This is a genomic window from Haloarcula sp. Atlit-120R (assembly GCF_003665885.1).
GTDB lineage: Archaea > Halobacteriota > Halobacteria > Halobacteriales > Haloarculaceae > Haloarcula > Haloarcula taiwanensis.
The window spans coordinates 337,724-391,998 of sequence record NZ_QPLN01000004.1 but is presented as its reverse complement, the minus strand read 5'-3'; the positions used below and the strand labels follow the sequence as shown (position 1 = coordinate 391,998).

58 protein-coding genes and 1 tRNA gene (2 of these 59 running past the window's edge) are annotated in these 54,275 nt (G+C 64.1%); 24 read left to right on the top strand and 35 right to left on the bottom strand.

Going from position 1 to position 54,275, the window contains the following annotated elements:
• A protein-coding gene (locus DVK01_RS16435) for a universal stress protein (protein ID WP_101349993.1) crosses the window boundary here: on the bottom strand, positions 1–360 show its 5' portion. The gene continues 57 nt to the left of window position 1, outside the view; only the first 360 of its 417 coding nucleotides appear in the window; the start codon lies at positions 358–360; its stop codon lies beyond the left edge, outside the window.
• A gap of 55 nt (positions 361–415) precedes the next feature.
• Complete coding sequence (locus DVK01_RS16430) at positions 416–1,879, bottom strand: RtcB family protein (RefSeq protein WP_121537582.1); 1,464 nt, start codon at positions 1,877–1,879, stop codon at positions 416–418.
• A 221-nt stretch (positions 1,880–2,100) separates the two neighbouring features.
• On the opposite strand from DVK01_RS16430, the gene DVK01_RS16425 reads away from it, so the two are divergent.
• The 4 genes from DVK01_RS16425 to DVK01_RS16410 all read left to right on the top strand — a co-directional run bounded on the left by DVK01_RS16425 (position 2,101) and on the right by DVK01_RS16410 (position 4,579).
• Positions 2,101–2,625: a DoxX family membrane protein gene (locus DVK01_RS16425; protein ID WP_101351431.1), complete on the top strand. Its 525-nt coding sequence runs from the start codon at positions 2,101–2,103 to the stop codon at positions 2,623–2,625.
• 14 nt (positions 2,626–2,639) lie between these two features.
• A complete protein-coding gene (locus DVK01_RS16420) occupies positions 2,640–2,936 on the top strand; it encodes a hypothetical protein (RefSeq protein ID WP_101349995.1) in 297 nt (98 codons plus the stop codon).
• A 191-nt stretch (positions 2,937–3,127) separates the two neighbouring features.
• Positions 3,128–3,820, top strand: coding sequence for a metal-dependent hydrolase (locus tag DVK01_RS16415; protein ID WP_101351432.1), 693 nt, complete (start codon positions 3,128–3,130; stop codon positions 3,818–3,820).
• A 72-nt stretch (positions 3,821–3,892) separates the two neighbouring features.
• Positions 3,893–4,579: a protein sorting system archaetidylserine synthase gene (locus tag DVK01_RS16410; protein WP_121537580.1), complete on the top strand. Its 687-nt coding sequence runs from the start codon at positions 3,893–3,895 to the stop codon at positions 4,577–4,579.
• 21 nt (positions 4,580–4,600) lie between these two features.
• Here the strand turns inward: DVK01_RS16410 and DVK01_RS16405 are convergent, their stop codons facing one another.
• Entirely contained in the window at positions 4,601–5,377 is a 777-nt protein-coding gene (locus DVK01_RS16405; protein WP_101349997.1) for an alpha/beta fold hydrolase, read from the bottom strand.
• Positions 5,378–5,524: 147 nt separating this feature from the next.
• Here DVK01_RS16405 and DVK01_RS16400 point away from each other — a divergent pair, with 147 nt between their 5' ends.
• Positions 5,525–5,770: a hypothetical protein gene (locus DVK01_RS16400; protein WP_101349998.1), complete on the top strand. Its 246-nt coding sequence runs from the start codon at positions 5,525–5,527 to the stop codon at positions 5,768–5,770.
• Positions 5,770–8,043, top strand: coding sequence for a CDC48 family AAA ATPase (locus DVK01_RS16395; protein WP_121537578.1), 2,274 nt, complete (start codon positions 5,770–5,772; stop codon positions 8,041–8,043). Before DVK01_RS16400 ends, DVK01_RS16395 begins: the two co-directional genes overlap by 1 nt.
• A gap of 56 nt (positions 8,044–8,099) precedes the next feature.
• On the opposite strand, the gene DVK01_RS16390 is transcribed toward DVK01_RS16395, so the two are convergent.
• On the bottom strand, positions 8,100–8,852 hold the full coding sequence (locus DVK01_RS16390) for a TrmB family transcriptional regulator sugar-binding domain-containing protein (RefSeq protein ID WP_121537646.1): 753 nt from the start codon (positions 8,850–8,852) through the stop codon (positions 8,100–8,102).
• Positions 8,853–8,981: 129 nt separating this feature from the next.
• Here DVK01_RS16390 and DVK01_RS16385 point away from each other — a divergent pair, with 129 nt between their 5' ends.
• Positions 8,982–10,517, top strand: a complete 1,536-nt coding sequence (locus tag DVK01_RS16385) for a histidine kinase dimerization/phospho-acceptor domain-containing protein (RefSeq protein ID WP_121537576.1) — start codon at positions 8,982–8,984, stop codon at positions 10,515–10,517.
• A gap of 61 nt (positions 10,518–10,578) precedes the next feature.
• The gene (locus DVK01_RS16380; protein WP_121512345.1) at positions 10,579–11,139 is read left to right on the top strand and encodes a DUF420 domain-containing protein; all 561 of its coding nucleotides are present in this window, start codon (positions 10,579–10,581) and stop codon (positions 11,137–11,139) included.
• A gap of 3 nt (positions 11,140–11,142) precedes the next feature.
• Here the strand turns inward: DVK01_RS16380 and DVK01_RS16375 are convergent, their stop codons facing one another.
• The 5 genes from DVK01_RS16375 to DVK01_RS16355 all read right to left on the bottom strand — a co-directional run bounded on the left by DVK01_RS16375 (position 11,143) and on the right by DVK01_RS16355 (position 14,698).
• Positions 11,143–11,700 (bottom strand): GNAT family N-acetyltransferase, encoded by a 558-nt coding sequence (locus DVK01_RS16375; RefSeq protein WP_101350002.1) that lies wholly within the window; start codon positions 11,698–11,700, stop codon positions 11,143–11,145.
• Between the two features lie 56 nt (positions 11,701–11,756).
• On the bottom strand, positions 11,757–13,199 hold the full coding sequence (purF, locus tag DVK01_RS16370; protein ID WP_121537574.1) for an amidophosphoribosyltransferase: 1,443 nt from the start codon (positions 13,197–13,199) through the stop codon (positions 11,757–11,759).
• Positions 13,200–13,213: 14 nt separating this feature from the next.
• On the bottom strand, positions 13,214–13,387 hold the full coding sequence (locus tag DVK01_RS16365) for a 50S ribosomal protein L37e (RefSeq protein WP_004517916.1): 174 nt from the start codon (positions 13,385–13,387) through the stop codon (positions 13,214–13,216).
• Positions 13,384–13,566: an LSM domain-containing protein gene (locus DVK01_RS16360; protein WP_004517917.1), complete on the bottom strand. Its 183-nt coding sequence runs from the start codon at positions 13,564–13,566 to the stop codon at positions 13,384–13,386. The genes DVK01_RS16365 and DVK01_RS16360 overlap by 4 nt, the downstream gene beginning before the upstream one ends.
• A gap of 73 nt (positions 13,567–13,639) precedes the next feature.
• The gene (locus tag DVK01_RS16355) at positions 13,640–14,698 is read right to left on the bottom strand and encodes a M20/M25/M40 family metallo-hydrolase (protein WP_101350004.1); all 1,059 of its coding nucleotides are present in this window, start codon (positions 14,696–14,698) and stop codon (positions 13,640–13,642) included.
• Between the two features lie 111 nt (positions 14,699–14,809).
• Here DVK01_RS16355 and DVK01_RS16350 point away from each other — a divergent pair, with 111 nt between their 5' ends.
• Positions 14,810–15,088 carry a hypothetical protein gene (locus DVK01_RS16350; protein ID WP_101350005.1) on the top strand — a complete coding sequence of 93 codons (279 nt, stop codon included), beginning with the start codon at positions 14,810–14,812 and terminating at the stop codon, positions 15,086–15,088.
• A gap of 84 nt (positions 15,089–15,172) precedes the next feature.
• A complete protein-coding gene (locus DVK01_RS16345; protein ID WP_121537572.1) occupies positions 15,173–16,123 on the top strand; it encodes a zinc-dependent metalloprotease in 951 nt (316 codons plus the stop codon).
• Positions 16,124–16,160: 37 nt separating this feature from the next.
• Here DVK01_RS16345 and DVK01_RS16340 read toward each other — a convergent pair whose 3' ends face one another.
• Complete coding sequence (locus DVK01_RS16340) at positions 16,161–16,691, bottom strand: Rrf2 family transcriptional regulator (RefSeq protein WP_023843253.1); 531 nt, start codon at positions 16,689–16,691, stop codon at positions 16,161–16,163.
• Between the two features lie 75 nt (positions 16,692–16,766).
• Positions 16,767–18,311 carry an alkaline phosphatase family protein gene (locus DVK01_RS16335; protein WP_121537570.1) on the bottom strand — a complete coding sequence of 515 codons (1,545 nt, stop codon included), beginning with the start codon at positions 18,309–18,311 and terminating at the stop codon, positions 16,767–16,769.
• 123 nt (positions 18,312–18,434) lie between these two features.
• On the opposite strand from DVK01_RS16335, the gene DVK01_RS16330 reads away from it, so the two are divergent.
• Positions 18,435–18,860, top strand: coding sequence for a DUF5796 family protein (locus tag DVK01_RS16330; protein ID WP_101350008.1), 426 nt, complete (start codon positions 18,435–18,437; stop codon positions 18,858–18,860).
• Positions 18,861–18,900: 40 nt separating this feature from the next.
• Here DVK01_RS16330 and DVK01_RS22865 read toward each other — a convergent pair whose 3' ends face one another.
• A complete protein-coding gene (locus DVK01_RS22865; RefSeq protein ID WP_004517924.1) occupies positions 18,901–19,035 on the bottom strand; it encodes a hypothetical protein in 135 nt (44 codons plus the stop codon).
• A gap of 85 nt (positions 19,036–19,120) precedes the next feature.
• Between DVK01_RS22865 and DVK01_RS16325 the strand changes: the two genes are divergently transcribed.
• Positions 19,121–21,238 carry a CDC48 family AAA ATPase gene (locus tag DVK01_RS16325; protein WP_101350009.1) on the top strand — a complete coding sequence of 706 codons (2,118 nt, stop codon included), beginning with the start codon at positions 19,121–19,123 and terminating at the stop codon, positions 21,236–21,238.
• A gap of 271 nt (positions 21,239–21,509) precedes the next feature.
• Here DVK01_RS16325 and DVK01_RS16320 read toward each other — a convergent pair whose 3' ends face one another.
• From DVK01_RS16320 to DVK01_RS16300, 5 genes are all read right to left on the bottom strand, one after another.
• On the bottom strand, positions 21,510–22,529 hold the full coding sequence (locus DVK01_RS16320) for a DUF4349 domain-containing protein (protein ID WP_101350010.1): 1,020 nt from the start codon (positions 22,527–22,529) through the stop codon (positions 21,510–21,512).
• A 78-nt stretch (positions 22,530–22,607) separates the two neighbouring features.
• Positions 22,608–23,426, bottom strand: coding sequence for a carbon-nitrogen family hydrolase (locus DVK01_RS16315; protein WP_121537568.1), 819 nt, complete (start codon positions 23,424–23,426; stop codon positions 22,608–22,610).
• On the bottom strand, positions 23,423–23,854 hold the full coding sequence (locus DVK01_RS16310) for an SRPBCC family protein (protein ID WP_101350012.1): 432 nt from the start codon (positions 23,852–23,854) through the stop codon (positions 23,423–23,425). The genes DVK01_RS16315 and DVK01_RS16310 overlap by 4 nt, the downstream gene beginning before the upstream one ends.
• A gap of 67 nt (positions 23,855–23,921) precedes the next feature.
• Positions 23,922–24,149: a hypothetical protein gene (locus DVK01_RS16305; RefSeq protein WP_004592831.1), complete on the bottom strand. Its 228-nt coding sequence runs from the start codon at positions 24,147–24,149 to the stop codon at positions 23,922–23,924.
• A gap of 63 nt (positions 24,150–24,212) precedes the next feature.
• Positions 24,213–24,410, bottom strand: coding sequence for a hypothetical protein (locus DVK01_RS16300; protein ID WP_101351434.1), 198 nt, complete (start codon positions 24,408–24,410; stop codon positions 24,213–24,215).
• A gap of 132 nt (positions 24,411–24,542) precedes the next feature.
• On the opposite strand from DVK01_RS16300, the gene DVK01_RS22595 reads away from it, so the two are divergent.
• Entirely contained in the window at positions 24,543–24,812 is a 270-nt protein-coding gene (locus tag DVK01_RS22595) for a hypothetical protein (protein ID WP_233562796.1), read from the top strand.
• Here the strand turns inward: DVK01_RS22595 and DVK01_RS16290 are convergent.
• The 5 genes from DVK01_RS16290 to DVK01_RS16270 form a co-directional block, all read right to left on the bottom strand.
• Positions 24,778–25,812: a phosphate uptake regulator PhoU gene (locus DVK01_RS16290; protein ID WP_004961528.1), complete on the bottom strand. Its 1,035-nt coding sequence runs from the start codon at positions 25,810–25,812 to the stop codon at positions 24,778–24,780. The genes DVK01_RS22595 and DVK01_RS16290 overlap by 35 nt on opposite strands.
• Positions 25,813–25,910: 98 nt before the next feature.
• The gene (locus tag DVK01_RS16285; RefSeq protein WP_121512336.1) at positions 25,911–26,981 is read right to left on the bottom strand and encodes an ATP-NAD kinase family protein; all 1,071 of its coding nucleotides are present in this window, start codon (positions 26,979–26,981) and stop codon (positions 25,911–25,913) included.
• Between the two features lie 196 nt (positions 26,982–27,177).
• Positions 27,178–27,873 (bottom strand): molybdopterin-binding protein, encoded by a 696-nt coding sequence (locus DVK01_RS16280; protein ID WP_101350014.1) that lies wholly within the window; start codon positions 27,871–27,873, stop codon positions 27,178–27,180.
• Positions 27,874–27,947: 74 nt separating this feature from the next.
• Positions 27,948–28,022: transfer RNA gene (locus tag DVK01_RS16275), tRNA-Glu, on the bottom strand.
• 140 nt (positions 28,023–28,162) lie between these two features.
• Entirely contained in the window at positions 28,163–29,377 is a 1,215-nt protein-coding gene (locus tag DVK01_RS16270) for a hypothetical protein (protein WP_101350015.1), read from the bottom strand.
• A 318-nt stretch (positions 29,378–29,695) separates the two neighbouring features.
• Here DVK01_RS16270 and DVK01_RS16265 point away from each other — a divergent pair, with 318 nt between their 5' ends.
• From DVK01_RS16265 to DVK01_RS16250, 4 genes are read left to right on the top strand one after another with little or no spacing between them, the layout of a single operon-like run.
• On the top strand, positions 29,696–30,811 hold the full coding sequence (locus DVK01_RS16265; RefSeq protein WP_121537566.1) for a branched-chain amino acid ABC transporter permease: 1,116 nt from the start codon (positions 29,696–29,698) through the stop codon (positions 30,809–30,811).
• Positions 30,808–32,091 carry a branched-chain amino acid ABC transporter permease gene (locus DVK01_RS16260; RefSeq protein WP_101350017.1) on the top strand — a complete coding sequence of 428 codons (1,284 nt, stop codon included), beginning with the start codon at positions 30,808–30,810 and terminating at the stop codon, positions 32,089–32,091. Before DVK01_RS16265 ends, DVK01_RS16260 begins: the two co-directional genes overlap by 4 nt.
• Positions 32,084–32,914 (top strand): ABC transporter ATP-binding protein, encoded by an 831-nt coding sequence (locus tag DVK01_RS16255; protein ID WP_101350018.1) that lies wholly within the window; start codon positions 32,084–32,086, stop codon positions 32,912–32,914. Before DVK01_RS16260 ends, DVK01_RS16255 begins: the two co-directional genes overlap by 8 nt.
• A complete protein-coding gene (locus DVK01_RS16250) occupies positions 32,911–33,666 on the top strand; it encodes an ABC transporter ATP-binding protein (protein WP_121512332.1) in 756 nt (251 codons plus the stop codon). The genes DVK01_RS16255 and DVK01_RS16250 overlap by 4 nt, the downstream gene beginning before the upstream one ends.
• Before the next feature lie 30 nt (positions 33,667–33,696).
• On the opposite strand, the gene DVK01_RS16245 is transcribed toward DVK01_RS16250, so the two are convergent.
• The 3 genes from DVK01_RS16245 to DVK01_RS16235 all read right to left on the bottom strand — a co-directional run bounded on the left by DVK01_RS16245 (position 33,697) and on the right by DVK01_RS16235 (position 37,452).
• Entirely contained in the window at positions 33,697–35,073 is a 1,377-nt protein-coding gene (locus DVK01_RS16245; protein ID WP_101350020.1) for an ABC transporter substrate-binding protein, read from the bottom strand.
• A 187-nt stretch (positions 35,074–35,260) separates the two neighbouring features.
• The gene (gene sod, locus DVK01_RS16240) at positions 35,261–35,872 is read right to left on the bottom strand and encodes a superoxide dismutase (RefSeq protein WP_053968142.1); all 612 of its coding nucleotides are present in this window, start codon (positions 35,870–35,872) and stop codon (positions 35,261–35,263) included.
• Positions 35,873–36,054: 182 nt separating this feature from the next.
• Positions 36,055–37,452: a deoxyribodipyrimidine photo-lyase gene (locus DVK01_RS16235; RefSeq protein WP_101350021.1), complete on the bottom strand. Its 1,398-nt coding sequence runs from the start codon at positions 37,450–37,452 to the stop codon at positions 36,055–36,057.
• A 43-nt stretch (positions 37,453–37,495) separates the two neighbouring features.
• Between DVK01_RS16235 and DVK01_RS16230 the strand changes: the two genes are divergently transcribed.
• Positions 37,496–38,353, top strand: coding sequence for an enoyl-CoA hydratase/isomerase family protein (locus DVK01_RS16230; RefSeq protein WP_101350022.1), 858 nt, complete (start codon positions 37,496–37,498; stop codon positions 38,351–38,353).
• A 148-nt stretch (positions 38,354–38,501) separates the two neighbouring features.
• Positions 38,502–39,020 (top strand): Lrp/AsnC family transcriptional regulator, encoded by a 519-nt coding sequence (locus tag DVK01_RS16225; protein WP_101350023.1) that lies wholly within the window; start codon positions 38,502–38,504, stop codon positions 39,018–39,020.
• Between the two features lie 58 nt (positions 39,021–39,078).
• Here the strand turns inward: DVK01_RS16225 and DVK01_RS16220 are convergent, their stop codons facing one another.
• Together DVK01_RS16220 and DVK01_RS16215 are read right to left on the bottom strand one after the other, a co-directional pair.
• On the bottom strand, positions 39,079–39,360 hold the full coding sequence (locus DVK01_RS16220) for a UPF0058 family protein (RefSeq protein WP_004517945.1): 282 nt from the start codon (positions 39,358–39,360) through the stop codon (positions 39,079–39,081).
• A 71-nt stretch (positions 39,361–39,431) separates the two neighbouring features.
• Positions 39,432–39,647: a ribbon-helix-helix domain-containing protein gene (locus tag DVK01_RS16215; RefSeq protein ID WP_004517946.1), complete on the bottom strand. Its 216-nt coding sequence runs from the start codon at positions 39,645–39,647 to the stop codon at positions 39,432–39,434.
• A gap of 259 nt (positions 39,648–39,906) precedes the next feature.
• On the opposite strand from DVK01_RS16215, the gene DVK01_RS16210 reads away from it, so the two are divergent.
• Together DVK01_RS16210 and menD are read left to right on the top strand one after the other, a co-directional pair.
• On the top strand, positions 39,907–41,244 hold the full coding sequence (locus DVK01_RS16210) for an isochorismate synthase MenF (RefSeq protein ID WP_101350024.1): 1,338 nt from the start codon (positions 39,907–39,909) through the stop codon (positions 41,242–41,244).
• Positions 41,241–43,019, top strand: coding sequence for a 2-succinyl-5-enolpyruvyl-6-hydroxy-3-cyclohexene-1-carboxylic-acid synthase (gene menD, locus DVK01_RS16205; protein WP_121537564.1), 1,779 nt, complete (start codon positions 41,241–41,243; stop codon positions 43,017–43,019). The genes DVK01_RS16210 and menD overlap by 4 nt, the downstream gene beginning before the upstream one ends.
• 4 nt (positions 43,020–43,023) lie before the next feature.
• Here menD and DVK01_RS16200 read toward each other — a convergent pair whose 3' ends face one another.
• Together DVK01_RS16200 and DVK01_RS16195 are read right to left on the bottom strand one after the other, a co-directional pair.
• Positions 43,024–43,977 (bottom strand): J domain-containing protein, encoded by a 954-nt coding sequence (locus DVK01_RS16200; protein ID WP_101350026.1) that lies wholly within the window; start codon positions 43,975–43,977, stop codon positions 43,024–43,026.
• 34 nt (positions 43,978–44,011) lie between these two features.
• Entirely contained in the window at positions 44,012–44,269 is a 258-nt protein-coding gene (locus tag DVK01_RS16195) for a hypothetical protein (protein ID WP_101350027.1), read from the bottom strand.
• 89 nt (positions 44,270–44,358) lie between these two features.
• On the opposite strand from DVK01_RS16195, the gene DVK01_RS16190 reads away from it, so the two are divergent.
• Positions 44,359–45,318 carry a 1,4-dihydroxy-2-naphthoyl-CoA synthase gene (locus DVK01_RS16190; protein ID WP_101350028.1) on the top strand — a complete coding sequence of 320 codons (960 nt, stop codon included), beginning with the start codon at positions 44,359–44,361 and terminating at the stop codon, positions 45,316–45,318.
• 27 nt (positions 45,319–45,345) lie between these two features.
• Here the strand turns inward: DVK01_RS16190 and DVK01_RS16185 are convergent, their stop codons facing one another.
• Genes DVK01_RS16185 through DVK01_RS16165 form a run of 5 tightly spaced genes read right to left on the bottom strand, consistent with a single transcriptional unit; the run spans position 45,346 to position 50,007 of the window.
• Complete coding sequence (locus DVK01_RS16185; protein WP_101350029.1) at positions 45,346–45,696, bottom strand: MarR family winged helix-turn-helix transcriptional regulator; 351 nt, start codon at positions 45,694–45,696, stop codon at positions 45,346–45,348.
• Positions 45,697–45,723: 27 nt separating this feature from the next.
• Entirely contained in the window at positions 45,724–46,461 is a 738-nt protein-coding gene (locus DVK01_RS16180) for an NRDE family protein (protein WP_121537562.1), read from the bottom strand.
• A gap of 54 nt (positions 46,462–46,515) precedes the next feature.
• Positions 46,516–48,012, bottom strand: a complete 1,497-nt coding sequence (locus DVK01_RS16175) for a class I adenylate-forming enzyme family protein (RefSeq protein WP_121537560.1) — start codon at positions 48,010–48,012, stop codon at positions 46,516–46,518.
• Positions 48,005–49,051, bottom strand: a complete 1,047-nt coding sequence (locus DVK01_RS16170; protein ID WP_121537558.1) for a mandelate racemase/muconate lactonizing enzyme family protein — start codon at positions 49,049–49,051, stop codon at positions 48,005–48,007. Before DVK01_RS16170 ends, DVK01_RS16175 begins: the two co-directional genes overlap by 8 nt.
• A complete protein-coding gene (locus tag DVK01_RS16165) occupies positions 49,048–50,007 on the bottom strand; it encodes a 1,4-dihydroxy-2-naphthoate polyprenyltransferase (RefSeq protein WP_101350033.1) in 960 nt (319 codons plus the stop codon). The genes DVK01_RS16170 and DVK01_RS16165 overlap by 4 nt, the downstream gene beginning before the upstream one ends.
• Positions 50,008–50,141: 134 nt before the next feature.
• Between DVK01_RS16165 and DVK01_RS16160 the strand changes: the two genes are divergently transcribed.
• Both DVK01_RS16160 and DVK01_RS16155 read left to right on the top strand, forming a co-directional pair.
• Positions 50,142–51,761 carry a long-chain-fatty-acid--CoA ligase gene (locus DVK01_RS16160; protein WP_121537556.1) on the top strand — a complete coding sequence of 540 codons (1,620 nt, stop codon included), beginning with the start codon at positions 50,142–50,144 and terminating at the stop codon, positions 51,759–51,761.
• Positions 51,762–51,918: 157 nt separating this feature from the next.
• The gene (locus DVK01_RS16155; protein WP_121537554.1) at positions 51,919–54,165 is read left to right on the top strand and encodes a PAS domain S-box protein; all 2,247 of its coding nucleotides are present in this window, start codon (positions 51,919–51,921) and stop codon (positions 54,163–54,165) included.
• A gap of 107 nt (positions 54,166–54,272) precedes the next feature.
• On the opposite strand, the gene DVK01_RS16150 is transcribed toward DVK01_RS16155, so the two are convergent.
• Positions 54,273–54,275, bottom strand: partial view of a hypothetical protein gene (locus DVK01_RS16150; RefSeq protein ID WP_101350036.1) — the 3' portion only. Its footprint extends 432 nt past the window's final position; the window shows 3 of its 435 coding nt (coding positions 433–435); its start codon lies beyond the right edge, outside the window — the gene reads right to left on this strand; its stop codon occupies positions 54,273–54,275.

The following is a 54,275-nucleotide window of genomic DNA, read 5'->3' as shown; positions in this document are numbered from 1 at the left end:
GACCGAAACCGCCGCGTCGCCGTCGCGGATTTTACCGGCTAGACCTTTCGGCTCGTGGCCCATGACGATATGTTGCACATCCACGTCAGCCGCGAGTTCGAGTAGTTCGTTGCCGACCCGCGTGCCCGAACGCATTGCAGACCGACCGACGTGTTCGATAGCGACCGTTGCCACGACATTGGTGTCGCGGAATCGGTCCCGCATCTCGTCCCGGAGTTGCATGGCCGTGCCGTCGGCGGTGTCTTCGTCGACGAGGTGGACGACGTACAGTTCCTCACCAAGTCCGTCTGCGAGTCGAACCGCCGTATCGATGACTGCCGGGGAGACTGAATCGTTGGCGATTGCAACGAGAATGGTCATACAGGACCCACGGCCTTCGCGTCCAAATCACTTTCTGCCAACCTAACAGGTTGGCTTACTCTGTCGCCTTCAGGTTGTGGACAGCGTCAACGTACTCGACCACCTCGGCAGTCGGTTGGATGGCCGAGAGAATCGCGTCGGCGTCCTTGTACGCCATCGGCGCTTCGTCCCGGACGCCTTCGATGACGGACTCCGAGTAGATGCCGTCCATCGCCGCGGCGAACTCGTCCATGTCGACCTCGCTGTGGGCCTGCCGACGGCTCATCACGCGACCCGCGCCGTGTGGTGCTGTCTGGTGGTACTCGTCGTTACCCTTCCCTCGTGCGATAATCGACCCGTCGGCCATGTTGAACGGGACCAGCAGCCGCTGGCCGTCGCGGGCCGGGGTCGCCCCCTTGCGGATGGTGAGGTCGCGGAAGTCGATGTAGTTGTGAATCGACTGAAAGCGGTCGACGGGGTCGATACCCAGCGCATCACAGACGGCGTCGCTCATCAGGTCGCGGTTCCAGCGGGCATATTGCTGGGCGAACAGCATATCGACGAGGTAGCCGTGGGCCTCACGGCCTTCGAGCCAATCGAGGTCCGTGTTGCGGTCCTCGTCGTCGCTGCTGTGGATGGCGTCCTGCACCTGTCCCAGCGCGTCGAAGGCGTCTTCGATCTCGGAGCCGTCGAGTTCCCGGCGTAGCCGCTCTTTCCGGATGTATGACTCGCCCATGCCGCCGGTGACCCAGGCGTAGAGGTCCCGGGATTCGACGGTGTCCGGGTCGAACTTCAGGTACTCGACGTACTCCTCGGGAATCTGCTCGCGGATCTCGCCGATGGTCCGGCGGTCCGTCGCCGTCGACTGCCAGTATTCGGCGACGGACTTGCCGAGGTAGCGGGAGCCACTGTGGATGACCAGCCAGTAGTCGCCCGATTCGCGTGCCTGTCCGAACTCGATAAAGTGATTCCCGCCGCCCAGCGTCCCCGCGCTCTTGATGATATACCCCATGCCCTGGCGCTGGTCTGCCAGCACGCGGTCACACAGCGACTCGAAGTACTCCTCGTCGTAGCCGTCGAAGTCGAACTCCACAGGGTCGATGTGTTCGCCGAACCGCTCCGCGTAGGCTGCGTCGAACTGCTCGAAGACGCGGTTAGCCCGCTCGAACGGGAACTCCTCGACGAGGTGGACGGCGTCGTCGTAGTCGTGAACGTTTCGCCCCATCGGGACCGCCTCGCGGACGCGTCGCTCGCGCTCTTCGTCTTCCAGCGGGAGGTCCGGTCCGAGGTTTGTCGCGGCCATTCCACAGCCGACGTCGACGCCCACGATGTTCGGGACGACACGGTCGCCCAGCGGCATGGTGAAGCCGATAGGTGCGCCGGCTCCCCAGTGCGTGTCCGGCATGATCCGCACCGGTTCGGTGAACGCCGGGTGGTCGATGAGCGTCTCGATCTGCTCTCGACACCCGCTCTCGACGAGCGATTCGTCGTCGACCATCACCCGCGCCGTGGTGTGTTCGCCCGTCAGTTCGAGTACCATTGGTGTCATAGCGTAATCGCATGGAGGGTTTGAACCTCACGGTGGCCCGTAAGCGACTGGCACTCCGCCGAAGCAACAAAAACCCGAGGCCGAACAGGAGGTGACAGGCTAACCCGGTGATATATTCCTTCTCAGCCGCTGAGATGGGTTTTCACTCTGTGAGAACTCCCGTTCCCTTATATGCCACCGTAGTTCGGAATTCCACATGTGAGGTGACACAGATGTCCTATCAAGCGGCGAACCCCTTGGCAGACGAGTTCGAGTTCGAGCTCGGCGGGGCGTGGACCGCGTACTGGCTAGCGTTCCTGCGTGTCGTGACCGGCTGGTGGTTCTTCCACGCAGGCGTGACAAAGCTCATCGAGAACGGGCTGGCCTACACCTACGGGCCGACGTATCTCAAGCAGATGACTGGCACGGCACTCGGTCCGATCCCCGTGCTGATGGGCGAACACCTAGGCTGGTTCATTCAGGCGATGGTCCCGCTGGGCGAGACGCTCATCGGGCTCGGACTGATGGTCGGCGCGCTGGTCAGGCTCGCCTCCGTGTTCGGGGTCTTCTTCATGGCCCTGTTCTGGATCGGCAACGCGAGCTTCGGCCACGGGCTGGTCAACAGCGACTTCATGGGTCTGCTGCTGTTCATGACGATGATCGTGCTGGCGACTGGTCGCTACTACGGCCTTGACGCGATCATCGAGAGGACCAAACTGGTCAAACGAAACCCGAAACTGAGGTACCTGCTCGGTTAAGGAGGTGACCACCAATGCAACAACACACCACCGTCATCGACAAAGCGGCGATGGCACTCAGCGGCGGTCTGATGCTGCTGGGCGTCGTCGTCCTCGGCATCGTGGAGATACTGGCGGGTAAGCCCTACAGCGCGGCACCGCTGACGAACGAGGCGGGCGAGGTCATCGCGACTCCGATGGTCGATCCGACGCTCCGGACCGGGCTGGTCTTGGCCGGCATCCTGGTCCTGGCTCTGTACGGGCTCTACAAGCTCGTCGCCCCGATGAAGGGGGCGGCGGCCACGACACAGCAAGACGTAACGGCGGACTGAGCAATTGTCGTTTTCGCTGTTGTGACTCGATATGTCGTCTCTGCCGACAGAATTGTTAATGGGTGCCGTTCCACCCCACCACGTCCCCACTGACAATGTATTTACTGTGGCCATATTAATCAAGTGGGGTAGTTTCGTATTCTGATAGAGCCCACCACAACGCTCATCTCTGTGGTGGTGTTGAAATGTATATGCCTTCGCTGGTGGTTCACTACGCCTTCGTGGGGTTACTCGCTGCAACGCTGCTTGGCGCTGCATTCGATAAGCGGTCGCTGCTACTGTCGATACTCGTCGTCACGTTCCCCGACGTTGACGCGTTTATCGGGCTCTACTGGCAGGCCGGCCACCGGGCCGCGACGACGAACCTCGTTATCCCGGCGGTGCTGGCACTCCTTATCGGAGTCGACCTGTACGTGCGTGACAAATCGTATATCAGGGGCCGCTGGGGGGCTTACGGTGTTCGGGTCAGTTGGTTCTGTGTCGTGGTATATGTGGTCGGGCACGTACTGCTAGACCTGATTACGGGCGGTGCAAACCTCTTCTGGCCGCTGTACGACCAGTTCTATCAGCTCAGCGGTCACCTAGAACTGTCGAGCCAGCGCGGCATCGTCCAGACGTTCGTCGAACTGCCCGAACCGCGCGCTCAGACGCCCGGCGGCACCGGCACGGGGGGCAGCGGTGGGTCGACGACACAGTCGATGGGCAACTCCAGCGAGGTCCAGATGAGCACCGGCATCGACCCCAACCCGGGACAGCCGGAACCCGAGGCCGTCGACCGCGTGTTCCCCATCGCCCGGAGCGGCTGGGAGCTGGTCATCCTCGTTGTCGGGACGCTCGCCACCGCCGCTCGTCTCCGCTTCGGCCACGACCTCTCGGACGAGTGATAGAGCGTCGGTCGGCATCGAGGCGCGTTCGCTTTCGAGTCCTTCATATACGCCGTGGCCAACCGGAGAACCATGGGCTTCGAGGTACGCCGACGACTCAGTGTCGCCGACACGGTGACGTTGTTTAACGCCGTCGTCGGGTTTGTCGCCGGAGCCATCGCCTTTACCGACCCGCATCTGGCCGCTCGCCTCATTCTGCTGGCGGTCATCGCCGACGCAATCGACGGCATCGTCGCCCGGAACGGCGACAGTTCGGCGGTCGGCCCGCTGCTCGACTCGGTGACCGATGTAGTTTCGTTCGGTGCGACGCCGAGTCTCTTTCTGTACGTGCTGTTGACAGACGCCTACGGCGGTATCGAAGGTGCACACCCGGCCGTGTTCGTCGGTCTCGCGTTGCTCGCCTCCGCGTACGTTGTCTGTTCCATCGTCAGGACGGCGTTCTACTCGACGTACTTCGATTCTCCCGACCAGCGGCCGGGTATGCCGAACACGCTCGGGAGTATCATCATCGCGACGGCGTATCTGAGCGGTATCACGAACCCGCTCATGTTGAGTATCGGCGCGCTCGCGCTCTCGCTTGCGATGATCGCGCCCTTTGACTACCCGAAGCCGGGACCAAAACACGCCATCCCGATGGGTGTCGTGCAGGCGGTCGCCGTCGTTGCGCCGGCGGCACTGTTCCGGGCCGGACCACGGGCGATGCTCGCCATCGCGCTGCTGTTTTTCGCGCTCGGTCCGTGGGTTTACCCCGGCGAGTAACCCTCGCCGGTCGCACTCCGCTCAGACCGCCTCCTCGATGAACTCCGTCAGAGTGTCGTTGAAGACCTCGGCTCGTTCGACCATCGCCAGGTGGGCAGCGTCGGGAACGAACGACACCTCGCCGTCGGGGATCTCGCTGGCCAGCGTCTCGTGATACGCTCGTGGGGTCAGTTTGTCGTGTTCGCCACAGACAGCCAGCACGGGCACATCAATCTCGCCCAGTCGGTCCCGCACGTCGAAGCCATGACAGGTCATGAAGTCGCGGCGGGTCACTGCCTGCCCGACTGCCTCCATCTGCTCGCGTGAGCGCGACACGGCCGCGTGATCGATGTCGTGGAACAGGCGGTCCCGTTCGTGCAGGAACTCGACAGCACGGTCCCAGTCGTCCGCAAGCCATTCTTGCAGCCCTTCGAACACCGGAAGTTCGGGGCCGGTCCCAAGCAACACAATCGCTTCGGGCGCCCAGTCTCGCTCCAGCGCGACCCACTGTGCAATGGCACCGCCAAGCGAGTTCCCGACCAGCACGTCCGCGTCTGTCTCCCGACCCACAGCGACTACGTCGTCCGCGTAGGCGTCGAGTGTCGTGGTCCCGGCCGCGGTGTCGATATCGTCCGACTCTCCGTGACCTGACATGTCAAGCGCGACAGCGGGGTGGGTTGGCCCGGACGGGGCGTACTGGCGGCCCCACACTCGGTGTGTCGCGCCGCTACCGTGGACATACAGCGCTGTCGGTCCTCCCCCAGCAGGCTGTGTCTGTCTGTACGCCGTGACTCGCCCGTGGTGACTGACCCGTTCCATGCGGTACCGTTCGGAAGCGGTGTGGATAAAAGATTGGCGCGCCCAGATACAGTGTGAACCGCATTCAATCAACTTCCAGTATTTTCCCGCAGTACAGCGCATTTCAGCGATAGGTTTATATACTAATATCGCTTACTTTGAGTTAGCATGACTTCGGAACAGCAGTTGTTCGACGAGACGCCCCTCCGCCGATTCGAGTACGACGACAGCGTCGTGCTCGCGGCGGACGTGGGACCCGATGCCGACGCGAGTGTCGATGTGGTCGACGGGACCGTCATCGTCGTCGCTGACGGCCACCAGTACGAACAGGAACTCCCTGGTGACGACGCACGAGCGTTTATGAACCACGGGGTTCTCACTATCGAACTGTCAGAGCGCGAGGGAGATAACTGATGAGACTTACTGTCAAACCACTCAAACAGAAAGACGCCGGCCGAGGCCTCGCGGCTATCGACCGCGCCGCGATGGACGAACTCGACCTCGAGAACGGCGATTACATCGTTCTCGAGGGGAAACAGGACAGCCGCGCGGTCGCCCGCGTCTGGCCCGGCTACCCCGAGGACGAGGCGAAGGGTATCGTCCGTATCGACGGGCAGCTCCGGCAGGAAGCCAACGTCGGTATTGACGACCACGTAAACATCGAGAAAGCCGATGTCAACCCCGCGACCTCAGTCACCGTCGCGCTACCCCAGAACCTCCGGGTCCGGGGCAACGTCGGGCCGATGATTCGCAACAACCTCAGCGGGCAGGCCGTCACGCAGGGCCAGACCGTCCCGGTGAGCTTCGGCCTCGGCCCGCTCTCCTCGATGTCCGGACAGAAGATTCCCCTGAAAATCGCGGAGACCGAACCCTCCGGCACGGTCGTCGTGACCGACTCCACGGACATCCAGGTCAGCGAGATGCCCGCCGAGCAGGTCCACAGCGGCGAGGGCGCGCCCGAAGCGAGCGACACGCCCGACGTGACCTACGAGGACATCGGCGGTCTCGACCGCGAGCTCGAACAGGTCCGGGAGATGATCGAGCTGCCGATGCGCCACCCCGAGCTGTTCCAGCAGCTCGGCATCGAGCCGCCGAAGGGCGTCCTCTTGCACGGCCCGCCCGGTACCGGGAAGACGCTGATGGCCAAGGCCGTCGCCAACGAAATTGACGCGTACTTCACCACCATCTCCGGCCCGGAGATCATGTCGAAGTACTACGGCGAGAGCGAGGAGCAGCTCCGCGAGGTGTTCGACGAGGCCTCCGAGAACTCCCCCGCCATCGTCTTCATCGACGAAATCGACTCCATCGCGCCCAAGCGCGGCGAGACCCAGGGCGACGTGGAACGCCGCGTGGTCGCCCAGCTACTCTCGCTGATGGACGGCCTCGAAGAGCGCGGACAGGTCATCGTTATCGGCGCGACGAACCGCGTCGACGCTATCGACCCGGCGCTGCGCCGCGGCGGCCGCTTCGACCGCGAAATCGAAATCGGCGTCCCGGACAAGGAGGGCCGCAAGGAAATCCTGCAGGTCCACACCCGCGGGATGCCCCTCTCCGAGGAAATCAACATCGAAAACTACGCCGAGAACACCCACGGCTTCGTCGGCGCTGACCTCGCCTCCCTCACCAAAGAGAGTGCGATGAACGCCCTCCGGCGCATCCGCCCGGAACTCGACCTCGAATCCGACGAGATTGACGCCGAGGTGCTCGAACGTCTAGAGATTGAGGACGAGGACTTCCGCGAGGCGATGAAGGGCATCGAGCCCTCCGCGCTCCGGGAGGTCTTCGTCGAAGTCCCTGATGTCACCTGGGACTCCGTCGGCGGCCTCGAAGACACCAAGGAACGACTCCGGGAGACTATCCAGTGGCCGCTCGAGTACGAAGACGTGTTCGAGTCGATGGATCTGGAAGCCGCCAAGGGCGTGCTGATGTACGGCCCGCCCGGCACCGGGAAGACCCTCCTCGCGAAGGCAGTCGCCAACGAGGCCCAGTCGAACTTCATCTCCGTGAAGGGGCCGGAGCTGCTGAACAAGTTCGTCGGCGAGTCCGAGAAGGGCGTCCGCGAAGTGTTCAGCAAGGCCCGCGAGAACGCCCCGACCGTGGTGTTCTTCGACGAAATCGACTCCATCGCCAGCGAACGGGGCGGCGGCACGACCGACTCCGGCGTCGGCGAACGCGTCGTCTCCCAGCTGCTGACGGAACTGGACGGCATCGAGGACATGGAGAACGTCGTGGTCGTCGCGACCACGAACCGCCCGGACCTCATCGACGACGCGCTCCTGCGCCCCGGTCGGCTGGACCGGCACGTCCACGTGCCCGTCCCCGACGAGGACGCCCGGCGCGCCATCTTCCAGGTCCACACCCGGAACAAGCCCCTGGCCGACGGCGTCGACCTCGACGAACTGGCCCGCCGCACGGACGGCTACGTCGGCGCGGACATCGAAGCGGTCGCCCGCGAAGCGTCGATGGCCGCGACCCGGGAGTTCATCAACAGCGTGGACCCCGAGGAAATCGGTGACAGCGTCAGCAACGTCCGCGTGACAATGGACCACTTCGAGCACGCGCTTGAGGAGGTCGGCCCCAGCGTCACCGAGGAGACCCGCGAGCGCTACGACGAGATCGAACAGCGCTTCGACCGGGCCGAACCCGGCGTCACCGACGAGAGCACGGCCAGCCGCACCTTCCAATAGGGACGGGCGACACACCAGCGCTGATGTTCCGCAGTTGAGGGTCGATTTTCGTTGCGTTAATGATCGTCAAGCCTGTCGAGCGTGATTTCGAGACATTCGTAGGCTTCCTTTGTCGCACCGGCCCCGCCGACAGTGACCGGTCCTGAATCGGCGTCGATGGTGAGCGACCGTTCCGCCGGGTTCTTGCTCGATGCGGGATAGACGAGACTCTGCCGGGCATTTATTACGGGTCCTGATATCGTTGTCTCAGTTCGGTCCGTCGTCGAAAGGACCCGAGCGCGAGCAGTGATCGGCGTCCCTTCCCGTAGCGCCAGTGCCGCCATGAGTACTGCAAATTGAAACGCGGAGAACGTCCGCGGGAACGCACACATGTCGGCGACGTAGCATTCCGTTCCCATCAGCCAGTGACTGCCGAGAAACATCGTGAACTCGTCATGTGCGAGGTTCTCGTTGTCGAATGTAGTCGCCTGATGCTCTGCCATCGAGTCAGTCAGCAGTCCGGAATGCCCAGTGAGCCCGCGCTGCATATCGGCGGTCACAAGCAGCGGGGTAATGCCGCTCTCGATTGTCCGGACCGCCGTCGCGATGTCCTCATATGCGGGCGTCGATGCTGTCTCATCGCCGTGGACAAGTAACAATACCAGTACATCCCGCTCGATAGCGGCGCTGAGTTGCGGCATAAACGCAGAGAGGGCCGATTTCGGGAGCGCAATCGTGAGACTCTCATCGGCACTTTCAATAAGTGATTGCATCGCACTGATGACTGACGACTGGGTCCGGTGGATTTCCAGTCCCGATTGTCCCATCAGCATAGAATTCGGTGCTACGTGTATAAATTGTCTCCTGAATCGGAAGCAAGCGGCGCTGAGACGGGAACCGTCATCAGCAGAGAGAGGTCTGGTGTAACTTCTTTATGTGCGTGTCTCTTTGGATGGGTGATGAAGTCACAGCCCACCGTCCTGTTCGTCCGCAGTCCGAGCCAGGACAGGGCCGCGATTTCGATGCTCCGGGACAGTGGCCTCACCGTCAACGAGTTCGACGGGGTTCGTGATCTGGAGTGTGCGCTCGAGGACTACGACACGGACTGCGTCGTCACGAACTGCGAAGTGGAGAACGTGGACGGGACACAGTATCTCGGTGGGCTGACCGTGATCGAACGGCTGCGGGAGAGCCACCCCGAACTCCCGGTTGTCCTCTTTGCCGAAGTGACAAACGGCGACATCGCCCGCGAAGCCTACAGCCGCGACGTGTTCGGCTACATTCCGAGTACAGTAAGCGATGCCCACCAGCGACTTCTGGCACAGGTCGATGCCGCTGTCGCTTCCAGTCCGGCCCGGCAGCGGGCGAACAAGCGAAAACAGCTCAACGAGGCTGTCCGGCTGGTCAATCAGGCGCTCGTCCGCTCACAGTCGCGGATGGATATCGAACGCGATGTCACGGCGGTTCTGGCAGGCACAACCAGATACACTGAGGCCTGTACGGTGACCTGTCAGTACGACAGGCCGGTCGTTCGAGCGCTGGGGTCACAGCGTGACCACGTTTCTATTACCGCACCGGACCCGTTGCGCCGCGCTGAGTCAGAAAACCGACTGGTCGTTGCAGACATCGACCACGCAACGGTCGCAGACGACACAGAGGCACTGGAGACGGACTGCACCCGAATTCTTGCGGTCCCACTGGTGTACGGCGGGGATTCGTACGGTGTCCTCGGAGTATACGCCGACAGTGTCGACACCTTCGACGCGGAAGAACAGGATACGTTCAGGGAGGTCGGGCACAACATCGCGCTGGCTATCGACGCCAGCCAGACGAAAGACGCGCTCCAGCAGCGGACGACGGAGCTGGAACAGCAGAAAGAGCGGCTCCGAGAGCTCGCACAGATTATCTCACACGAACTCCGGAACCCGCTTCAGGCGGCGATGGGTCGGGTCGAGCTGCTAGCCGCTGAACACGCCGCCGAGGAGTTCGACGCCATCCAGCGCAGCCACACCCGGATGTCGTTTCTCATCGACGATCTCATGGAGATCGCCCGAGAAGGCGGCAGACAGTACACCGTCGAGCCAGTCGCGCTCTCCGACGTGATGGCCGACGCTTGGACGACGGTCACCACCGATGGGTCGACCATCGAAATCGACTGTACCGAGACGATACTGGCCGATAGCAACCGCCTGCGTCAGCTTGCGGAAAACTTCTTTCGGCTCGCCACGGAGCAGGGTGACACCGGGAAGATAACGATCACCGACACGGCCGACGGATTCGCGCTTGAACACGACAGCATCCCGTTAGAGGTGGGACAGGAGGGACCGTTTGAGCTCTATTACGCTTCCAGTGACGAGGGTGGCGGACTCCATCTCGCCGTGATCCGAGAAATCGCACAGGGCCACGGGTGGGAAATCGCCCTCTCCAACGACCCGACGGGACGGGTCCGGCTGCACGTGACCGGTGTTGAACGGCCGTCAGCGAAACCCACGTAGCGACCCGGCCTCGCCGTACGTGACTCGAAACCGTATTTTGCATCCAGTCCGGAGTTGTGGTATGGATCTTCAGGCTCGGTATCGCGTGCCAGCACTCACTGGCCTGTTGACGGTCGTGTCGCTCGCGCTCGTGTTTGGGGCCGTTCTCGGGGCGATTCCCCGGTCGGCTCTCCCCGCTGCGCCCGCGAGCGTGCTCGGGGCAATCCCTCACGCCAACGCTGTGGTCAGTGCCCTCGCTATCGGCACAATCGTCGGTGGCGTTCGAGCAATCCGTCGCGGCAACGTCGCGCGACACCGAAAGCTGATGCTCTCCTCGTTTGGCCTGTTCGCCCTGTTTCTCGTGCTGTATCTCTATCGGATAACGCTCGAAGGGCCAACGGACTTCACCGGTCCGTCGGTCGTCGAGATGTACTTCTACCTGCCGTTTCTCGCCGTCCACATCCTGCTTGCCATCATCGCTATCCCGGCGGTGTACTACGTCCTGCTGCTGGCCTACACGTACCCCGTCTCGGAACTGCCGTCGACGAACCACCCGCGGGCCGGAAAGCTGGCCGCGGGGCTGTGGCTGATCTCGTTCTCGATGGGTATCGCCGTCTACGCGATGCTGTACCTGATCTGGTGAAGACTAGCGCTCCGCTCTGAGCAGGCCGAACCACAACATGTCTCGCCACGCGCCGTCAAGATACCACTCCGCCCGGTGCGTGCCTTCTTTGCTGAATCCCAGTCGGTCGACCACTGCGACGGAACGGTCGTTCCCGCCAACAATCTTCGCCGACCACTTCCGGAGCGCTCGCTGGTCGAAGCCATACTGGACCAGTCTGCCCGCTGCCTCGGTGGCGTACCCCTGGCCCCAGGCATCCGGGTCGAGCCAGTAGGCCAGTTCGGCTGTGCCCCGCTCTGGGTCGTGGTCGGTCATGGCGACGAGTCCGACCGGCTCGGTTCGGTCCTCGACCCGTCCGGGACTTCCGTCCGGGTCGATACAGACCAGTAGATGGACCGAGTCCTCGTCGGACAGCGTCTCCTCGTAGTAGGACTCCATCTGGTCGGTGGTCGGCGGGCGGGCGTACGTCCCCAGCCCCCAGACCTTCTCGTCGTGAAACACGCGCTGTATCCAGTCGAGGTCATCCCGCTCCGGGGACCGGAGGGCAGTTCGGTCAGTTGCGAGGAAGGACGGCCCTGGCATGCGTGAGTCCTTGCTCGGACTGCGCAAAAATGTGGTGCCAGTCTGCACCGACGACGCTAGTCGTCAGCCGGCCTCGATTGCGTCCCGATATCGGGGCGGGCAACGTCGCGGTCCGTCGCCTCGCCCTCGATGTCGTAGGGGTATTCGCCGGTGACACAGCCGAGACAGAGGTCAGTTTGGCTCTTGTCCAGCGTCTCTGCGATGGCGTCGATGGAGAGATACGACAGCGAGTCCGCCTCGATTTCGCTGCGGATCTCGTCGACGGACTGGTTCCCGGCGATGAGTTCGTCCCGTGAGGCCATGTCGATGCCCATGTAACAGGGCGCGACGATGGGCGGCGCTCCGATGCGGACGTGGACCTCCTCGGCCCCGGCGTCTTTCAGCAATTGGATCAGTTGCGTCGAGGTGGTCCCGCGGACGATAGAGTCGTCGATGATGGTGACGCTTTTGCCCTCGATAGTCGACTTGATGGGGTTGAGCTTCAGCCGGACGGCCCGCTCGCGCTCGTCCTGGGTCGGCATGATGAACGTGCGGCCGACGTACCGGTTTTTCATCAGCCCTTCAGCGAATTCGATGTCCGAACCGTCGTCCTGTGCGGCTTCGGCGTATCCGGAGGCGAACGCACGTCCGGAGTCAGGCACCGGCAACACCACGTCCGATTCGACGCCGGACTCTTCCCAGAGTTTCCGGCCTAGTTCGCGCCGGACCTCGTAAACGAGGTTCTCGTCGATGGTCGAGTCCGGTCGCGCGAAGTAGACGTGTTCGAAGAAACAGTGGGCCGTGTTCTCGGGCTGGATTAGCTGGTACGTGTCGTAGCCGGTCCCGTCGGCGTGCAGGACGACGAGCTCGCCGGGCTTGACATCCCGGATCAGTTCGCCGTCGAGCGTGTCGATGGCGGCCGACTCGGAGGCGAGGACGTAGCCGTCCTCGAGTTCGCCGATACACAGCGGCCGGTTGCCCTGCGGGTCGCGCACACCGAGCACCGTCTCGTCGTGCATGATGGTCAGTGAGTACGACCCGTGGATACGGTTCATCGTCCGCTTGACGGCCCGGACCAGGTCCTCCTCCAAGAGATTACGCGCGAGGTCGTGGGCGATGACCTCGGTGTCGCCGTCGGACGTGAAGGCGTGGCCGAGGTCGGCCAGTTCGTCGCCGATTTCGTCGGCGTTGACGAGGTTCCCGTTGTGCGAGAGGCCCAGCGACCCCGACTTGAACGAAACGGAGAACGGCTGGGCACAGCAGGCGTTGACGCTCCCGGCGGTCGGGTATCGGACGTGGCCGATACCGTTCGGGCCGTTGAGCGCCTCCAGATCACCGGGGTCGAAGGCGTCACCGACGAGTCCCATTTCGACGTGGCTGTACTGCTGGAACCCGTCGTGGGTGACGATGCCGGCCGATTCCTGGCCGCGGTGCTGAAGCGCGTACAAGGAGTAGTAAAGCGGTCGGGCGGCGTCACGGTCCTCCAAAGAGATGCCAACAACGCCGCACTTCTCGTGCATTTGTGTTGAGTGTGTTATTCGCCCGCTTTCGACTGCCACTCGTAGTCACGCCGCTTGGCCGACTTGCCGAAACCGCACGACGAGCAGACCTTCTTTTTCGTGTGATACGACTTTTCACCACACCGTCGGCACTTCGTGTGTGTCGTGGTGTTTTTCTTGCCCTGACTCGGAGTTCCTGCGCCAGTCATGGAGTAATTGAGACGACGTTATCGCCGCGTATAATCGTTGTGTCTTCATCCTCAACGACGAGGTTCATGTGTTGGTCGTAGCCGGTGAGTTCCCCCTCGAACAGCTCGCCACCCTTCAGCTGTACGGTGACTGTCTCACCGAGGGACGCTTCGAGTACATCCAGCGGTCGTCCACTCATGTACGGTTTGGATAGTGATGGCCGCTTAAACGTACCGTTTGCGCGATGGCACTCCCACCACGGTTCCGATATCCTAGACCTCGACGCTAAACGGCGCTCGGTCGGCCGCTCGGACGGCGAAACCAGCCAGCAGGTCCGCGAGCGCGTCGAGGTCGTCGGGGTCGATAACCTCGACCGGCGTGTGCATATAGCGGTTCGGCAGGCCGACGTTGACCGACGGAATTCCACCCCGCGAGGTGTAGAAGGCGTCCGCGTCGGTCCCGGTCCGGATGCCCGTCGCCTGCAACTGAATGTCGATGTCCTCCTCTTTGCCGGTCTCCCGGAGTGCGTCGACCGCGACCGGATGGTTCGCGCTCCCGCGAGCGACGACCGGTCCTTCGCCGAGTTCCACACCCGTCGCGGCCTTGCCGGGCGAGCCCGGTGCGTCCGTCGCGTGAGTCACGTCAGCGGCGATGGCAACGTCAGGCGCGAGGTCGAACCCGACCATCTTTGCACCCTGCACGCCGACCTCCTCTTGTACTGTCGAGACCGCGTAAACCGTCGCGTCCACATCCGACTCTGCCGCACGGCGAAGGCCCTCAGCGGCCGCCCAGATACCGATGCGGTTGTCCATCCCCCGGGCCGCCAGCCGGCCGTTCTCCAGTTCGCTCAGCGTCTGGACGAACGTCACCGGGTCGCCACGGTCGACGAGCGATTCCACTTCGTCGCCGTCCGCTGCACCTACGTCCACGTGCTGTTCGGCGATCTCCGGCACGGAGTCGTCATCCGAGTCCCGGAGGTGAATCGCGGTCTGTCCGACGACGCCCGAGACGGGACCGTCGGCCGTGTGAATGGTGACGTGTTGCCCGCGCGAGACAGTCTTGTCTGAGCCGCCAATGCGGCCCAGTTTGACGAAGCCGTCGTCGGTGAAGTCCCGAACAATGAAGCCGATCTCGTCCCCGTGGCCCGCGAGGGCGACGGTCGTGTCGCCGCCCTCGACTTTCGCGACGGCGTTCCCGTAGTCGTCCGTTCGAACCTCGTCGGCGAACTCGCTGACGTAGTCGAGCCACACCCGCTGGCTGTCGGCCTCGTATCCAGACGGACCGGGCGTTGTCAGAAGGGATTCGAGAAACTCTCGTCGTCGTGTGTCCATAGGCGACATAGATCCCCCGTGGTCATGAAAACAGCGGACTGCACACGGATGGGACCGGCCGTCGTAGCCCGGTACCGCCACGGCTAAGAGCCGCGGCGTCGAACTGTCACTATGGCAGAATTCACCTTCCTGGAAGTACATCTCGACGGTGCGGAGTTCACTGCGAACGCTCCGTTCAGCGCTGGTGACGATGACGACGGCTCAGACAGCACGTCGTCGTGGTCGCGGACGGACAGATCACGCGACGAAACGGACGCAGAAGGCGGCAGTGGCCCCAGTGTCGCTCGCCTCGCACTCGCGGTACTCGGTGTCGTCGCAGTTGTCGCGCTCGTGCTGCGCCTGTACCTCGGCGGGTCCGATGACGGTGCTGCTAGCGATGGCGACCTGTAGCGGATAGGCCCCGCTCCCGAACCGGACGCGGGGAGTCGTTTTTACAGGGAGAAGGCCTATTTCCTCCCGCCACATTTCAGACGTATGGGATTATACCACAGTGTACAGGCTGTCGCCGGCGCGACCGGCGACGGCCCCATCGACTGGAGTGCTGTCGCCGACGCCGCAAAGGGGGCCACTGACACAGGCGACCTCACCGTCGAGAAGCCTGAACGCGACGGCTACGCCACCGACGTTCGGGACGCCAGAGACCGCGTTCGTGAGGTCGGTGAACTCGCCTTTGATCTGCCCGAGACTGTCGAAATCCAGAACCGCCACCACTGGATCGACGCCAATGTCGCGACGTTCAGTCGCGTGATGGAGCCGATCGAACAGCAGGCCGAGTACATGCCCGGCATCGCCCGCGTCGTCAACACCGGGTCGATGGCCGTTGCATTGTCGTTCCTGGGAAACAACGTTCTTGGCCAGTACGACCCCGTCCTGCTCGCGGACAACGACGCCCACGCGCTGTACTTCGTGCGCCCCAACATCAACCGGGTCGCCGATCAGTTGAACGTCGAGCGGGACCGCTTTCGCCGCTGGATTGCCTTCCACGAGGTCACGCACGCGGCGGAGTTCGGCGCGGCCCCGTGGCTCTCGGACCATCTCGAAACGGCGATGGAGGACGCCATCGACAACCTCACCGACGGCAACATCGACCGGACGACGCTTGGTGAACTCGATACGACGATGACCGCCGTCGAGGGGTACGCGGAACTGCTGATGGACCGTGCCTTCGACGACGCGTACGACGACCTGCGGCGGAAAGTCGATCAGCGCCGACAGGGACGTGGTCCCATCGCGTCGCTTATGCGACGACTGCTCGGTCTCGGGATGAAACGGCAGCAGTACGAACGCGGAAAGGCGTTTTTTGACACAGTCGCAGACGCCCGCGGCGTCGCTGCGGCCGGGCGCGTCTGGGACTCGCCGGACACCCTTCCCACTGAAGACGAAATAGAGACGCCGACGCTGTGGATCGACCGCGTCGACCCCTGAAGTAGGCTACAGCACGCTACGTGGCCGTACAGACCGCTTATTTCTCCGGCTCTTCGACAGGCGCTTCGATTTTCGCGACGTCGAGGAGGATTTCGCTGTTCGATTCGTCGACAGCGACAACCGTCCCGGCGACGACGAGCTTTGAGATCGGCGTCGGGCCGAGAATGACTGCCTGGCCTTCGCTGAAGTCCTGTACCGAACTCTGGAGGTGGAACCGGGCGCGGCACTTCTCCGGGTCGTGGACGTTCGTAAAGTTGATTTCCTCGACAGTGACGTCGACCCGTTCGTAGTCGTGAGCGACGACGACGCTCTCGGCCTCGTCGATCTGCTGGCGGTCGATTGCGTCGAAGGCCTCGGAGGTCGGCTTGTATCCGCCTGTCGGGCCGGGAATACCTTCGACAAGCCCCAGCGAGGTCAGGCTCTGCATCTGGTTTCGTACTGTTCCGGGGTTCCGGTCGATCTCCTCGGCGATTGTCTCACCGGTGACCGCCTCACCGGTCTGTTGATACCTGTTTACCAGCGTCGTAAGCATCGTTCGCTGGCTGTTGTTCAGATCGATGCTAACCATACCGGTGTGTATCGGGAGCGGCTACTTATCCCATTGGGTTCACTCATTCGACGCCAGTCGCTGGCACGGCCGCAGCTACTCCATGTATCCCAGTTGTTTCAGGCGGTCTTCGACGGCGTCGCCGTCGTCGCTCCCGAGCGCGTCCGCGATGCTGAGCGGGTCGCGCTCGCCGACGGCGGGGTCCTCGGCAAACACCGGGAGCACCTCGCCGCGCATGTCCGTCGGCACCGCACAGCCGTGGGCAGCTAGCAGCGTCGGGGCGATGTCGAGGATGCTGATACGGTCGAGTTCGCCCTGTGGCTCGAAATCCGGCCCACTGGCGGCGAAGATGCCGTAGGGCGTGTTCTCGGCCGCCCAGCGGTCAGGGCCGCTCTGGACAGTCCCGCCGCCGATGCCGTCGTTGACGTGGACGCCCGGACGCTGGTCGACGACGACCTCCGGCCCGGCGTCGACATAGGGGCCGCTGTACACGTCCTCGCCCCGGTACACGTCGGTAAACAGCGGGCCGTGTTCGTCCTCGACCTCGCGCAGGTCGGCCATCAGCGACTCGCGGACCGATTCCACGTCGAACCGGGGGTTGATGTACACAGGCCCCTGCCCACTGGCGACAACTTTCGTCTGTTCTAGGTCGATAGCTTCGAGCTTCCGGTCCCGCTTGACGCCGTCGCGCTGTGGAACAAGCTGCTGGATGGACTCGGGGACGACGCGAGCGAGCGTGTCGACCAGTCCAGCACGCTTTGCGACCGCAAGCAGGTTCTCCCGGTCGAGTCCGATCCGGGTGAGGACGGCGTCGACGCTGGTGTCCCGGACCTGATAGCCGTTTTCGGCCAGCCACTCGTTGATGTAGAACTCCGTCTGGGTCGCGTCGCAGCCGTGATCGGACATCAGGACGAGGTTCAGCTCCTCCCGGTCGTCGAGTCGGCCGACCCACTTGTCGACCAGCTCCCACGCGCGCAGGCTCGGTTCGTCGTCCCAGAAGAAGTGATGCAGGACATTGAGGTAAAACAGCGTCACGTGGACGAAATCGAGGTCTCGCTCGTCCAAGAGCGTCGTCGCTACCTCGAATCGCTTCTCCAGCAGGTCGAGAATGGCGTCGACCTCCGCGCCGCGCTCGTCGTTCGAGGACAGCAGCGGGTCCGGGTGGACGCTGTAGTCGAACCGGGATTCAAGTTCATCGGCCAGTTCCGGCGGCGAGGTGTAGCCGGAGCTGATTGACCGGTATTCGCCCTCGACGGCGTCAGGGCCGCCGGCGACGACGAGGTCGTCGATGTCCCGCGGCGGGTACATCGTCGGCATGTTGACGACGCCGGCCGACTGCCCCTCGTCGTTGAGGTAGTCCCACAGCTCGGCGGTATCGTAGTCGCCGCCGTTCATTACGGTGATCTCGCCTGCGGCGAGGTCGACGTTCTCGAACCAGAACACGCCAAAGCCACCGGGGTCTTTCCCCGAGGAGTAGCACTTCCAGTTCGGGAACGTCACTGGCGGCAGACAGCTCCGTGTCCCCGCCCAGGTACCGGTGTCCCGTAACGCGGCCAGATTCGGGAGCTCGCCGGCCTCAATCCACGGGTCGAGCAGTTCCCAGCTCGCGCCGTCGAGGCCGACGACGAGGGTCTTCGTCATGCTGAGACGGAGACAGGCGAGTCACTAGTCCCTTTCGCACCCGTCGCCAACGCGGGCCGACGGGCGACCGCGGGTCGAAACTAACAACGCGTCACTTTTGAGCGCGCCGCCGGAACTGGCAGTATGAGCAACCGGTCGGACATCGCACCGGACACCGTCTCGGTCGAGTTAACCGAGGACGGCGTCGTCGTGGAGTACCTCGACGGCCGCCAGGCGTTCTATCACGGCGTCCCAACGGCGGTCGAAGGGAGCATCCAGACTGCCCCGGGAAAAGACACACACGTCCTGATTACCGACGAGACGGAGACGTCGGGTATCCTCGTGTACGTCAACGACCTCCGGACGCATGACGACATTCTCGAAGAGACGGGCGTCGGACGGGTCATCCTTGACGACGGCGAGGAAGACGAACTGTTTCCGGGGGTCACGGTCCGGGACAATCAGATGCGGACAGAAGTGGAAGTGGACTACGACGTGACGAACGGCCGGGTATTCGTCTTCGAGGAGGACGAACTCGGCGAGCGGAGCTTCGAAATCGTCGAAGCGTAATGCCTGTGGTGCGGGTGCGTGACTGCGAGGGCGAGGACCGTTACTGGATGTAGGACGGGTCTTCGTCGTCACAGTTCTCCTCGTGTTGACGCGCGTCGCTCTGGTCGTCGAACATCAGGCCACAGGTCTCGCACTTGTACCACGTGACCTCGTCTCGCTCGGTTTGGACAACCATACCAGAGATTCCGACGGCCGCCCGTATATTATTTTCCCGCAACACAACGGGAACCCTCAAGGGAGTCGGATTGCAAGAAGGCGGCATGAGCGGGGCCACTGACGCCGGTGTCGAACTCACAGTCGAGGGTGCGAACAAGCGCGACGCCGGGCGCGGTATCGCACGACTGCCGGAGTCCGCACGGACTGAGCTGGGCGTGCTGAGCGGGTCGCCCGTCATCGTTGAAGGCGACGATAGGACTGTCGTGAAGGTCTGGCCGGCGGATGACGACGGGTCCTTCGTCCGCATTGACTCAGATACCAGAGCGAACGCCGGCGTCAACATCGGTGACACGGTCACCGTGACCAGCGGGTCAGTCTCCGAGGCCACTGAGATCGCCGTCCAGCCGGTCGAACCGATGCCGGGCAGCGAGGACTACGAGAGTCTGGTCAGGAAGCGCCTCGTCGATCAGATAATCCAGGCCGACGAGCGGACCCACATCGAGGGGCTGGGGACCTTTCTCGTCCGCAAAACGTCGCCGTCGGGGCCGGTTCGGGTCACCGGCACGACGGCAGTGACTGTGCTGCCCGGCCTCGACGGCGGCAGCGATACCGATCAGTCGTCATCCGACGAGGCAGCCACGGCGAACACACCGACCGCCGAGACGGAGTCCGGGGTGAGCTACGAGGACATCGGCGGCCTCGACGAGGAACTGGACCGCATCCGGGAGATGATCGAGATGCCCCTCTCCGAGCCCGAGGAGTTCCGCCGCCTAGGCATCGACCCCCCGAGCGGCGTCCTCCTGCACGGCCCGCCCGGGACGGGGAAAACCCTCATCGCCCGTGCCGTCGCCAACGAAGTCGACGCCTACTTCGACACCATCTCCGGCCCCGAAATCGTCTCCAAGTACAAGGGCGAAAGCGAGGAGCGACTCCGGGAGGCCTTCGAGAAGGCCGAGGCGAACGCGCCGGCTATCCTCTTTGTCGACGAAATCGATTCCATCGCGGGCTCCCGCGACGAGGACGCCGACATGGAGAACCGCGTCGTCGCCCAGCTGCTCACACTGATGGACGGCCTCGAAGACCGCGGCCGGGTCGTCGTCATCGGGGCGACGAACCGCGTCGACGCCATCGACCCGGCGCTGCGCCGCGGCGGCCGCTTCGACCGCGAAATCGAGATCGGCGTCCCCGGTGAGAGCGGCCGTCGCGAGATTATGGATGTTCACACGCGGGACATGCCGCTCCACGAGGACGCAGATCTGGACCGCATCGCCGCACAGACCCACGGCTTTGTCGGGGCGGACCTCGCATCGCTGACCACTGAAGCCGCGATGGCCGCACTCCGGGCGGACCGCGATGACGGTGACGTCCACCAAGACGACTTCGAAAGTGCACTCGCCACAGTCGACCCCAGCGCGATGCGGGAGTACGTCGCCGAGTCGCCGACGGCGACGTTCGACGACGTGGGCGGGCTGTCCGAGGTCAAACAGACGCTGACGGAGGCTATCGAGTGGCCGCTGTCGTACGGAGAACTGTTCACCGCGACGAACACGGACCCACCGAGCGGTATCCTGCTGTACGGCCCGCCCGGGACGGGGAAGACCCTGCTGGCGCGGGCCGTCGCCGGCGAGAGCGACGTGAACTTCATCCACGTCGCCGGGCCGGAAATCATGGACCGGTACGTCGGTGAGAGCGAGGAAGCCGTCCGAGAACTGTTCGAGCGCGCCCGCCAGACCGCGCCGAGCATCATCTTCCTCGATGAAATCGACGCCATCGCCAGCCACCGCGGCCAGGGCAACGAAGTCACCGAGCGCGTCGTCTCGCAACTGCTTGCCGAACTGGACGGCATCACCGAAAACCCCAATCTGGTCGTGTTGGCCGCGACCAACCGCCGGGACATGATCGACGACGCGCTGCTGCGGCCGGGTCGCCTCGAACAGCACGTCGAGGTCCCCAACCCCGACCGTGACGCTCGTGAGGAGATTCTCGCTGTCCACACCGCCGGGAAACCGCTCGCTTCTGACATCGATATCGGGGACCTCGCCGAGGAGACTGATGGTTTCTCTGGCGCAGAACTGGAGGCCGTCGTCCGTGAAGCGTCGATGTTGGCCATCCGGGAGGTGGCGTCCGCCTACGGGCCCGAGGAAGCCACCGAGAACGCCGACGAAGTGACGATTACGCGTGCACACTTCAGCGAAGCGCTGGAACGGGAACGCGCGCGGTAGCCACGAGCGACGCGGTCGGGTCAAGCCGTTTTGCAGCAACTGCTGGTCAGTGGTTTCTCTTGACGCGTTCGGCCGAAAGGCGAGGAGAGGCGAAAGGGTCGACTCCGGGAGAGGAGTAAAAAGGCTGTCCGGACAGCCTTGGCGGACGAGCGACGCCGAGTGGCCGAGCAGCGAGACGGGCGTTAGCGCCGGCATCGACGTGAAAAGCGCCTTGCCGGCAGCTACTCGTAGCGAGTGGACATGCAAAAAAGGCCCGGTTGTCGGGTTCCGGCTACGCCTTATCGTCAGGCGACTCCGAATCCGGTTGGTCAGTGGGCTCCTGCTGTGGGGCGTTGCCTCCGCCTCCACCGTCGCCGTCCTCTGTAGCTGATTCCGACGCGCCACGTCGGCCCAGTAGCGGGAGCGACCGACCGCGAAGGAGCCGCCGGCCGCCGACGACTGGAACGGCGAGGGCGACGAGCCAGGGCGCGAGACTCGCAGCAGTCACCAGCAGGCCTCGGGTGAACACGTATACGTCGGTCACCGACGAGAGGAACGCAGTGACCAGCGACCGCTCGTGGTACGGCACCTGCTGGGCCGACGGTTCCGGCGCTGGCTCGTGGATTTCGACACGCAGCGTCGAATAGGCGACCCGCTGTTCGAGTGAGCGTTTCTGTGCTTCGAGACGTTCGATGTCACTCTGCACTGACGACAGTTCGTCCTCGATGCGGAGCAGTTCTTCCGTGCTATTTGCCCGGTCGTAGAAGGCCCGCAGTCTGTCGCGGCGCTCCCGGAGATTGGTCAGCCGCGCTTCGAGGTCGACCAGTTTGTCGGTCACGTCTTTCGTCGTCGTCTCTTCGGAGCGGACCGTCCCCTGCTCGGCCACCATCGACTGGGTCGACTCGTACTCCTCGCTTGGCACTCTGACGACGATGTATCCGGTGTACCACGTTTCGCCGTCATCGCGGTGGAGTTCACGGTTGGAGTCGCTCACGTACCCGCCGGACGCGCGAGCGCGGGCGGCGATTGCGTCGGCCGTCGTCGAGTAGTTCTCCACTTCGACCACCATCCGGCCGTTGCGGATGATGGCCCGGTCGGCCGCCGCGTCGCCGGCCTGAATATTCCCGCTATCCGCGGCGTTCGCCCCGGAGTCCGCTTCGACGGGCTGACTTGAGCTGCTGTCACCGCCGGACATCTGTGCGCCGTCACCGCCGCCCTGTGGCCCGCCCGCGTCGCTGCTCCCACCCAGACCGGCACAGCCGGCAAGGAGGAGGAGGGCGACGACAGCGAGGACCCTAACTCGCGAAGCCATACGGGATGGAATCGTCCTGACGACGGTATAATGACAGCGAACGCTCAAAAACCGCTTTTTGTCAAACAGCGACTGCGGTTATGGCCAGTCCGTCCGGCGGTCTGCAAGCGCCGGAAACTCCTCGCGGACCTGTTCGACACGGGTCGGGTCGAGAGTGGCAGTCACCAGCGCGGGGTGGTCGTCGGCGCTGGCGAGCGTCGTTCCCCACGGGTCGTACACCGTCGACCGACCCAGCAGTTCCGCGTCCTCGAATTTCCCGACGCCGTTCGCTGCGGCGACGTACAGCTGATTCTCGACTGCGCGGGCGCGACCGAACAGTTTCCAGTGCTCGACGCGCGGATACGGCCACGCACTGGGCACGAGCGTCAGCGTCACGCCCTCGTCGACGAGGTGGCGGTACAGCGCTGGGAACCGGAGGTCGTAGCAGGTGGTGACTCCGACAGTGAACCCCTCGAAGTCGACAGTCGGAACCGTCTCACCCGGCTCCAGTAGCTGGGATTCCGCGGAGTCGTAGCCAAACAGATGCTGTTTGCGATACACTGCCCGTCGCTCCCCGTCGCGGTCGAAGAATACGGCGGTGTTCGCCAGTCCGGCATCGGCGGGCACGTCGAACCCGGCCTCAGCGCTCGTCGCCAGGTCCTCGACGACGCTCCCGGCCAACACAGCCACGTCGTGGTCCGCGCCGGTGCTGCGGATTCGACTGAGCGTCTCGCCGTCCAGCCCCTCTGCTTCGCGTGCGTATCGGTCGAACGCGAAGTAGCCGACGTTGAACAGTTCCGGAAGCACGACGAGGTCCGCGCCGTCCGCGGCCGCGTCCTTGATGGCGGTCGTCGCGCGGCTGACGTTCTCGGCGACCGAGTCCGACGAGACGTCTATCTGGGCAAGTGTGAGCCTCATGCTTCGACTTCGAGGTCGTCCCGCAGCGCCTGTTCGAGGTTCTGCATCTCGCCGTCGAGGTTCCGCTTGAAGAAGCGCTCGACGCCCGGGAGCTTGCCGTCGACGATGAACCGGTTCGTCAGCTTCGTGCCGCCGTCGGCTGTCTCTTCGAGTTCGTGTTCGCCCTGAACGGTCATCACCTTCGAGCGACCGATAAAGCGAGCGTACTCCGGGCGACGCTGTTCGACGTCCTCGGTTTTCACCGTCATCGTCTGGTTGACCACCGGAATCGGGAGTTCGATCGACCAGTTCGCGTGTGTGTCGTCGATGATTTCCCAGTCAGTGACCACACTAATCGGCCGGGCCCGTTTATCCGGGTCAGTGATGAATTCCCAGACACGTTCCGGTGTGGCCGGCACAGTCATCGTTCGTTCGACCCGGACAGTCATGGAAGATACTGAGGACTACTGGCCGATGAATCCACCGATTGTAACAGTGCGGAAAACCCGGCAGCGGCTATCCAGTCGGCGTGACGCGCCACGTCGTCGACCGTGCGCGCCCCCATTTCTCGATCTCGACCTCGTCGGCCTCCTCAGCTAAGCGTGGGAGTCGCGCACCCACTTGCTTCGACGAGAGGCCGAGCTGCTCAGCGATGTTCTTCGCGCGGAAGTAGCTCTCCCCACGCGAGACGCTGTCCCGGAGATATTCGAGAATGCGTCGGTCTTCCTCGCTGTAATCGGCCATATAGGAGATACGGTCTCGGCGTTTTTAACGGTTCCCTTCACAGTCTCGCAGCTGATACCGGTATCAGGCGTCGTAGGCGTGGATCGCCACGATAGCCACGGCCGCGGCGAGCATCGCGAGCCCGAACGCGCCGCCGGACGTCACGAGCAGGTTCCCCGTCTCAAGCTCCTGTGCGTGCAACACTGCGTAGTTGTAGCTGTTAGTTGCTGTGAACAGGGCCGCACCGACCGAGACGAGCCCGAACACCAGGGCCAGGCCCATCCCCATGTCGCTTTTGGACGCCTTGGAACTCATGTACGACGCTTTCGGTGTTGCCCACTTAGTTCATTCGGGCTGGGGCCACAGGACATATACCAACCCGTCGAAGCGAACCAGCCGCTCGTCTCGGACCCGGTGCTCTACGTCAACGAGACCCGCGGCGCGTGGGACCGGGCGAACCTCACACAGTCCGAGACGCCGCTGCACCTCGCGTTCGACACCTACAACCCCAAGCCGTACCCCTACACGATTACGAAGGTCGGCTACACCATCCGGATGAACGACGTGACCGTCGGAGAGGGCGCTCCGTCGTCGAGACAGACACGGCACGGCCAGCGGAAGGAAAAAAACCGGACCGATTCGGCGTCGCTTACTCGATGGTCGTGTGCTCGGACTCCTCGTTGAGCGCGAGGTTCGTCGCGATTTCGGCGCTCCGGACCGCGAACTCGGCGGTCTGCTGGAGGCTGACGAGCACTTCACGCACTTCCAGCAGCGCCTCGTTGTCCATCTCCGGCAGGTCGTCCAGAATCTCGTGTTCCTTGTCGCCGATGTCCTTGTACAGCTCCCGGACCTGAATCGCGGTGTCGTAGTTGCGGTCGACGGCTGCCTGCACCGCCAGCTCGGTGATGTCGTTGACCTGGTCGGTGAACTCGCGGATGCGCCGCATCGTCGAACTGTCGACGTTGAGCGAGTGGTCCTCGGTCTCGAGGGCGATTTCGGCGATGTCCTCGGCGTTGTCGGCGGTCAGTTCGAGGTTCTTCGCAATCGAGCGGTAGCCGATGAGCGGGAAGCCGTCGTTGAGGCCGATGGCCCGCGCGAGATTCGGGTTCTGGTAGGCCGTGAAGATGAGGCGAAGCAGGAGGACGAATATCTTGTTGGCCTGTCGCTCGCGGTTGAGCGCTCGCTGCGCGAGATCGGGGTTGCCGTGTGCGAGAGATTTTACTGCCTCGTTTCGCATCGTCGAGCCGGTGGACTCCAGCCGTTCGAGGAGGTTGTTGAGCGTGAAGTCCTCCGGGTCGACGGAACAGCGGATGGCGATTCGGTCGGGCGTCTCCTCGATGACACCAAGCCCCATCAGCTGGGTTTCGGCGTTGTAAACGGCGTTGATGTGAGAGGATTCCAGCGTCTCGCCCTCTGGGGCTTCGACGTGGATGACGCGCCGGCCGAGCACGTACTGGGCGACGATAGCCCGCTCGACAGACGCTGCATCGAGATTCTCCGCGTGGATGATAGCCTCCGACTCCTCGGTCTGGACGGACTCGGGCATGACTGTCAGCGTGCCTTTGCCGCCCATCCGTAGCGACACCTCGTCACCTTTTTCGACGTCGTGCGCACTGGCCCACTCCGCAGGCAGCGTCATCGCGAGCGTCGACGGCCCCAGTCGCTGGACTTTCCGTGTTTCCATATGTCCTTTGTGGGGCGTGAGATACCTTAATCTTGACTATACATGATAAAATACCGCGGGCGATATATCATGGCCTGCCGCCCTCGACTGTGGAAGCGTCAGACGACTTCGACAAGTCTCCGCTCGTGACGCCCGACGCGGACCCGCAGCCAGCCGCGCAGTTCCTCGTCTAATTCCGAGTCGCCAGTGTCGACACGGAGCGTGCCGATGCCGTCCAGCTTCCGCCGCGAAGCGACCACTTCGAGGTCACACTGCCTGATGACCGCCGGCGACAACTGTTGGTTCCCCCGGCCGAACACGAACCCCTGCCCGCCGATGGGCGAGACAACGATGATATTCCGGTCGCCGAGAGCATCGAGAATGTCCGATTCGGCAGCGTCGCGGACGAGTACCTCTCCGTCGCGCCACACATCGACACCAAGGGTCGTCCCGTCGAATCCGATTTCACCTTTGATAGCGCCGACAGTGCTCCCCGGACCAAGAATGTACGTGACGCCTGGTTCGACGGCGTCGGCGACGCTCTCTGCGAGGGACCCGACGCTCCCGCCGCCCAGCTGCTTGGCCGACTGGCGCTGGTCGGCGACGGGGACCGTGGCGACCGCCCGCAGTTCCGTGACGACCTCCCCGCCCCTGAAGGCGTCCTCGTCGATGTCGTTGACCTCCGCACGCTCCGTCTCAGAGAAGCGGGCGACGATGCGGCCGGCCGCCCGCGGCGACACGCCGAACACGGAGGAGTACACCTTGACGCCCGCCGGCACCCCGAGAATCGGGATCGTCGCGCCCAGTTCGTCGAGGGTCATCGCCACGTCCACGGCCGTGCCATCGCCGCCGACGAACAGAATCACGTCCGCGTCAGCCTCGACGAAGGCCCGGACCGCCGCCCGCGTGTCCTCGCTCGTCGTCTCGTCGGCGGTTGCCGGAGCGCCGACAACAGTCGGGTCGAATCCTACCTCGCGAGCGATATCCGCACCCATCGGGTCACCGTACGTGAGCAGTTCCACATCCGCCCCAACCTGGGCGAGCGATTCCAGCGCGATCCGTGCCCGGTCCGGTGCGCGTTGCTCCGCACCACGGCGGCGCGCCTCGTCGACTTTCCCGTCAGTGCCCTTGAGGCCGACGCGGCCGCCCATGCCAGCGATGGGGTTGACCACGACACCGATTCGTCGCATTCGCCGTCACTACGCGACCCTGCGGCAAAAGCGGCCCGGGAGCGTGCCTTTCAAGCCACCCCACGCAGAACGCACAGCTATGTCAGTCGTACTCCAGAGTGGCGTCCAGACAGGAATCATCAACGCGTCCGGCGCAGTCATCACGCTCGGTGGCCTGCTGCTTACGTTTCTCTGGCTGAACCATCTCTACCGGTAGTCACTCCGCCGTTGGTGAGTCGACGCGCTCGCTGAACCACGCCGCTGCCTCCTCGACTAGCTTCTCCTCTGTCCCCTCGAACCGGACGGTCACGTGGTCGCCCGGATAGCTACCGACCTTGACCGGGAACTGCTCCTGTACCTCCGCGAGTCGGTCGAGCAGCGCGCTCTCGGGCTCATCGGCGTCGACGGTGCGCACGTACCGCTGCTCGCCGGTGAACTCGTCGGCGACCTCCTCGAACATCCGCTTCATCTCGGCCGGCACGCCCGGCAAGACGTAACAGCTCTCGACGACACAGCCGGGTGCGACGCCCTCGTGATTGGACAAGACACGGGACCCCTCCGGCACCTCGCCGGTCCCATCGGTCAGGTCGTCGCGCGTATACCCGCCGTGTTCCTCCAGCCACGCGATGGCGTCCTCGCTCTCGACGACGTCCCGGCCGAACGCCGCGGCGACGGCCTCGATGGTTTTGTCGTCGTGCGTCGGTCCGAGGCCGCCGGTGACGATGACGGCATCGAACTCCGCGTGGTACTCGTTGACCACGCGGGCGATGTCCGCGATCTCGTCGGGGACGACCGTCGTCCGTCCGACAGTGACGCCCCGCTCCGCGAGCTGTTGTCCCAGCCACGCGGCGTTCGTGTTGACCGTCTCGCCACTGAGCAGTTCGTCTCCGACCGTGACTACCGCGACGCGCATACCGCCTGCTTGGACTGGGGGACACAAATACTGTCGGTCACAGCACTTAGCGGTTTCAGTGAATCGGAGAGAAATGCTCCGTCAGGGATTTGAACCCTAGTCATCACCGTGAGAGGGTGATATGATTGGCCGGACTACACCAACGGAGCGTACACAACTTCGTAGCGAGGAGATACGTATAATCATTGCGTTTCAGCCCCGCCCTGTGCTGGTTTATCATACTGGTCGCTGTAACTATTACCAGCTCTCTGCGGTAGCGAAATGTCACACGGACGCACAGCCGGACGTATCACTCATCGTCAAACGGTGATCCAGCGGCGTCGGGTTCCTGACCGGCGAGGCTGATTATGTTCTCGCGGCCGACCCTGAGCTTCGAGATATCGCCGTCGTCTTCCATGTCAGAGAGGAGCATGCTCACTTTCGACTTCGACCAGTCGGTGCTGTCGACGATATCCACCTGCTTCATTCGGCCGCCGTTCTCCTCCAGCAGCTTGCGGACGCGGTCGCTGTCGGTGAGTAACTCCTCGTCAGGGACCGCCGGTTCGTCGGGCGTATCGGTGTCCGCTGTTGCATCGCCCGGCGGAGCCGACGACGGCTGCTCCGTGGCCGCAGCGGCTGACGGTGTCGAAGCGGGCGGTTCGTCGTCGTCGGTTCCCAGCACCTGTCCCAGCGCGCCGGACCGCCACGCGGCCGCACCGCCGGCGACGAGGGCGATAAAGATGACGACAGCCGGGAGCATCCACGATGGCCCGCCACTGGACCCGTCAGGGGCGTCGGCAGCCGCCGTGGTACCGCGCTCCGTCTCGGTATTCTGCCCGGTCTCGCGCGGTTCCAGTTCCACGTAGGGCCGGCGGTCGTTGAACGACTGCTCGCCGTTCCACGTGACACTCGCGCTGTTTTCGAGCGAGTCAGGGGCGCTCTGTGAGTCCGGGTCCGGCTGGACATCGACGAACGTCAGTTCGGGGCCGCGCTCAAAGACGAACGACTGACTCGACCCGATGTAGAACCCGCCGTCGAATACGTCGCTGACAACCACTGCATCGCCCTCGACGACCGCGAAATTATGCCAGCGGAACGACATCTTCACCGTCCCAGTGTTCTGGAGCGGGTCGACCGTTGCCGACCGGTCGTAGTCGGTCGCACTCATGTTCCGGCCGGTCACGTTCGTCCCGTACTGCGTCAGCAGCGTCGACTGCCTGACGAAGTTCTGGTATAATGGCTGCTCTGACTGCTCGAACTCCGCGGCGAACTCCTCGAACTGCTGTTGCTCGGACTCGTTCGTGAGCGGGGTCCGGTGGAGGATAGCCCACTCCGCGGACCCGTTCTGATACAGCGTGACCTGGAACGTCGTCCGGTCGAACCTGTCCGGCGTCTGGACGCCGACGCTCTCGTCGGTCGGCTGTGCCACCGCCAGCGGCGCGGCACCGCTTCCCAGCAAGAGAACCAGCACGAGACTGGCGACGACCAGGCGTACCATCTGTCGTATATCATCGATGGACCGCATAAAAGCGCTGTGAATAGCACTGTTCTCAGTCAGTATCGGGCCGGTGTCCGGTGATTTCTCGATACGAGTACAACGAAGGTGCTGGTGACCGAAACCGGTGTCGCGCGCCGTGCGGGCGCTCGATCTCACAGCCCTCACCGGGTTCGAAGTAGATTCAATCGGCACTCTGTCCCGTGGTATCGGTTGTCTCTCGTCTAACACGTGACCATGGGAGGGGGCGATTCCTGTTTTGACACCGGTGTCTTGGCTTCTACACCGGTATTTCGCATAAATTTCCGGTGGGTTATTTAGAGAGGAGGGTCCAACGAACGGTAACCTATGGGAATTGCTGAGTTCGCAAGAGACGGCCGCGTAGTGGTGGGCGATCGGCCGGGCGCAGCAGTGGTAGCCGCTGTAAGTGGCTTCCTCTTGCTGGATTTAGTTGCAAAGCTCGCTGGGACAACCGTGTTCTTCCTCGGAACCAAGTTGCTGGGTGGCTCCCTCACTGTGGGCTCGTTGCTCTCGATGGTGGTGGACGGGCTGCTCGTCGGACTAGCGGTTGGACTCGCCGGAATCGGCCTGTCGATGACATACAGCATCCTCGACTTCGCTAACTTCGCACATGGGGACACGGTGACTGTCGGGGCGTTCCTGGGATGGGTCGCCGCTTATATCACCGCTGGCCTCGGGACCGGAGCCCCGATTTCAGAGCTGTTTATGCTTAACTCGGGACGGCAGTTGAGCACCGTTTCGACGTTCGGTCCGGTGCTTCTGGGTCTCGTCATCGCCGGCGTTGGGTCCATCGGTATCGTGTTACTTATCGACCGCCTCACCTATCGCCCCATGCGCGACACGGACAACATCTCGTTGTTGATTGCGTCAATCGGCGTCGCGCTCGCGCTGCGCTATCTCATCGCGTTCGTCTTCGGCACGCAGACCAGTGGGGTCGCAAGCGGCGGGCTTCGGGTGACCGTTTTCTCGATGATCTCGGTGACCGACAACGAAATCACTCTGCTGGTGGTGTCGGTCCTGCTGATGCTCGGCGTCCACCTTCTGCTACAGCGGACGAAACTGGGCAAAGCAATGCGGGCGATGGCTGACAACGAGGATCTCGCACGCGTGACCGGGATTCCGACTGAACGCGTGATCCGGCTCACCTGGATTCTCGGTGGCGGCCTGGCGGGCATCGGCGGCTACCTCCTTGTTCTGGAAAGCGGCACCATCGCGTTCAATTTCGGTTGGATACTGCTGTTGCTCATCTTTGCCGCCGTTATCGTCGGCGGTATCGGCTCGATATACGGGGCGATGGCCGGCGGCGTCCTCATCGGGTTGGTTGACAGTCTGGCCCTGATCTGGTTGCCATCTGGGCTGACCCGGGCTTCCGCGTTTCTGGTGCTCATCGTCGTCTTGCTGTTGCGCCCGTCCGGCATCTTCGGGGGGGTGTCGACAGCATGAGTACTGTTGATACTGTTCGAGACCGTCTGGACGCACTCCCAGACGTAGGGCTAGTTCTCGGCTTCATCGCCAGTATCTGGGCCGTCATGCTCGTGCTGGCAATCGCTGTCGGCGGTGCGAACTGGACGAACCTCGCCGCCGGCTTCGTCGGCAGCGTGACCGTCCTTATCGGTGGCTATGCCATCCTCGCGCTGGCGCTGAATCTCCAGTGGGGATATACCGGCCTGTTCAATATCGGCATCGCGGGGTTCATGGCCGTCGGCGCGTACACGACGGCGGTGCTCACCGCGCCAACTGACCCGGCTGCCGGGGCGGTCCCGGGCTTCGGCCTCCCGCTGTGGTTCGGCCTCATCGGCGGCATGGTGATGGCCGCTATCGTCGGCGGCCTCGCAGCGCTACCGGCGCTTCGACTGAAAGCAGACTACCTCGCCATCGTGACGGTTGCGTTCTCCGAGATCATCCGGCTTATCGTCAACTGGAACGGCCTCGCCGAGGTCTCGCTGTTCGGGGTGCCGTTCGGAACCGGCGGCGCGACTGGTATCTCGTTCAAGTCCGCGAACGAGGTGGCGTCGACGCTTATCAACGGCGTCGGGCAGCCACTCGTTACCGCTGCGGAGGGTGTCGGCGTCTCCGGGCCGAACCTGGCGAACCTCACGTACGGAATACTCCTCTTGCTGGTCGTGGCCGCGAGCTACTGGGTGCTCGCTCGAATCACCAATTCGCCGTTCGGCCGCGTGCTGAAAGCGATCCGCGAGGACGAGACCGTGACCCAGTCACTGGGCAAGGACACCCGGCTGTTCAAAATCAAGACGTTCATGATCGGCTGTGCGCTGATGGGGCTGGCCGGCGTCCTGTTCCGCGGACAGGCGGGCTACGTCAGCCCGCAGCAGTTCAGACCGACGATTACGTTCTACGTGTTCGCGGCGCTCATCATCGGCGGCTCCGGATCCAACACCGGGAGTATCATCGGCGCAGCGACGTTCTCCGGGCTGCTGTTCTACCTGCCCGCCCGACTGGGCGAGAACGTCACTCTTGGCGGCACTCGCGCACCCGGCAACATCATCGACGCAGTCGCCGGGCTCGGGTCGCTGGATCCACTTCCTCTCCTCGCATACACCATTAGCAACGTCAGTACGCTCCGGTTCGTTCTCATCGGCGTCGTGCTGATATACATCATTCAGAACCAGCCAGAGGGGCTGCTTGGCCACCGGAACGAACCCGCAACGAGCGTGCGCCTCGATAGATCGCAGTCAGGGTCAGGAGGTGAGGCAGATGAGTGAACCTGATGCTGCACCGCGACAGGAGACCGCCGTCACGAGCGACGCGATCGAGTCGCCACTGCTGGAAGTCGACGGCCTCCGCAAGGAGTTCGGTGGCGTCGTCGCGGTCGACGGGGCGACGTTCTCCGTCGCAGAGGGGTCGCTCACTGGCCTCATCGGGCCGAACGGGGCCGGCAAGTCGACGACGTTCAACTGCATCACGGGCATCCACGAGCCGACTGGCGGTCGGGTTACCTTTGACGGCCAGAATATCACCGGGCTCGCGCCGTACACGCTCGCAAACCGCGGGCTAGTCCGGACGTTCCAGATCGCCCGCGAACTGTCCGACATGACCGTCATAGAGAACGTAATGCTCGCGCCGGGCGGGCAGGTCGGTGAATCGGTCATCCGGTCGGTGACGCCGGGGCTTCGCGGCGACGTGATCGCGGACGAGACCGCCGTTCGCGACCGCGCGTGGGAGACGCTGGAGTTCTTCGAGATCGATCACCTCGCACACGAGAACGCCGGCAATCTGTCGGGCGGCCAGCGAAAGCTGCTTGAGATGGCGCGGGTCCTGATGACCGACCCCGAGATGATCCTGCTGGACGAACCGCTCGCCGGCGTCAATCCGACGCTCGAAGAGAAGTTGCTGGAGCGGATCCACGAACTCCGCCGAGAGCAGGGCCTGACCTTCCTGCTGGTCGAACACGACATGGATGTCATTATGAACAACTGCGAACACATCATCGTCATGCACCAGGGGAGCGTCCTCGCCGAAGGGGACGCCGAGACCATCAAGTCGGACGAGCGGGTACTCGAGGCGTATCTGGGAGGTGACGTATGAGCCAGCGTGCAACGGAGTCCGAGACTGTCACGCTCCCTAACCCAGCCGAGCGACTTCTCGCCATCCGGGACCTCGATGCGGGCTACGGCGACCTGCAGGTCCTGAGTGACGTCCACATGGACGTTGCGGACGGCGAGTACGTCGTCATCGTCGGCCCGAACGGAGCCGGCAAGTCGACAGTGATGAAGTCCGTCTTCGGCCTGACGACGTACATGGGCGGGGATGTCATCTTCGACGGGACCGATATCAGTCAGCGAAATCCCGACGAAATCATTTACGAGGGAATCAGCTACGTCCCTCAGACCGGCAACGTGTTCGGCTCGCTGAGCGTCCGCGAGAACCTCGAGATGGGCGCGTACATCCTCGACGAGGTGCCGGAAGGCCGGATCGAGGACGTGTACGAGCGGTTCCCGATTCTCCGGGAGCGGTCCGACCAGTCGGCCGGGACGCTGTCGGGCGGCCAACAGCAGATGCTCGCTATGGGGCGGGCGCTGATGCTCGATCCCGACCTGCTGTTGCTCGACGAGCCGTCTGCCGGGCTCGCTCCTGACCTCGTCGACGATATGTTCGACCGCATCGACCGCATCAACGACGACGGGACGGCCATTCTAATGGTCGAGCAAAACGCAAAAGAGGCACTCCGGCGGTGTGACCGGGGCTACGTGCTCGTACAGGGACAGAACCGCTACGAGGACGACGGAACGGTTCTCCTCAACGACGAGCAGGTTCGACAGGACTTCCTCGGGGGATAAATAAAAAAAACAGTTGGCGCTGCGGCCCCGTTACTGGTTCATCGCACTGTTGATCTCAGACGTGTAGGACGACTGTTGTTGCTCGAAGCCGACCTGATTGACGATGGTTCCGCCCTCCGCTTCGAACGCGCCGGCAAACGCCTCCTGCAACGCCTGCCCGTAGCTGTTGTTCACGTACAGCGTCGATGCAGTCTCGGCACCGAGTTCGTCCACGCCGACTTGCGCCAGGACCTGCCCCTGCAGGGCGTCGCTGGGTGGGGTACGGAACATGTAGTCGTTGTCTTCGAGGTCGGTAATCGTCGGCGACGTGGACGCCGGCGAACAGCCGACGACGCCGCTGTCGATGAGCACGTTCCTGGCGACCTGTATCGACGTTTCGGAGCTGGCCGCACCGGTGATAGACGGATAGCCCGCACTGACCAGTGAGTTGGCCGCGTCGATGCCCGCCTGCGCCTGCGTCTGGGTGTCACCGACCTGATAGTCGAACTCGAAGTCGACCTCGCCTTCGAGTTGCAGGGCCGGAAGTATCGCGCCGTCGCGGATTGGCCTTCCGAGCGGCCCGAGATCGCCGGTCTCGGGCATCAGCACACCGAACCGGATCGTCCGTCCGGAGTCGCTCCCGGAGCCGTTTGGTTCCGGCTGCGGGATGTCGTCGCCAGCGTTGAAGTCGACGGTGCTGAGCGATTCGATGCCACCGCCGTCCTGGAAGCCAAAGACCTGATACTGCGCGGAGGCCATGTCCCCGTTTTCGTCGAAGTTGACTGCACTCGACGCCCCCTCGTACTGGATGTTCTCGCCCGCGGCGGCCGCTTCGACGGCCGCTGGCAGTTCGGAGGGACCGTACGTGTCACCCCCGGGGTTGGCGACGACGCGCATGTGATTCCGGACGGCTTGTCCGTCGTTTTCGCCGGCCAGCACGTTCGCAAGAATCTGAACTGCCGTCGCGTCGTAGGCCTGTGAGGTGAACACGCCGGCCTCGTCGTAATCGAACTCGGAGGTGAACAGGTCGGTGAACGTATCGACGCCAGGTCCGGCCGCTGACGGGGCCGTACCACGGGCGTTCGACATGTCATTACCGACGTTGCTCGGCAGCTCCCCGTCCTGCAGTCCGTCGGTGACGAGGATATCGGCGGCGTCGTCGCCATAGTCGGCATAGAAGTCCTTGAACAGTTGGACACCACTCTGGGGGTAGCCGACGACCATCAGCACGTCCGGAGACTCCGGACCGCTGTCGCCACCGGACTCGGTCCCGGTTCCGGTCATTCCGCCATCACCCCCGTCCCCGCCGTCTCCGCCATCTCCGCCGGTCTGTTCAGTCGAACAGCCTGCTAATCCGCCGAGCAGACCGACAGTGCTTATCGCCCCGGTTCGCTTCAGGAACGCTCGCCGATTGGTATCGCGAGACATACCACTTACCAGTGATGCACATCTTATAAAACTATATCCTCCCGTAACCCTGCTGTTCCGTAGTCTGCTACGAGCGCATCGATATTTTTTGTTGCCGTCGTTAGATATTAACGTTGAACTACTCGCTATCGGTTCAGATAGCGCTCAGAGGACCAGCACCGCTGCAAAAAACGTCGATGGTCGTCCCTTACTCGAAGTGACTGACCGACTTCTCGTACTCTTCAGCAGCCTTGTCCCAGTCGACGACCTCGAAGAAGGCGTCGATGAAGTCACCGCGGGCGGGACCGTAGTCGTAGTAATAGGAGTGCTCCCAGACGTCGAGCGCGAGGATGGGATGGGAGCCCCAGAGTGCGCCCTGGTCGTGCTTGTCGACCGGCACGTTGCGCAGTTGCTTGGCAACGGGGTCGTACACGAGCAGCGCCCAGCCGCCGGCGGCAGATGCGGCGGCTTCGAACTCGCCTTTCCAGCCTTCGTAAGAGCCGAAGTCCTCCTCGATGCGGTCACGGAGGGCACCCTCCGGCTCACCGCCGCCGTTGGGGTCCATGTTCTCCCAGAACAGCGTGTGGAGATAGTGCCCACAGCCGTTGTGGGTGACGTTGCCCATCGCAGCAGCGCTCGAGCCGAAGTCACCGGACTCGCGGTTCTCGGCGAGCGTCTCCTCGGCCGATTCGAGGCCGTTTACGTACCCCTGGTGGTGGGTGTCGTGGTGCCAGGTGAGCACCTGCTCGGAGATGTGTGGCTCCAGTGCGTCGTAGTCGTACGGGAGCGGTGGCAGTTCGGGATTTGAGTGTTCGGACATATGAAAACGCCTCCATCAATATCTGTCGCGCGGCTGCCTGTTAAACGTTTAGGAGCCATTTGGTAGCACTAGACAAGGACAGCGAGACAGAGCGGTGACGGCCCGTGGCAGAGACGCTATCGAGCGCCTTCGTTTCGCGTGTAAGCGCCCGGGAGAGTTCAGCAAAGCAGAACGAAGCCGCCCTAGTCGTCTCCTCTGGCCTGCTCGAACATCGCGAGGGCTTGCTCGCGTCGCTCACTGTGGTCGACAACTGGGTCCGGGTACTCCGGCGCAGCGTTGCGCCGTTGTGTGAGCGAGCACTCGTTCCAGTCGTGGATAACTTCTGGCGCAGCGTCCCGTAACTCCGGGACGTACTCCTTGATGTACTCGGCGCTCGGGTCGTAGTCTTCACCCTGTGTCATCGGATTGAAGATGCGGAAGTAGGGCTGTGCGTCGGTCCCCGTTGAGGCTGCCCACTGCCAGCCGCCGTTGTCGTTGGCCGTGTCGTGGTCGACCAGTTTCTCCCGGAACCACTCGTAGCCGTGCCGCCAGTCGATGAGTAGGTCCTTGGTGAGGAAGGAGGCGACGATCATCCGGACGCGGTTGTGCATGTAGGCTTCCTCCCGGAGCTGTCGCATTCCGGCGTCGACGATGGGATAGCCCGTCTCGCCGTCTTTCCAGGCCTGCAACAGCTCTTCGTCGTTTTCCCACTCTATTGGATTCTCGTAGGACTTGTAGTTCGAACTGACGACGTGGGGATGGGCAAACAGTACTTGCGTGTAAAACTCTCGCCAGGCCAGCTGGGACTGGAACTCACGGACGGACTCGCGACGGTCGCCGCCGGTCCCCTCCTTGGCGTCCTGCGTGCGGTCGTACACCTCGCGAATACCGATGGTACCGAACTTCAGATGAGCCGAGAGCCGGGACGTGCACTCGTCAGCCGGGAAGTCCCGGCGCTCCTCGTACTCGTAGACGTTCTCGTCGAGGAAGTCATTGAGCAGGGCGCGCGCTTCATCGGTTCCCGCCGCTGGCACGTCCGCTTCCGGTTCCTCGAAGCCGAGGTCGGCCAGTGTCGGGAGCGTATCGCCGTCGACGTCGGCCAGTTCGTCGGCTGACGGCGGCTCATAGGGAGCCGCCTTCTCGCGGTCGTGCCATTTCCGGCCAAAGTAGGTGAAGACGCTGTAGGGGTCGCCGTCGTTCGTCGTAATCTCACCGGGTTCGTGCAACACGGCGTTCTGGACGGCCTCGCGGGCCACGTCCGCATCGTCGAGGGCTTGCCGGACGGCCGCGTCACGTTCCCGTGCGAGCCCGGAGTAATCCTTGCCCCAGGTGACTTTTTCGGCGCCGTACTCGGCTGCCAGCTCTGGCAAAACGGAGGTGGGGTCGCCCTCAGCTACAATCAGGTCACTGCCGCGGTCGCGGTACCACTCGCGCAAACTGTCGAGCGCGTCCAGCATGAACACGACCCGTGGTGGGCCAGCGTGGTCGAGCACGGCCCTGTCGAAGACGAACACCGGGACAACCCGGTCGGACGGTGTCGCCGCGGCGAGGCCAGCATTGTCCGTCGGCCGGAGGTCACGGCGATGCCAGTGGAGACGCATACGTAGTACACGGACCAGCCCGGCCAAAAGGTACTGCCCAACGATGTTGGTCTGGCAGGCGCTGACGGACACCACTGTTATCTTGCCGCCGGTCGAGGGCCAACGTATGGAAGACGCGACCGTGACGCTGTCTGTTGACGACGGAATCGCCACAGTAACGCTGAACCAGCCGGAGTCGCGGAACGCCCTGTCGGCAGAGTTGGCCGACGCACTCACCGCGCAGTTCGAAGCAGTGATGGACAGCGACGCCCGGTGTGTCGTACTGGAGGGTGCGGGACCGGCGTTTTGCGCTGGCGGAGATATCAATGCGATGTTACAGGGCGTGAAACACGACCGACCGCCGGCCACGCAGGTCGAACTGGTGGTTTCGTCGCTCCACGAAGCGATTCGGACCGTCCATAGCTGTCCGCTCCCAGTCGTCGCAAAAATCGACGGCCCCGCCTTCGGTGCCGGCGCAGGACTCGCGCTGGCCTGTGATATACAGATCGCAAGCACTGCCGGCCAGATCGGCTTTGGCTTCCGGCAGGTCGGACTGGCGTGTGACTCCGGCGTCTCCTATTTCCTTCCACGTATCGTCGGCCCGAACAAGGCCAAAGACCTCCTGTTTACCGGCGAACTACTGGATGCTGCGGCGGCCGAGGAACTCGGGCTGTTTACCCGGGTGTTCGACGCAGAGACGTTCGAGTCGGAGTTTTCGGCGCTTGTCGCGGATATCGCCGCTGGACCGACGGTCGCACTCGGGCACGCCAAGCGGCTGGTCAACCGAAGCCTGGACAGTTCGCTGGAACAGGCACTCGAAAACGAAGCCACCGCGCAGGGTGTCGCGTTCACGACTGCCGATCACGAGGAAGGGACGACCGCGTTCGTCGAGAAACGCGACCCGGAGTTCGAGGGCCAGTAAGTTGATTACTGTGACCGACGCAACCACTGAGTCAGCAATCGGTAGTCAGCAGACAGATAATGTCTACGAGCTTTCCAACGCAGATTCGACCGAGCACACGTACCGTGACTGAGCGCGTCTGTCCCTCCGCCGGGACGGGAGTTCTGACATGACCGACAACCCCCCGGACTGGGAGTTCAGCGAGCGGGATATGTACATTCTGCGAGAGCTCTCGGCGGACCCCCAGCGGTCGTCCCGCGAGCTTGCGGACCTGCTGGAGTCCGAGTACGACATCGACGTGTCTCACGTAACGGTCAGCGAATCGATCCGAGAGATGCGTGACGCGGACGTTTTCCGGGAGACCATCGTCCCGAACGAGGAACTGTTCAATTTCGCACTGTTCGAGTTCAAGTTCAATCCCGAGCATTTCGCCGACTCCTGGCACGACGCGATGGTGTCCATCCGGGACGACCGGCACACGCTCTTTTACTTCCTCTCCGACGGTGAATATCAGTGGAAGTCAGTGATGATGTTCCCGAGCCGAACGGCCGAATCCCGCTGGATACACGACTTCTATAAGGAACACGGCGACGTGATCCAGAACGTCCGGAACTCGGTCGTTCACAATGTCCTGAAGTTCAAAACAGACCCGGAGGTGTTCACAGAACTCAACGGTGAACGGTCGTAGCCAACGGGAGAGACGGATCGAAATAAAGACGAGAGAATCCGACGCAGGGCCAGCCTGCTTACAGTTTCCGCTCGGCGTCCTCGGCCAGTTCCTTCATCCGCTTGCTGACACGGCCCGCGTCAGAAAATTCGTCTTCGCTCATCGCCGTCGCCAGCGAGTTTCCGAGCACGAACACGGCGTGTTTGTGTTCGCTCTTCGATTTGTGCACGTCGGAGGGACGCACGTCGAGTTCCTGGTAGGCGTCGAACAGGTCGGGGTCAACCGAGTCCATGTCGTCGCGGAAGTACTCCATAATCGTCACCATCTGCTCGTGTAGCTCGAGAAGCTCGTCTTTGTGCATAGCTACAGTATGCGGTGGCATGTGCATAAGAATTGCTTGAGAAGGGATACCAGACGCTCACGCCTGTATTTTCAGAAGACGTACTCGTCGTCGTGGCCCATCATGCCGTCTTCTTCGAACCCTGGTTCCTCGTCTTCGTCCTGTGGTCCGGAGGTTTTGTACGCCTTGAGCCCGGTCGACAGGAGGTCCTCGATGGCTTCCTCGCGGTTGAGGAACTCGCCTTTTTCGACGAGCTGCGCGATCTGCATCTCCAGGTGTTCCGGGATATTGATCTCTACCTTAGGCATCGCAACATAGGGGGCTTCGACTATGCCCTATTTAAACCTGACGGGGGTATGTTCGGAGATTGCAGAATTACAATTGTAGAACTGAGAGAGGAAGTTCGTAAACTCAGATATTAATTTCCGCGAATCGGAATCCGGTTACTGTCACGTCGCGTGGCAGGTCAGAACGGCGAGAACTCGGCGGCTCCGGGCGGCGGTCCGGTTGTGCGCGGAATCGAGCGTATAGTTAGGCTCAAAGGTGCGCAATCCTAAGACATGGCTGATGGAACCACTGCGTGGTGACGGGACGACGGTTGGTGAGACAACGGTCGTCGCACGCGGGTGTCGCCTCGACGATGCACCGGTGCGAGCGGTACTGGAGACAGACGCTCGCCCCCGGTTCTTCTGGGCGGCCGGTACAGAATCAATCGCAGCCCGCGGGAGCGCGGCGACTGTGACTGCCGACGGGCAGTCGCGGTTCGACGACGTTCGGACAGCGCTCGAAGCGCTGTTCGATGACTGCTCCGTTCCCGACAGCCTCCCGAGCATCGCTCGACCGCGAGCGTTCGGTGGGTTCGCTTTCCACAACGGAACACACGAAGGGGAGGACTCTCCCTGGGATGGGTTCCCAAGCGCGGCGTTTTTTCTCCCCGAGATACAGGTGACAAGGAGAGACGACGACGCCTGGCTCACGGCGATTGCGACAGGTCCCGAGGCCGCGACCGAAGCTGAGACGCTACTGGGTGAGTGGCGCGACAGGCTAGCCACAGACACCGAACGCGAGCCGGGCACCCCACCGGGAATTTCACACCGGAAGCGCACGCCAACACAAGACGGCTGGCGCGAGCAGGTGTCGGCCGCCATCGCAAGCGTCGACTGCGGCGACCTCCAGAAGGTCGTCCTCGCACAGAGTCTCAGGGTCGCGCTGGAGACCGACCTGTCGGTCCCCGACGTGATGGCGCGGCTGTCCCGGACCTACCCGGACTGCTACCGGTTCATGCTGTCGCCCGAGGCCGGCGGCACCTTCTTCGGGGCCACGCCGGAGCGGCTGGTCTCGGTCCGCGGGCGCACCGTCAGGACAGAGGCGCTCGCCGGCTCGACGGGCCGGGGCGACACGCCCGCCGAGGACGAGTGGCTCGCCGCCGAACTCCTCGATAGCGAGAAGGACCGCCACGAGCAGAAGCTCGTCGCCGACGCGATACGCGACCAGCTGGAGCCGTTCGCCTCGACGGTCCGCATCGGCGACCGAACGGTCCGCCGGCTCGCCACGGTCCAGCACCTGCGCACGTCGATAACGGCCGAACTCGACGACGACGAGCACGTCCTCTCACTTGTCGAGGCGCTCCACCCGACGCCGGCCGTCGGCGGCCTGCCGCCGGACGCCGCGCTGCGGACGATACGCGAGACTGAGGCGTTCGACCGCGGCTGGTACGCCGCCCCTATCGGCTGGGTCGACGCCGCCGGCAACGGGACTTTCGCCGTCGGCATCCGCTCGGCCGTCGCCACGGAGCAGAAGACGACCCTCTTTGCGGGCGCGGGCATCGTCGCCGACAGCGACCCCGACCGCGAGTGGGACGAGGTCCAGCTCAAGTACCGGCCGATTCTGGACGAACTGGAATGACCGCGCCGAACGTCAACACGCTGTGGGCGGAGACACTCGTTTCCGAACTCGTCGCCGGCGGCGTCGACGCAGCGTGTCTCTCGCCCGGCAGCCGCTCGACGCCGCTGACGGTGGCCTTCGCCGAACACCCCGAGGTCGAGGTGTTCTCCCACCTCGACGAGCGCTCGGCGGCCTTCTTCGCGCTGGGCCGGGCCCGCCGGACCGGCGAGCCGACGCCGCTGGTCTGTACCTCGGGAACTGCGGCCGCGAACTACCACCCGGCAGTCATCGAGGCGAACCAGTCAGGTGTCCCGCTGCTCCTGTTGACGGCGGACCGACCGCCGGAACTCATCGACAGCGGCGCGAACCAGACCGTCGACCAGGAGAAACTCTACGGCGATGCCGTCCGGTGGTATCGAGACATGCCCGAACCCGAGGCCGAGCCCCGGAAGGTGCGGATGCTCCGGACCACGGCGGCCCGTGCGCTCACCGAAAGCACCGGCGCTGACCCGGGCCCGGTCCACCTGAACTGTCGGTTCCGGAAGCCGCTGGAACCGACGCCGACGCCCGCGGACGATCCGGCCGGCGTCCCGGACGACTGGGCGGGCGGCGACGACGCGGCCGAAGCCGGCCGCGACGGCCCGTTCGTCTCGACCAGCGAGGGCGTCGCCGAACCGGACGAGGAGACGGTGCGCCGCGTTCGAGCGGCGCTCCGGACCGCCGAACGGGGCCTCATCGTCGCCGGGCCGGCCGACCAGGGGCTCGGTGCCGACTCGCTGGAGCGGCTGGCGTCGGCGACGGGCTTCCCCGTCCTCGCGGACCCGCTGTCGGACCTGCGGTTCGGCCCCCACGTCGACCGCCTCGACGTGCCGGTCTGTGGCGGCTACGACGGCTATCTCGGCAGCGACGGCGTCGAGGAGTGGGGCGACCCCGACGTGGTCGTCCGCTTTGGCGCGTCACCGACCTCGAAGCCGCTGCGACATTACCTCCGTGACGCCGACTGCCGGCAGTTCGTCGTCGACCCGAGCGGCGGCTGGCCGGAGGCCGAATTCACGGCGACAGACCTGCTCGTCGCCGACTCCGACGCTACCGCTGACGCGCTCGCGGCGGAGCCGCTGGGTGGCGGTTCGGAGTCGTGGCGCGAGCGGTTCGCCGGGGCGGAACGGGTCCACTGGGCGGCCGTCGACGAAACCGTCGCCGAAACCTACTGGGAGGGCGGCGTTCTCGCGGACGTGGCCGCGCTGGCCCCGGACCCAGCCACGCTGTTCGTCTCCAACAGCATGCCGGTGCGGGACGTGGACCGCTTCGGGCGGCCCCGCGACGCCGACCTGACCGTGCTGGGCAACCGCGGGGCCAGCGGCATCGACGGCATCACGTCGACGGCGCTCGGGGCCGGCAGCGCGACGGCGGACCCGCTCGTGCTCGTCACCGGCGACCTGGCATACTACCACGACATGAACGGCCTGCTCGCGCTCGGGCGCTGTGGCGTGGACGCGACGGTCGTCCTCGTCAACAACGACGGCGGCGGCATCTTCCACATGCTCCCAATCGAGGACCACCCCACCTTTGAAGACCAGTTTCGGACGCCACACGGTCTCGATTTCGAGCCGACAGAGGCGCTCTATTCGCTTGAGTTCGAGCGGGTGGCCGACCGCCGGGCGTTCCGCGAGCGGTTCGGCGAGTCAGTCCGGAGCGATGGGACACAGGTCATCGAGGTCCAGTTCGATGCCGGCGACAGCCACGCAGTCAGAGACCGGCTTGCCGAACAGGTCGCCGAGGCCCTCGCCGGCGACTGATTTTTCAGAGCCGCAACACCGACGCTGTCAACAGCGAGAGTCCGAACGGGAGCCACGTCCCCGACAGCGCGAGCGCCCCAATGAGCGAGAGCGCGCTGATGTTCAAGACCACCAGCAACACCGCCGTCGTCAGGCTCCAGCTCCCAAATACCATAATCGCAATCGTGGGCTCGGACTGGAGGTAGCCGACCATGAAGAGGGTACAGGCCCCGATTGTCAGGTTGACCCACAGGGGGAACGCCGGCAACAGTGCGCTGAACAGCATCACCGGATAGAGGGCGAACGTGATGGCAAACAGCGTCAGCCCCCGGCCGGTCGGCATCTCCAGAAGCGACCCGCGGGACGGCGTGTCGGTCTGGCGAACGGAGTACGTGGCCGACGAACTCCATGTGGCCTCGCCGCCGGCATTGTCGCTGAAATCGCTAGTCGCAGCAGCCCCGGAGCGACGGGTGGAACCTGCGTTCGACGCGGCCGCCGTTCCGCTGGTCGGATCGGTCGACTGTTCGTCGCTCGACGACGCATCGGTGTCGGTCGTCGAGCGGTCGGCTCTGTCTTCGGCGACGCGCTCCCTTGCAGCCCGTTCTCGTTGTTCTCGCTCCCGGGCGCTTGTCCGGGACGTGCCCTGACCAGCGCTTGCCTCGGTCCGGTCGCTACCTGACGGAGATCCGCCATAGCCCGCCCGCCGTGCCGCTTCGGCCACGTCACTGCTGTGGGCGTCTGCTATATTGCTCTCGCCCGCAACGTAGGCGTCGTGACCCAGCCGGTCGTATCGCGCCCGCTCGTCCTCGTCGGTGAGCACGTCCCGGGCTTCGATGAGCCGCTGTGTCGCCTCGCCAGCGTCAGCAGCGTCGCTCACGTCGGGGTGTGTCTCTTTCAGTCGTTCCCGATAGGCCGTTTCGATGGCCGCCGTCGACGCGTCAGTCGGGACGCCCAGTATCTCGTAGAACGTCTCGCTCATGGCGGCCGAACCACCCGTCCGCGGCTCTGGTCGGTCACTCCTCCTCGACGCCTCCGTCAGTCTCCGCGCCACGGCCGGACGACTCGCGGTCCCTCGCGAGGCGTTCGAGCGCCGCCGCGATGCGTTCGAGCGTGAACACGAACCGCACGATTAGATACAGAACCCAGGGGACAACGGCCACTAGCAGGCCGAGGAGAATCTGCTGGACGATAAGCAGGCTGTACAGGACGATAGCCACGGAGAGGCCTGCGAGTATCCCTATCACCGCCTTGCTGTTCGGGTTGGAGGGCATCGCTAGCCCGTTCACGCCCGCGGAACCAAAGCGTTTGCTCCCGCGTGGATACGAGGAATCTTTTTGCGAGGGCCGTCCCGAGCCACGGTATGGTCTCTGAGCTATTCGACCCGGCCCGCTGGACCGCCGTCGACCGGTTCGACTTCACCGATATCACCTACCACCGCTCGACGGAGACGGGCGCAGTCCGCATCGCCTTCGACCGGCCCGAGAAGCGCAACGCCTTCCGCCCGGAGACGGTCGACGAACTCGCGACGGCGCTGGACCACGCCAAGCGCCAGACCGACGTTGGCTGTGTCCTCCTGACCGGGAACGGCCCCTCTGAGAAGGACGGGGGCTGGGCCTTCTGTTCCGGCGGGGACCAGTCCATCCGGGGCGAGAGCGGGTACGAGTATCAGGCGGACGAAGATAGCGAGTCGCGGAGCGACTCGGAGCGGTCGAGCGGGGAGTCCGGCGACCCGCGAGACGTCGGCGACCCGGACGCCCCCGAGAACGTCGGCCGCCTCCACATCCTCGAAGTCCAGCGCCAGATCCGTCACATTCCAAAGCCCGTGGTCGCCGTCGTCCCGGGGTGGGCCGTCGGCGGTGGCCACTCCCTGCACGTCGTCTGTGACCTCACGCTCGCCAGCGAGGAGCACGCGAAGTTCCTCCAGACGGACCCCGACGTGGGCAGTTTCGACGGTGGCTTCGGCTCGGCGTACCTCGCCCGACAGGTGGGCCAGAAGAAGGCCCGCGAGGTGTTCTTCCTCGGCAAGACCTACAGCGGCGAGGAAGCCGCCGAGATGGGGATGGTCAACGAAGTCGTGCCACACGAAGACCTCGAAGACACCGCTATCGAGTGGGCCGAGCGGATGAACGAGAAGTCGCCGACGGCGATGCGGATGCTGAAGTACGCCTTCAACCTCGACTCGGACGGGATGGTCGGCCAGCAGGTGTTCGCCGGCGAGGCGACCCGGCTGGCCTATATGACCGACGAAGCACAGGAGGGTCGTGACGCCTTCAACGAGGGCCGGGACCCGGACTTCGACGACGTGCCCTGGCACTACTGAGCCGACGGAACGGAAGGAACTGCGCGCTCAGTCCTCGTAGGCCAGCGTCATGACCCACTGCGAGAAAGTATCGTCGTGGGGGTCGACTTCTTCATCGCCGATAAACGGCGAGAGCTGGTCACCGGCCATCAGGAGCGAGAAATCCAGATCGCGGGCCGCAGGCGTCAGGTAGTACGTGTTGTGGCCATCGTACACCGTCTCCTCACGCTGAATGAGGTCCTTCTCGAACAGGGACTCGACGATGCGACTCCCCTTTCGCGAGGAGACGTCGAGTTCCTTCCAGAAGTCGCTCTGGTGGATGCCACCGGACTCCCGAATCAGTTCAAGCCCGGCCCGCTCACCATCAGAAAGGTCCGCCTCCGACGCTGCTGAACTCATGTATTACTCATACCGTGAGTCGGCCGCTTAAATCTGACCTTCGACCGGGCGGTACGGCGTCCGACATGGCGGCCCGGCCGCGTGCTGATACTCGTGGTCGGCACCCAGTGTGATGAGCGACGACGACCGCGTCCCGAATCCGTCGCCGTGGACGCAGACGCCGTACTCGTGGTCGCTGATGGTTTCGCCTGCCCGGTCAATCCATTCGCCGGCGGACTCGCCCGGTTCCGGTCGCATGGCCTCGTGTAGCCGCGCCGCGTTGTTCGCCTGCTCCTCGCCGGCGTCGGGCCGACGCGATGGAATCCGGTAGTCGCCGTCCGCGCCGACGTTGACGACGACGTGAACCCCGGGCTGGAAGTTCCGGACCGCGAGCTGCCCGTCCCATTCCAGCAGCACGGCGGCGTTCTCGTCTGCCAGCAGAAGATTGAATCCCGAGTATTCGGCCTCTCTGGTCGCCTGTTCGACAGCGCGGGCGGCTGATTCGGCCGTTTCGTGGCTCAGCGCGTCCCGGACGAGCAGGCCGCGTGAGCGGTCGCCGGCAAGATCGGTGTCGATCCAGCGGTTCGTCACCGCCGCTAGCAGGCCGTGCTCGTTGTAACCTATCCACGTGCCGTCAGCTTCTTCGTCGGCGGGCGCGACGACGCGACTCCCCCAGTGGCGCTGTCGCGGCGGCTGTGACGGCCTGTCGAGTCGCTCGTCGCGGTTCGCTGCGACCGCGACGGGCGTGCCGTCGAAGACCTGCCACGCGAGGACGATTGTACACACGGGCTTCTATACGCTATCGACGTAGAAAACCGCTTGGCTGTGGCCCCCAGTCCGCTATGCCGATTCGTCCGATTCGCTGGCAGTCCTGAGCCGCGACCGGACGGCCTCGCGGTCGACGGTGCCCGAGGGCGTCCGCGGGAGCCCGTCGACGACCCGGACCGTCTTCGGGACCTCGTAGGCCGCGAGCCGCCCGGCGCAGTGCTCGCGGACGGCCGCGGGCGTCACGTCCCCGACGACCAGCGCGGCGACCCGCTGGCCCCACTCCTCGTCCGGCAGACCCACCACGGCCGCGTCCTCGACGGCGCGGTGGTCCCGAACCGCCGCGGCGACCGTGCCCGCGTCGACGTTCTCGCCGCCGGTGACGATACGGTCGTCGACGCGGCCCTCGACCCAGAGGCGGCCGTCGCCGTCGCGGTAGCCCAGGTCGCCTGTCCGGAAGCCGAACTCGCCGAACGCCGCGCCGTCGCCGCTTAGATAGCCCGGCGTCACTGTGGGACCGTCGACGACTATCTCGCCGCGTTCACCGGGATCGCAGGGCTCCCCGTCCGAAACGACCGTCACGTCGGTGAACGCGAGCGGCTGGCCGACGGTGCCGGCATAGTCGAAGGCCGTCTCCGGCCGGGCCGTCGCTATCTGGGACGCCGTCTCGGTCATCCCGTAGGTGGGACAGACCGGGACGCCCCGCTCCCGACAGCGGTCGACGAGCGCCTCGGTCGCCGGCCCGCCGCCGAGCAGGACGAACCGGAGCGCGGACGGCGGTTCCCAGCCCGCATCGAGCAATCGCGAGAGCATCGTCGGCACCAGCGAGACGCCCGTCGCCCCGTGCTCCGCGATGACCCGCTGGGTCGCGTCGGCGTCGAACGACCGCTGGACGACGACCGCCGTGCCGTACAGCGCGCTCCGGACGAACGGGGCCAGCCCGCCCATGTGGTAGGTCGGCAGGCAGACCAGCCAGCGGTCCGTCGGCAGGACGCCCAGCCGGTAGGAGGACGCGACGGCGCTGGCGACGAGGTTGCCGACCGTCAGCCGGACGCCCTTGGGTTCGCTCGTGGTCCCCGAGGTGAAGACGACGAGCTGGGTGTCCGTCCGGGAGAGGGCCGCCGGCGTCACGTCGGACTCCCGGTCGGCACTCGCTTCGTCCGGCTGGACCGGGAGGTCTGCCACCGAGACGACCGGGCACGTCGCCGCTTCCGCGGCGAGGTCGCGCGTCGACGGCTCACAGACCAGCAGGTCCGCCTCGACGGTCGCACACTGTGCCCGGAGCGTCGCCGCGTCGAGTTCGACGTTCAGCGGCGCGAGCGTCGCGCCCAGTCGCATCGTTGCGAACAGGAGCGTCCCGGTTTCGGGTCGGGTCGGCAGGAGTGTCGCGACGGTTGGGTCTGCGTCGAGTCGCCGGTCGAGGTCGGCGGCCACCGCGTCGACGGCGGCGTCGAGTTCGCGGTATGTCGCCTCGTTGCCTGCGTCCGCCGCAACCATCGCCGTCCGGTTTGGCGTGGCGCTCGCCCGGTGGGTCACGAGGTCTTTCGTCGGCCAGTCGATTGGGTCACGCATCGGTTTCCACCTCTGCTGGATTGATGCCGAGGCCGGTCGACTGGGGGACCGACATCGCGCCGTCGGTCACCGTCGTCGGGTCCGGCGCGAGGTCGACGGCCAGTCTGTCGCCGGTCGCCAGACCGCAGGCCGAAACGTCAGGAATCGCGGCGGCGACGTGTAGCGCCGCGAGGCGGGCGACGACCGCGTCGATAGTCGTCGTGACGACCGGCTCGACGCCCTGCTCGCGGGCGCGCATCGCCAGCGTGTGGGCGTTGCCCGGGCCGCCCAGCACCATCGGCTTCAGTATCAGCACGTCGGCTGCGTCGGCGTCGAGCACGCTGTCGACCCGACGGTCGACGAGCGACTCATCAAGTGCGACGCCGACGCCATTGCCCCGAAGCTTGGCGTGGCCGGTGAGGTCGTCGGCCGGGAGCGGCTGTTCGACGTAGGCCACGTCCAGCGGGGCGAGCCGGTCGATGGCGTCTGCGGCCTTCTCGCGGGACCACGCGCCGTTGGCGTCGGCCCGCAGGGTCACGTCGTCGCCCACGCGCTCACGGACGGTCCGAACGCGCGCGACATCTTCGTCAACGGTTCGCTTCCCGACCTTGACCTTACAGCAGTCGTAGCCGGCCGCGACCGCCCGCTCGACGGCGTCGGCGGTTTCGGTCGGGGACCCGTCGCCGACTGTCGCGTTGACCGGGACGCGATTACAGTGCCTGTCGGAGTCGAACCACCGGTATAGCGGCACGCCATCGGCCATGGCGTCGGCGTCCAGCAGCGCGGTCGCGAAGCCGTGGCGGGCGGCGGGAACCGATGCGGCGTCAAGCGAGAGGAGAATGTCTGTGTGCCCGCCGTCGGCCGCGACTGTGGTCGCGTCATCGAGCGCGCGCTGACAGTCGTCGGCGGACTCAGTCCAGCCCGGAAGCGGCGTGGCTTCGCCGACACCCGTTTCGCCGCGGTGGTCGTAGCGGACGACGAACCCTGAACGCTGGCTGATAGTCTCGCGGGCGGTGGCAAGCGGACTCGACAGCGGGAGCGAGAACGAGTCGACCTTCATAGTAACTGTGGGATGGCGAGTCCCAGCGCGAACAGAACGGAGTGGGCGAACAGCGTCTGGCCGACCCGTTCAAGCGTCGGGTTCAGCGCGTCGCCGCTGGTCTGCGTGAGGACTGTTTTCGAAATCGTCGCCGCCAGTGGCAGGGTCAACAGCGGAGCCAGTGCCGGCAGCCCGTACTGGCCGTCAAGGGCGAACACGACCGGGACGGCGTAGGCCATCCCGACCAGCAGGAGAAATTCGACGCGGCTCCATCTGTAGCCCATGTAGACGGCCAAGGTCTTCTTGCCCGCGGCGCGGTCCGTCTCGCGGTCGCGGATGTTGTTGACGACGAGAATCGCGGTCGACAGGCCGGCCGCCGGGAGGCTCGCCGTGATAGCGGCGGCAGTGACTGACCCCGGCGGGAGTGTCATCGGGAACGTGCCGACGCCGCTTGCGCTCGCAACAGCCTGCACGTAATATGTGCCGGTGACCGCGATGACGCCAAAGTAAACGAACACGAACAGGTCGCCCAGACCGCGGTAGCCGTAAGGGAACGGACCACCGGTGTAGAGAATCCCGGCGGCGATACCCGAGAGGCCGACGACGACGATGGGAAGGCCGCCGACGGCAACGAGATAAATACCGATGACGACGGCGAGCCCGTAGGTCGCGATCATCGCTCGTTTGACTTCGTCGGCGTCGATGAGGCCGCCAGCGGTCACTCGGGTGAACCCCTCGCGTTCGTCGGTGTCGGCCCCCTTCACCGCGTCGTAGTAGTCGTTCGCGAAGTTCGTTCCAATCTGGATGAGCAGCGCACCCACCAGCGCTGCGACTGCCGGCAATAGAGCGAAGACGCCGGCGTGGACTGCCAAGCCCATCCCGACGATGACCGGCGCGGCCCCGGCAGGCAGTGTTTGTGGCCGCGCGGCCATCACCCACGCCTGCCGCTTCGAAACGTCCGCCGTCGCTGTACTCATTGGCGAAAACTGGGGACGCTATCCCCAAAGCGACTGTGGTTCGGCGGACACCCAAAATATGACCCGTTCTGAGACAGCAAGATCAGGGGAGTATCACAACCACTTTATCATGATTAACCATACGATAGCCTGAGATGCATAAGCCACTGCTTACCACGGATTTTCTCGACCGGGCGCGGGAATACTACGGAGATAAAGAGGCCATCGTCGCCACGACCGGCGAGCGCTTCACATACGACGAATTCGGCGAACGAGCCGACGGGTTCTCTGCGGCGATGGCTGCCCGCGGCATCGAGAAGGGGGACCGGGTGGCCGTGCTGGACCCGAACACGCACTACCAGCTCGAAGCGGCCTACGGGACCATGCAACTGGGCGCAGTCCACACACCACTGAACTACCGGCTCGTGCCGGACGATTTCGAATATATTCTCTCGGATGCGGAGGTCGACGCCGTCTACGCGGACTACGAATACGCGGATAAAATCGAGCCGATCCGCGACGAGGTGCCCACCGAAATTTTCGTCACCAACGACACCGACGCCGTCGACGGTGACTGGGAGTCCTTCGACGACATCATCGAGGAGGCGGGGACCGACTACGACCGCCCCGAGATGGACGAGGACGACCTCATCACCATCAACTACACCTCGGGGACGACCGGCGACCCGAAGGGCGTCTGCCGGACCCATCGTACCGAAACGCTCCACGCTTACATCGTCGCGCTCCACCAGGAAATCCGCGACGACGACGTGTACCTCTGGACGCTCCCGATGTTCCACGTCAACGGCTGGGGCCACATCTTCTCCGTGACGGGGATGGGCGCGAAACACGTCTGCACCCGCGGCGTCGACGCCGAGGGCATCTTCGAGGCCATCAGGACCGAGGACGTGTCCTACCTCTGTGGCGCGCCGACGGTGCTGAACATTCTGGCGGACCGCTACGACGACCACGATGGCGACATCGAGACAACGGGAGCCAACGACGTTCGCATCGCCACGGCCGGCAGCGCGCCGCCGGAAGCAGTCATCCGGACCGTCGAGGACGACTTCGGCTGGTATCTGAAACACGTCTACGGCGCGACCGAGACCGGCCCGCTTGTCACGACCTCCGACGCTCGCCGCTTCTTCGACGACGGCAGCGACGCCCGCTTCAGCGTCAAGAAGCGGCAGGGCATCGGCTATCTCGGGACAGACGTCCGGGTCGTCGACGAGGACGGCAACGACGTGCCCCACGACGATGAGACGCTGGGGGAAGTCGTCGTCCGCGGCAATCAGGTGATGGACCGCTACTGGAACAAGCCCGAACAGACCGAGGAGGCCTTCTCGGACCGCGTCGAGGGCTACTACCACATGGGCGACCTGGCGACGGTCGACGAAGACGGCATGATCGCCATCCGCGACCGCAAGAAGGACATCATCATCTCCGGCGGCGAGAACATCTCCAGCATCGAACTGGAGGACACGCTTTACGAACACGACGCCGTCAGCGACGTCGCGGTCATCCCTGCGCCGAGCGACGAGTGGGGCGAGACGCCGAAGGCCTTCGTGGTCCCGAACTCCGGTGACCCCGACAACCCCGGTGTGACAGCCGAGGACCTCCGGACGTTCACCCGCGAACAACTGGCGACCTACAAAGTCGTTCGCCGGGTGGAGTTCGTCGAGGAACTGCCCACGACGGCGACCGGGAAGGTCCAGAAGTACGAACTCCGCGAGCAGGAGTGGGAAGACGAGGACGAGATGGTCGGCCAGGGGTAGCGACGCGCGCCACCCTCACAGACATGTAGAAGAGGGATTCCGACACGAGCCAATGACAACACACGTCGACCGGTAATAGTGTGGATGTGTCAGCGTCCGATTCCAGAGACGGTCTTTTAAGTCAGCGACCTATACTGTGTGACAACTACCCAAACCTATGACGCATATTGCTGACCCTATCCGTATTCTTCACGCCGACGATGAGCCGGGGTTTGCCGACATGACGGCAACGTTTCTCGAACGCGAGGACGACCGGATAGACGTCCAGACTGCGACGAGTGCCACGGCGGGGCTGGAAACTCTGGCCGACACCGACATCGACTGTGTCGTCTCTGACTACGATATGCCCGAGCGGAACGGCATCCAGTTCCTCGAAGCCGTTCGCGAGGAGTACAGGTCGCTTCCGTTCATTCTCTACACTGGCAAAGGGTCGGAGGAAATCGCAAGCGACGCTATCTCGGCTGGTGTCACCGATTATTTGCAGAAAGAGAGCGGCACGGACCAGTACACGGTGCTGGCAAACAGAATCACGAACGCTGTGGAGTCCCAGCGAGTCAAGCGAGAGCGCAACCGCCAGCTTGACGCCATCGAGAGCGCAAAGGAGGGGATCAGCATCCTTGACGAGGACGGGCGGTTCATCTTTGTCAACGAAGCGTACGCGGACCTCTACGGCTACGAGCCCGAGGAGATGCGGGGGGAGCACTGGGAACTGCTGTACCGGGATGAGGACATCCCGCGCATCTACGAGGACATCCTTCCGACTGTCGAAGAAAACGGCTACTGGACCGGGACGACGATGGGACTCCGTGCTGACGGGAGCACATTCACCGAGGACCACGTGCTCGCGATGACCGACCACGGCGAGCTGGTCTGTACAGTCCGGGACCTCTCTGAAAGACAGGGCGACGAGCAGGAGCTGTCCCGAATCAAACGTGCGATGGACGAGGCACCCATCGGTATCGTGATCACCGGTCTCGAACAAGAAGGGACTCCGATAATCTACACCAACCGCCGGTTTCTGGAACTGACCGGCTACACAGAGTCGGAGGTACTCGGCCGAAACTGCCGGTTCCTGCAGGGCGAGGCGACAGAGTCCGAGCCGGTCGACGCAATGCGTGCGGCCATTGAAGCGGACGAGTCTGTGTCGGTCGAACTCCGGAACTACCGGAAAGACGGGACCCTGTTCTGGAATCAGGTGACTATCGCACCCGTGCGTGACGATGACGGAGCGGTCGTCAATTACGTCGGGTTCCAACAGGATATCACCGAGCGGAAAGAACACGAACACCGCCTCAGAGCACTCAGTGAGTCGGTCCAAGACCTACTCCGGGCTGACACCCGCGAAACGGTGGCCGAGATCGGCGTCGAAACGGCGCGCACTGTCCTGGGGCTCGAAGCGAACACGATTCACCTCTACGACGAGGACGCACGGACTCTCGAACCGGTCGCCGCATCCGACGCGATATATGAGCTGATAGACGAGTTGCCGACCTTTACGCCCGGGGATAGCATTGCATGGCGCGTCTACGAGTCCGGCGATGCTCTCGCCGTCGACGACGTCCATGCTGACCCGGACATCTACAACCCGGACACGCCGATCAAAAGCGAACTGTATCTTCCGCTTGGCGAGCATGGCATCCTGCTGGCCGGCTCGGAGACGGCCGCGGCGTTCGACCAGCGGGACGTCGTCCTCGGGGAGATTCTCGCCGGACACGTCACCAGCGCGCTCAAGCAGGTCGAAGGGACCGAACAGTTACGTGACCGCGAACGGGCTCTCGAACAGCACAACGACCGGCTCGAATCGTTCACCAGCGTCGTCTCACACGACCTACGGAATCCGCTGAACGTCGCCCAGGGCCGACTGCAACTCGCACGCGAGCAGTGTGAGAGTGAGCATCTGGCCGCTGTCGAGCGAGCACACGAGCGGATGGACACGCTGCTAACTGATCTGCTCACGCTGGCACAGGACGGTGATACCGTCACCGACCGCGAACCGGTCGCGCTCGCATCGCTCGCCGAAAACTGCTGGAAGACTGTCGAAACGGCCGATGCGACACTCATCACCGATATCGACCGGACCGTGCTGGCAAACGAGAGCCGTCTGAAGCAGTTGTTCGAAAATCTCGTTCGGAATGCGGTCGAACACGCCGGAACGGATGTGACCGTGCGGGTCGGGGCATTGGACGACGGGTTCTACGTCGCCGACGACGGCCCCGGTATCTCCGAAGACGAGCGAGAGACAGTGTTCGAAGCCGGCTACTCGACGAGCTCGGAGGGAACTGGGTTCGGGCTCAGTATCGCCCGGCAGGTCGCCTCGGCACACGGCTGGGAGCTCAGCGTTCGAGACAGTGCCGATGGTGGCGCACGCTTCGAGATTACCGGCGTCTCGTTTTGTGATTCGTAGCGACTGGGGAAGCGTCCGTCTGGGGTGTCGTTGGCACCCGTTTGAAGGGCCTCGCCGCCCCGCAACTGCTCGATACCGTTCGCAAAACCGTCGCAAACTGCGTTCCGTTA

Excerpts from the sequence above, each read along its gene's own strand:
- DVK01_RS16365 (WP_004517916.1), bottom strand. The coding sequence starts at position 13,387 with ATGACTGGCGCAGGAACTCCGAGTCAGGGCAAGAAAAACACCACGACA.
- purF (WP_121537574.1), bottom strand. The coding sequence starts at position 13,199 with ATGCACGAGAAGTGCGGCGTTGTTGGCATCTCTTTGGAGGACCGTGAC.
- DVK01_RS22865 (WP_004517924.1), bottom strand. The coding sequence starts at position 19,035 with ATGGTTGTCCAAACCGAGCGAGACGAGGTCACGTGGTACAAGTGCGAG.
- DVK01_RS16220 (WP_004517945.1), bottom strand. The coding sequence starts at position 39,360 with ATGCACAAAGACGAGCTTCTCGAGCTACACGAGCAGATGGTGACGATT.
- DVK01_RS16225 (WP_101350023.1), top strand. The coding sequence starts at position 38,502 with ATGACCGACAACCCCCCGGACTGGGAGTTCAGCGAGCGGGATATGTAC.
- DVK01_RS16175 (WP_121537560.1), bottom strand. The coding sequence starts at position 48,012 with ATGCGTGACCCAATCGACTGGCCGACGAAAGACCTCGTGACCCACCGG.
- DVK01_RS16185 (WP_101350029.1), bottom strand. The coding sequence starts at position 45,696 with ATGAGTTCAGCAGCGTCGGAGGCGGACCTTTCTGATGGTGAGCGGGCC.
- DVK01_RS16230 (WP_101350022.1), top strand. The coding sequence starts at position 37,496 with ATGTTGGTCTGGCAGGCGCTGACGGACACCACTGTTATCTTGCCGCCG.
- DVK01_RS16210 (WP_101350024.1), top strand. The coding sequence starts at position 39,907 with ATGGAACCACTGCGTGGTGACGGGACGACGGTTGGTGAGACAACGGTC.
- DVK01_RS16160 (WP_121537556.1), top strand. The coding sequence starts at position 50,142 with ATGCATAAGCCACTGCTTACCACGGATTTTCTCGACCGGGCGCGGGAA.
- DVK01_RS16260 (WP_101350017.1), top strand. The coding sequence starts at position 30,808 with ATGAGTACTGTTGATACTGTTCGAGACCGTCTGGACGCACTCCCAGAC.
- DVK01_RS16250 (WP_121512332.1), top strand. The coding sequence starts at position 32,911 with ATGAGCCAGCGTGCAACGGAGTCCGAGACTGTCACGCTCCCTAACCCA.
- DVK01_RS16245 (WP_101350020.1), bottom strand. The coding sequence starts at position 35,073 with ATGTCTCGCGATACCAATCGGCGAGCGTTCCTGAAGCGAACCGGGGCG.
- DVK01_RS16290 (WP_004961528.1), bottom strand. The coding sequence starts at position 25,812 with ATGGAAACACGGAAAGTCCAGCGACTGGGGCCGTCGACGCTCGCGATG.
- DVK01_RS16350 (WP_101350005.1), top strand. The coding sequence starts at position 14,810 with ATGGCAGAATTCACCTTCCTGGAAGTACATCTCGACGGTGCGGAGTTC.
- DVK01_RS16215 (WP_004517946.1), bottom strand. The coding sequence starts at position 39,647 with ATGCCTAAGGTAGAGATCAATATCCCGGAACACCTGGAGATGCAGATC.
- DVK01_RS16380 (WP_121512345.1), top strand. The coding sequence starts at position 10,579 with ATGGATCTTCAGGCTCGGTATCGCGTGCCAGCACTCACTGGCCTGTTG.
- DVK01_RS16360 (WP_004517917.1), bottom strand. The coding sequence starts at position 13,566 with ATGAGTGGACGACCGCTGGATGTACTCGAAGCGTCCCTCGGTGAGACA.
- DVK01_RS16335 (WP_121537570.1), bottom strand. The coding sequence starts at position 18,311 with ATGACGAAGACCCTCGTCGTCGGCCTCGACGGCGCGAGCTGGGAACTG.
- DVK01_RS16170 (WP_121537558.1), bottom strand. The coding sequence starts at position 49,051 with ATGAAGGTCGACTCGTTCTCGCTCCCGCTGTCGAGTCCGCTTGCCACC.
- DVK01_RS16265 (WP_121537566.1), top strand. The coding sequence starts at position 29,696 with ATGGGAATTGCTGAGTTCGCAAGAGACGGCCGCGTAGTGGTGGGCGAT.
- DVK01_RS16235 (WP_101350021.1), bottom strand. The coding sequence starts at position 37,452 with ATGCGTCTCCACTGGCATCGCCGTGACCTCCGGCCGACGGACAATGCT.
- sod (WP_053968142.1), bottom strand. The coding sequence starts at position 35,872 with ATGTCCGAACACTCAAATCCCGAACTGCCACCGCTCCCGTACGACTAC.
- DVK01_RS16325 (WP_101350009.1), top strand. The coding sequence starts at position 19,121 with ATGAGCGGGGCCACTGACGCCGGTGTCGAACTCACAGTCGAGGGTGCG.
- DVK01_RS16400 (WP_101349998.1), top strand. The coding sequence starts at position 5,525 with ATGACTTCGGAACAGCAGTTGTTCGACGAGACGCCCCTCCGCCGATTC.
- DVK01_RS16320 (WP_101350010.1), bottom strand. The coding sequence starts at position 22,529 with ATGGCTTCGCGAGTTAGGGTCCTCGCTGTCGTCGCCCTCCTCCTCCTT.
- DVK01_RS16425 (WP_101351431.1), top strand. The coding sequence starts at position 2,101 with ATGTCCTATCAAGCGGCGAACCCCTTGGCAGACGAGTTCGAGTTCGAG.
- DVK01_RS16355 (WP_101350004.1), bottom strand. The coding sequence starts at position 14,698 with ATGGACACACGACGACGAGAGTTTCTCGAATCCCTTCTGACAACGCCC.
- DVK01_RS16155 (WP_121537554.1), top strand. The coding sequence starts at position 51,919 with ATGACGCATATTGCTGACCCTATCCGTATTCTTCACGCCGACGATGAG.
- DVK01_RS16410 (WP_121537580.1), top strand. The coding sequence starts at position 3,893 with ATGGGCTTCGAGGTACGCCGACGACTCAGTGTCGCCGACACGGTGACG.
- DVK01_RS16430 (WP_121537582.1), bottom strand. The coding sequence starts at position 1,879 with ATGGTACTCGAACTGACGGGCGAACACACCACGGCGCGGGTGATGGTC.
- DVK01_RS16190 (WP_101350028.1), top strand. The coding sequence starts at position 44,359 with ATGGTCTCTGAGCTATTCGACCCGGCCCGCTGGACCGCCGTCGACCGG.
- DVK01_RS16165 (WP_101350033.1), bottom strand. The coding sequence starts at position 50,007 with ATGAGTACAGCGACGGCGGACGTTTCGAAGCGGCAGGCGTGGGTGATG.
- DVK01_RS16385 (WP_121537576.1), top strand. The coding sequence starts at position 8,982 with ATGAAGTCACAGCCCACCGTCCTGTTCGTCCGCAGTCCGAGCCAGGAC.
- DVK01_RS16345 (WP_121537572.1), top strand. The coding sequence starts at position 15,173 with ATGGGATTATACCACAGTGTACAGGCTGTCGCCGGCGCGACCGGCGAC.
- DVK01_RS16395 (WP_121537578.1), top strand. The coding sequence starts at position 5,770 with ATGAGACTTACTGTCAAACCACTCAAACAGAAAGACGCCGGCCGAGGC.
- DVK01_RS16285 (WP_121512336.1), bottom strand. The coding sequence starts at position 26,981 with ATGCGACGAATCGGTGTCGTGGTCAACCCCATCGCTGGCATGGGCGGC.
- DVK01_RS16315 (WP_121537568.1), bottom strand. The coding sequence starts at position 23,426 with ATGAGGCTCACACTTGCCCAGATAGACGTCTCGTCGGACTCGGTCGCC.
- DVK01_RS16305 (WP_004592831.1), bottom strand. The coding sequence starts at position 24,149 with ATGGCCGATTACAGCGAGGAAGACCGACGCATTCTCGAATATCTCCGG.
- DVK01_RS16195 (WP_101350027.1), bottom strand. The coding sequence starts at position 44,269 with ATGCCCTCCAACCCGAACAGCAAGGCGGTGATAGGGATACTCGCAGGC.
- DVK01_RS16420 (WP_101349995.1), top strand. The coding sequence starts at position 2,640 with ATGCAACAACACACCACCGTCATCGACAAAGCGGCGATGGCACTCAGC.
- DVK01_RS16280 (WP_101350014.1), bottom strand. The coding sequence starts at position 27,873 with ATGCGCGTCGCGGTAGTCACGGTCGGAGACGAACTGCTCAGTGGCGAG.
- DVK01_RS16200 (WP_101350026.1), bottom strand. The coding sequence starts at position 43,977 with ATGAGCGAGACGTTCTACGAGATACTGGGCGTCCCGACTGACGCGTCG.
- DVK01_RS16330 (WP_101350008.1), top strand. The coding sequence starts at position 18,435 with ATGAGCAACCGGTCGGACATCGCACCGGACACCGTCTCGGTCGAGTTA.
- DVK01_RS16300 (WP_101351434.1), bottom strand. The coding sequence starts at position 24,410 with ATGGGCCTGGCCCTGGTGTTCGGGCTCGTCTCGGTCGGTGCGGCCCTG.
- DVK01_RS16375 (WP_101350002.1), bottom strand. The coding sequence starts at position 11,700 with ATGCCAGGGCCGTCCTTCCTCGCAACTGACCGAACTGCCCTCCGGTCC.
- DVK01_RS16405 (WP_101349997.1), bottom strand. The coding sequence starts at position 5,377 with ATGGAACGGGTCAGTCACCACGGGCGAGTCACGGCGTACAGACAGACA.
- DVK01_RS16340 (WP_023843253.1), bottom strand. The coding sequence starts at position 16,691 with ATGGTTAGCATCGATCTGAACAACAGCCAGCGAACGATGCTTACGACG.
- menD (WP_121537564.1), top strand. The coding sequence starts at position 41,241 with ATGACCGCGCCGAACGTCAACACGCTGTGGGCGGAGACACTCGTTTCC.
- DVK01_RS16415 (WP_101351432.1), top strand. The coding sequence starts at position 3,128 with ATGCCTTCGCTGGTGGTTCACTACGCCTTCGTGGGGTTACTCGCTGCA.
- DVK01_RS16270 (WP_101350015.1), bottom strand. The coding sequence starts at position 29,377 with ATGCGGTCCATCGATGATATACGACAGATGGTACGCCTGGTCGTCGCC.
- DVK01_RS16255 (WP_101350018.1), top strand. The coding sequence starts at position 32,084 with ATGAGTGAACCTGATGCTGCACCGCGACAGGAGACCGCCGTCACGAGC.
- DVK01_RS16310 (WP_101350012.1), bottom strand. The coding sequence starts at position 23,854 with ATGACTGTCCGGGTCGAACGAACGATGACTGTGCCGGCCACACCGGAA.